Origin of the sequence: Mesorhizobium sp. WSM4904 (assembly GCF_029674545.1) — a bacterium.
In the GTDB taxonomy this organism is placed as follows: Bacteria; Pseudomonadota; Alphaproteobacteria; order Rhizobiales; family Rhizobiaceae; genus Mesorhizobium.
The window spans coordinates 6,313,445-6,371,115 of sequence record NZ_CP121354.1; the positions used below are offsets into that span (position 1 = coordinate 6,313,445).

Consider the following 57,671-nt stretch of genomic DNA (forward strand, 5'->3'; position numbering starts at 1 on the left):
CAATTCCTTCATCATCCCGTGGATCATGACCGGCGGCGGGCCGTCGAACGCATCGCATATCTGGATCACCCACATTTACGAGCTCGCCTTCGGCCGCCAGCGCTGGGGGGTGGCATCGGCCTATTCGGTGCTTCTGTTCCTCATCCTGATGACGCTCGGCTACTTCTACGTCCGTGCGCTGAGCGGCAACGAGCGGAAGGATCGCGGCGCATGAGCACGATTGCCGAGACAGCTCCTCGAGACCGGACCCGTCGTCGCATGCGCATCGACGGATGGCGGTGGGGCGGGCGCATCTTCCTGGTGTTCATGCTGCTCTACACCGCGTTGCCGATGATCTGGATGCTGCTCACCTCGATCAAGTCGGGCTTCGCGGCGATGCAATTCCCGCCGCAATGGTGGCCCGACCAGCCGACCCTCGCCAGTTACCAGAAGCTGCTCGATCCGCAGAACAGCGTCGGCCAGGACTTCCTCCGCTTCTTCTGGAACAGTCTTTTCGTCTCGACCGCCACGACGATCCTTTCGGTGATCGTGGCGGTTCCCGCGGCCTACGCGTTCTCGCGCTTCACCTTCCCGGGCCGGAACTTCCTGTTCTTCGCGGTATTGCTGCGCAACATGTTCCCGGCGGTGATCTTTCTCGTGCCGCTCTTCATCCTGATGCGCGCGATCGGGCTGGTGAACACGCATGGGTCTCTTGTGCTCACCTACCTGACGTTTGGACTGCCGCTGGCGATCTGGCTGCTCAAGGGCTTCTACGACAACATCCCGGTGCAGCTCGAGCAGGCGGCGCGCATTGATGGAGCGACGCGGTTCCAGGCCTTCCTCCTGATCGTGATGCCGCTCTCGGCGCCGGGGATCATCGCCACGGCGATCTACTCCTTCATCGGTGCGTGGAACGAATACATCTACGCCTACACCTTCCTCTCCAAGAACGAACAGCTGACGCTGCCGGTCGGCATCCAGCGCTTTTTCTCGGAAAATACGACGGACTTTCCGGGCCTGATGGCGGCCAGCTTCATGATGAGCGTACCCGTCGTAGTGCTGTTCCTCGTCCTGCAACGATACTTCGTGCGCGCCCTCACAGAAGGCGCGGTCAAGCACTAGGAGCTGCCGATGGCCCACGTGGTCCTCAAAGATCTCGTCAAGACCTATGGCGGCTTCAAAGCCGTCAACGAGGTTTCGCTGACGGTCAATGACGGCGAGTTCGTTGCGCTCGTCGGCCCTTCGGGCTGCGGCAAGACAACCACGCTCAATCTCGTCGCGGGCCTGACCCCGATCACATCGGGCGACATCTTCATCGGCGACCGGGTGGTCAACGACCTCGATCCCAAGGACCGGGACATCGCAATGGTGTTCCAGAACTACGCGCTCTATCCGCAAAAGTCGGTCTATATGAACCTCGCCTTCCCGCTGCAGATGCGCAGGCTGCCCAGGGACGAGATCGACAAGAAGGTCAGGGAAGCGGCGCGCGTTCTCGACATGACGCAGCTGCTCGAGCGCAAGCCGCGCGAACTTTCGGGCGGGCAGCAGCAGCGCGTGGCGCTCGGCCGCGCCCTCGTTCGGGATCCGGCTGTATTCCTGATGGACGAACCGCTCTCCAATCTCGACGCGAAGCTGCGCGTGCAGATGCGGTCCGAGATCAAACGGTTCCATCAGGACCTGAAGGCGACGATCATCTATGTGACGCACGACCAGCTCGAGGCCGTGACCATGGCGGACAGGATGGCCGTGATGAACGGCGGCTACCTGCAGCAATACGATTCGCCGGCGCAGGTTTTCGCCCATCCCGTCAACATGTTCGTCGCAAGCTTCGTGGGCAGCCCGGCAATGAGCCTTATTCCGCTGGAGGCATCCACGGCAAACGGCGATACCGCTCTGACGAGCGCCGAGGGCTGGAGCCTCGCGCTGTCGCAACCCAACGCGCGCAAGGTCCAGGCGGCGACCACCAGGAAGGTCGTGCTGGGTGCGCGCCATTCGACGATCAAGCTGCACAAGAGCGCGGTCCCCGGCGCCATTCCGGCCAAGGCCTATACGGTGGAACCAACTGGAGACCTAACCTTCGTGCAAGCGTTCCTCTCCGGCGCCATCGTCAATATCAGTGTGTCACCCAACATCACCGTCACACCTGACGAGCAGATCTGGCTCGAGTTCGATCAGGAGCGCATGCACCTTTTCGACGGCGAAACTGAAATGGCTCTCGGTGCCCACTGAGATGGGGCGGATGCGTGTGCGTGTATGACGACAAAGCTTAAGATCACCGCCATCAAGCCTTATCCCGTGTGGGTGGGAACTCGCAACCAGATGCTCGTCAAGGTCGAGACTGACCAAGGCATCTTCGGCTGGGGCGAGAGCGGCTTGAGCGGCCGCGAGAAGGCCGTGGCCGGCGCGATCGAGCACTATCGCGAGTTTCTCGTCGGCCGCGACCCGATGCCGATCGGCCGGATCTGGCAGGAGGTCTATCGCAGCCAGTATTTCGAAGGCGGGCGGGTCCTGCAGGCGGCGATTTCGGCCATCGACATCGCCCTGCACGACATCAAGGGCAAGGCGCTCGGGGTGCCGGTCTACGAGCTGCTCGGCGGCAAGCAGCGCGACCGCATCCCGACCTTCGCCTCGACCGGAGACGAGGCCGAGGGCGACGCAGCCCTCGAACGGGCCCGCGAACTGCGCGAACAGGGGTGGCAGGCGATCCGCTTCTTCCCGGTCGGGCAAAGCAGCAGGGACATCTTCGAGCCGCGCGAGTCGATCGGCGCCACGGCGACCATGCTGAACAAGGCGCGCGAAGCGCTTGGCGACGACGTCGTCCTCGGCATCGACTATCATCATCGGCTGTCGGTGGCCGAGGCGGCGAGCTTCTGCAACAAACTCGGCCGCGGCGTGCTCGATTTCCTCGAGGAGCCGATACGCGACGAGACGCCGGAGGCCTACGAGTCTCTTCGTACGATGACCGACATCCCCTTTGCCATCGGCGAGGAATTCGCCAGCAAGTGGCAGTTCATGCCTTACATCGAGCGCGGCATCCATCAGTTCAACCGGCTCGATGTCTGCAATGTCGGCGGACTTACCGAGGCGATGAAGGTCGCGGGCTGGAGCGAGGCGCACTACGTGGACCTGATGCCGCACAATCCCCTTGGCCCAGTGTGCACGGCCGCGACCATGCATCTCGCCGCCGCCGTGCCGAATTTCGCGTGGCTGGAGACAAGGGCGCCGGAAAGAAAGCTGGGCTTCGACAATTCAGAGTTTTTCCCCGTGCAGCCCCGGCTCGACGGCACAGACTATCCGGTCGGCGATCTGCCGGGGCTGGGCGTCGAGATCAACGAAGCAGCGATCCAGGCGCAGAGTTTCCGCTTCTGGGAAGCGCCTCACCTCAAGCGCCGCGACGGTTCCGTCACGAACTGGTAGCTCAATTTCAACCGGAGTCCACCATGACGCATACTCCCGACATCACCCGGCCGCCCAGAGACCTGATCGACGCGCTAAGGGAGATCGGCGCCGCGACGGTTGCCGGCACGCTTGGCCATATGGGCTTTCGCAATCCGCATATGGTCGGTCCGGTAGCGCAGAATCACGGCAAGTCGATCGTCGGCCCGGCGCTGACGCTGCAGTTCCTGCCGCAGCGGCCGGATCTGTTCAACGAGGGAGAATATGCGGATCCGGAGACGCAGCTGCACCGGCACGTGCTCTATCACGCGCAGGAGGGCGACGTGGTCGTGGTCGACGCGCGCGGCGACATGAGCTCCGGCGTCTTCGGCGATATGATGTCGACCTATTTCAAGGGCAGAGGCGGCGCGGGCATCGTCATCGACGGATGCATGCGCGACCGGCCCAATGTCGAAAAGCTCGATCTGCCCCTCTGGTTGCGCGGCTGGACGCCCAACTACCATGTGCAAACCAGCATCTATCCCAACGCCGTCAACGTTCCGATTGCCTGCGGCGGCGTCACGGTGATCCCCGGCGACATCATCGTCGCCGACGACGACGGGGTGGTGGTGGTTCCAGTCTCAATGGCCCCGCAAGTGATCGAGGACGCGAAGAAGCATCACGATTGGGAAGAGTTCTCGCGGGAGAAGCTGATGCAGGGCGCGCCGTTGCAACGCTATTATCCGCTGCATGACGATGCCCGCGGGGAGTACGAGGCGTGGCGCAAGACAAGGCGCTAGGAGAAGCCAAGATAGCGCATGGATCACCTCGCGGCGGATAGCACGATCCAGGAAAATCAGCGCAAGAAGGCGGTGGTACCGTTGGCTGGGCTCGAACCAGCGACCCCCAGATCCACAATCTGGTGCTCTAACCAACTGAGCTACAACGGCACGTCCGCTTGAGCGCAATCGAGAAGAAATCATTCTCCGCGTCCGCTCTGTCGTCGGCGATGCGTCCCTTACGGGCTAACAGAGTCTAATTCAAGGCCTTTGATAAGGCAAAGATCGGTTCGGCGAACCGGCACCCGTTTTAGCCGGGCAAAAGAAAAGGCCGGCGGGAGGAGGTGCCGGCCTTTTCCTGTTACGAGCCAGCGGGAGGAGGAGCTGGCTGGTCACCCCGGAGAGCGAAGGGAGGAGGTTTCACTCCCCGGGTATTCATCTGCTCAATCTATCGCACATCTATTTGTCTGACAAAATGCGACGTTTTGATGCAGTTCGCAGCGCGAATCAGGCCGCCTTGACGTCCTTGATCGCCTTCTCGAAAGCGGTCTTGACCGGCTTGGAGACATCCTCGACGGCCTTGGAGGCAACGGTCTGGAAGTCCTTGGCCTGCTCGATGGCCATCTCGACGCGCTTGCGCAGGAAGGAGGTCTGCAGCTCGACGACCTCGGAAAGCGTCTTGGCGCCGACCAGGGCTTCGAGATGCGAGAAGCTGGCCTCGGCGTTGGCGCGCAGGATGGCGATGGACTTGAGCGACAGGTCGCTGGAAACGGTCTTGGCGGTCTCGTAGGTCGACTCCAGAACCTTCTGGGTCTCCTCGGCGCCGTTCTTCAACTTGGCATAGGCCTCTTTCGACTGCTCGACGCCCTTCTCGGCGAAAGCGCGGATCTGGTCGGTGGCCTTGGAAGCGTCGAAGCTCGGGAATTCGACGTTTTCGATGGTCTCAGCGGTCTTGCCAGTCTTGGACATTTTCCAACCTTTCAGGGGTAGCGGCTTTGACAGAAAGCCGTCTCGTTCATGTATGATGGCAATATAAAGGCAACTTTTGTGCATTGCAATATCTTTGTTGCAGCGCACCATAAAAATCGCCATACCATTAACCACGCACCCAGAGATTTCGGCCGATACACGGCATGGCTTGTGGACCTTCGCCCCGTACGCTTTTATTAACAAAGCGTTAACCGAAAATGCCCGCTCCGGGGTTCGCCAGCACATGCCGCCTGAAAACTACTCCTTCCTCGATGTCGCCGTGCTCGATACGGTGCGCCAGCGCTTCGCCGCCGGAGACGCGCTTGCCATATTGTCGGCCGACCTCGAGCAGGTGATCTGGGCCAATGGTCCCGGCGCCGCGGTGTTCGGCTATCCTGATATCGAAGCCATCATCGGCGCCTCGGCACGGCTGCCGCTGATCACCAGGCGGCAGATCATGGCGACCAGCGGCTTTCCGGACATCGGCAGCGACCGCACCATCACCGTCAGGCTGGCGACCGGCATGGTGAGCCGCGCCATCGGCTTGCTCGCCAGCACGGTGACGATGCCGGACGGCGAAAAGGCGATCCTGCTGGCGATACCAGCGGCACAGACCGGTTCGCGCAGTACCGCTGAAATCGCCAGCCGCGCCATCGGCGGCTTCACCGAGGCCGGACATTTCATCGCCTTCGTCGACGCCCGCGGTCATGTCGAGGCGGCTTCGGAAGGCTTCGCGGCGCTTGGCATCAAGCCGGAAACCCTGGCTGCCCTTGTCGCGGACGTGGCATGCGCCGGAGACCGCGTCGTCAAGCGCCTTGTTCCCGGCGCAAGTACCTCCTACCCGGCCGGCTTCGCGCGACTGACCGACCAGCGCCATCTCCTGGTGGTGATCGACGAGGACCAGCTCGACGGCCAGCGGGACGACCGGCCTGGCGGCGATCAGGCGGCGGCGCCGGAAAGCGCGTCCGCCGCCCCCGAAGACAAGAGCATCGCCACCGAAGCCCAGTCGGTCCGAGAGCACGATATCTCGCCCCCGGCTGCGACCGCGGGTGGAGAGGCGGTTGCAACCCTGGCGAGCCCCGCTGATCGCGCCCAGCCAACGCAAGAGACCACGGCCGGCGCGCCGGATGCCACGAAGGCAGGCAAACGGACTGTCGATGCCGGCCCCACGCAGCACGACCACTGGTATTTCAACGCCGGCGGCGACGATGTGCCTGAGCAGGAAGCACCGGCGCGGGTCGAACCGACGGATACCGTCGCCGAAAGCCGCCGGGATGTCGCCGAAACCGCCGCTCAGGCAGGGCCGGCCGCGGCTCGCAACATCGACCGTTCGGCGTCGCCGCTGCGTTTCGTCTGGCGCACCGACGCCGAGGGCAAATTCAGCGCGCTGTCGCCGGAATTCGCCGACATCGTCGGCAAGCCGGCCGCGGATGTGATCGGCCGCCGCTTCAAGGATGTCGCCACGACTTTCGGGCTCGACGCATCGGGCGAGATCGCCACCCTGCTCGAGCGGCGCGATACCTGGTCGGGACGCTCGGTGCTTTGGCCGGTGGCGGGCACGGACCTGAAGATCCCCGTCGATCTTGCGGCGCTGCCCGTCTATGGCCGCAGCCGCGCCTTCGAGGGCTTCCGCGGCTTCGGCGTCGCGCGCAGCGCCGACGCCGTCGTCGATCCGGAAGCGCTGGGCATGGCGCTTGTACCCAATGGCACCGCGCCAGCCGAAGCCGAACCTGCCGCAGAGCAGCCGGCGGCGGAGCCGCCGAAGTCTGCCGACCCGTTCCGGGGCGAGGTGCCCGCGCTGGCCATCGTGCCGAAGCCAGAGCGGCGCCATGCCGACAAGGTGATCCGGCTGGCCGAGCACAGGCAGCCGGCCAACGACAAGCAGCCGGGAGCTGACAAGCCAGGAAGCGACAAGCCGGGACATGAGAGGGGCCTGTCGATCCTGGAGCGCAGCGCCTTTCGCGAGATCGGCGAGCGGCTGCGGAAGGACAGTGCCGGCCCGGCCGAGCCGCTGACGGCTGAAGTTGAAAAGCGGCCCGATGCAACCACCGCCGGCCCAGCGGCCGAACAACCGACGACCGGTGAGAGGAAGACCGGCGAATCCGATCTGGCAGCGCCTGTCGCGACCGGCCATGAGCCCGCCGCGCAGGAAGATAACCAGCCAGACGCCGATGCCGATGAGACGGCCGAGGCACAGACCGAAGCGGAAGATCAAAAGGATCTGGCTCGGCTCGACGGCACCGACGATGCTTCCGAGGCAACCGGCGAGGAAGCCTCAACCGCGTCCGGTTCGCTGCTCGACTATGCCGGACGCGAGAAAGCCGCCGATGAAGCGCCGGGTTCCGAAACCCGCCAGACCGCCGCGACGGAAAAGGCGGCTGAGCCAAGGACTGAACGGCCGGCCGAGGCCTCTAACGCCGGCGCTGACGACGACAGCATGACGGCCGACGATTTTCGCGATGCGGAAGACAGCGAGGACTGGGCCGGACCCGACGGCGCCCTGCCCGCAGCTGAACAGCCCGGCGAAGCGAAAGCGACGCCTCCGGAACGGCCGCGCCTTACGGTGCCGCCGCTCAAGCTCGAAGGCTTCGTGCCGTCGGCCTTCTCCACCGGAGAGGAAGCGAGGGCGCCGGACACGTCCATCGTCGCCAGGCTGCCGGTGCCGCTACTCATCCATTCCGGCGATGTGCTGCACTACGCCAATGACGCCTTCCTCGAGCTCACCGGCTATGACGCGCTTGAGGACCTTACCGATGCCGGCGGGCTTGGCGCGCTGTTCTCCGACCACTACGCCGACGACGGCGAGGCCGCCGAAAGCGACCGTTCGCTGAAGCTCACGACCCGCCAGGGCCAGGAATTCCCGATCGATGCGCTGCTGCGCTCCGTGCCGTGGCGCGACGGCAAGGCGCTGATGCTGGTGGTGCGCCGCTCCGGCGAGGACGAAGCGCCGGCGGCGCACTTCGGCGCGGCAAACGACGAGCCGAGCCAACAGCCGGACGTTTCCGAGCTCAAGTCGCGCATCGCCGAAATGCGCACCATCATCGACACCGCCACCGACGGCGTGGTGCTGATCGGCCGCGACGGCAATATCCGCTCGATCAGCCGTCCGGCCGAAGCCCTGTTCGGCTTCGACAGCGACGAGATCGCCGGCAAGCCCTTCGCTTCGCTGTTCGCCATCGAGAGCCAGCGCGCGGCGCGCGACTATCTCGCCGGCCTCTCCGAGCCGGGTGTGGCCAGTCTGCTCAACGACGGGCGCGAGGTCATCGGCCGCGAGGCGCAGGGGCGCTTCATCCCGCTGTTCATGACCATCGGCAGGCTGCCCAACGACAGCGGCTTCTGTGCCGTCGTGCGCGACATCACCCAGTGGAAGCGTGCCGAGGAGGACCTCACCCAGGCGCGCGCCGTGGCAGAGCGCGCTTCCTCGCAGAAGACGGATTTCCTCGCCCGCATCAGCCACGAGATCCGCACACCGCTCAACGCCATCATCGGCTTTTCGGAACTGATGGTGGACGAGAAGTTCGGTCCGGTCGCCAACGACCGCTACCGCGACTATCTGCGCGACATCAACCGTTCGGGCAATCACGTGCTCGACCTCGTCAACGATCTTTTGGATATCTCCAAGATCGAGGCCGGCCAGCAGGAGATGGCGTACGAAGCGGTGTCGCTCAACGACACGCTGGCCGAAACGGTGGCGATGATGCAGCCGCAGGCCAACCGCGAGCGCGTCATCATCCGCTCCAGCTTGGCCTCGCGGCTGCCGGAAGTGGTGGCGGACCTGAGAAGCGTGCGCCAGATCGCCCTCAACATCCTGTCCAACGCCATCCGCTACACCCAGGCCGGCGGACAAGTGATCGTCTCCACCGCCTACGAGGCCTCCGGCGACGTCGTCATGCGGGTGCGCGACACCGGCATCGGCATGACGCAGGCCGAAATCGAGCAGGCGCTGAAGCCATTCAAGCAGATCAACGCGCTGAAACGCGGCCGCGGCGACGGCACCGGCCTTGGACTGCCGCTGACCAAGGCGATGGTGGAGGCGAACCGCGCGCGCTTCACCATCACCTCGACGCCCGGCGAAGGCACGCTGGTCGAGATCGCCTTCCCTTCGACGCGCGTGCTGGCCGAATAATCGCGTTTTCGGCTCGCGATCCGGGAAAGAAAAAAGGCGTCCAATGGACGCCTTGAAATGGGATTGCTGTCACAACGGGGACTTGAGCGAATCTGATCCTCAGGGGACGAGGAACGGGATTTCTCCCTCAAGTTACGTGCGACTATCGGCGCCGTCCCTTAACAAGTCCTTACCGGGGGTCGAAAAAATTTACGAATGTGTACCACTCGTGAAATCTAGGTAAATTCGACCGCCACCTTTTGTTAACTATGCGGATGCCGTTCTACGACCTGGCGTATCGCGGACCTTGGCGATTGGCCGAAGCCCTCGTGACGTCGTCATCCTTGGGCGAAGCAGGAGCGAAGCTCCGTCGCGGAGACCCAAGGATCCATGCCGTTACCTCAGCCGAAGAGTGCAGCGGGAGCAGAATTCTGTAAACGTTGCAACGCCTTAGCACACGGAATGGATCCTAGGGTCTGCGCGCGTCGCTTCGCTCCTTGCTCCGCCCTAGGATGACGACCGCGAAGGCGTTTCGCTAATCTTGAACGTTGGGACGGGTCACTCCAACAAAGCAGGAAATCTCTGCCGGCAACAAGCCGCCTGGCTCTAGCTCTCGAGCTGCGGCAGGTTCCTGAACAGCTCCAGCGCCTCGGGGTTGGCGAGCGCTTCCTTGTTCTTGACGGCGCGGCCATGGACCACGTCGCGCACGGCGAGCTCGGTGATCTTGCCCGATTTGGTGCGCGGGATATCGGTGACGGCAACGATCTTGGCCGGCACGTGGCGCGGGCTGGCGCCTGTGCGGATCCTGGCGCGGATGCGCTTTTCCAGATCCTCGTCGAGGGCGACGCCGGCGGCCAGCCGCACGAACAGCACGACGCGCACGTCATTGTCGAAATCCTGGCCGATGCAGAGCGCCTCCAGGATCTCCGGCATCTGCTCGACCTGGTTGTAGATTTCGGCGGTGCCTATCCTCACTCCGCCCGGATTGAGCGTGGCGTCGGAGCGACCATGGATGATCATGCCGCCATGCGCCGTCCACTCGGCGAAGTCGCCATGGCACCAGACATTGTCGAAACGCTCGAAATAGGCGGCGCCATATTTCTTGCCTTCCGGGTCGTTCCAGAAGCCGATCGGCATCGACGGGAACGCCTTGGTGCAGACGAGCTCGCCCTTCTCCTGCCTGACCGGCTTGCCGTCGTCGTCCCAGACGTCGACCGCAAGGCCAAGGCCCGGTCCCTGGATCTCGCCGGTCCAGACCGGCTCGGTCGGCACGCCGAGCACGAAGCAGGAGACGATGTCGGTGCCGCCGGAAATCGAGGCCAGGTGCACGTCCTTCTTGATACCATCATAGACGAAGCGGAAATCCTCCGGCGACAGTGGCGAGCCGGTGGAGGAGATGGTGCGCACGCTGGAAAGGTCGTGGCTTGCAATCGGCTTCAGACCGGCCTTGCGCACGGAATCGATGAACTTCGCCGAGGTGCCGAAATAGGTCATCTTCTCCGCGTCGGCGAAATCGAACAGCGCATTGCCGTCGGGATAGAAGGGCGAGCCGTCATAGAGCAGCAAGGTCGCGCCCGAGGCGAGGCCCGAGACCAGCCAGTTCCACATCATCCAGCCGCAGGTGGTGAAATAGAAGAAAAGGTCGCCGTCGAGCAGCCCGGCATGCAGGCGCTGTTCCTTGACGTGCTGGATCAGCGTGCCGCCGGCCGAATGCACGATGCATTTCGGAATGCCGGTCGTGCCGGAGGAGAACAGGATGTAGAGCGGGTGCGAAAACGGCAGCCGCTCGAAGGCGAGCGGCTTGACTGTGTAGGGCAAGAGCGCTTCTTCAAGCGCCGCTGCCTCATCGATGGTGGCGGCGACATCGGAGGAGGTGCCGAGATAGTCGACGATCAGCACCTTGCGCAGGGTTGTCAGCTTCGCTGCCACCGCCCGGACCTTGTCGGCGACCTCGATCGCCTTGCCGTTGTACCAATAGCCGTCGGGGGCGATGAAGACGACCGGCTCGATCTGGCCGAAACGGTCGAGCACGCCCTGTTCGCCGAAATCGGGCGAGCAGGAAGACCAGACCGCGCCGATCGAGCTTGCCGCCAGCATGGCGGCGACGGTCTCGGGCATATTGGGCATCATCGCGGCGATGCGATCGCCCTCTCTGACCCCGAGCGACACAAAGAGCTGCTGCAGGCGCGAGGTGAGCGCGTGAAGCTCGTTCCAGGACAGCCGGCGCTCGACCTTGTCCTCGCCGCGGAAGACGATGGCCAGACCGCCGCCGGTCTTCTTCAGGAGGTTCTCGGCGAAATTGAGCTTCGCATCGGGAAAGAAGGCCGCACCCGGCATCTTCTCGCCATCGACGAGGCCGCGCTCGCCCTTGTCGCCGACAAGCCCGCAGAAATCCCAGACCAGGCTCCAGAACGCCTCGCGATCTTCGATCGACCAGCGATGCAGCTCCGCATAGCTGGAGAAAGCCTCTCCCGACTTCGCTGCGGCCGCCTTCATGAAGGCGGTCATGGGCGCGGAGGCGATCCGGTCCTGCGTCGGCGTCCACAAAGGGGTGTCGGCGGCCATCATCGTTCCTCCCAAAGCGCGTCGCGATTGCGGCAGTTAAGCCTGATGTCGCCTGCGTCGTTGTCCCAAAACCGGCGTGGCGTTTGCGGGCCGGACGGGTTTATCGCTTATGCATACCGCAGCGCAGCAGAGCAAGATTTTGTTGGAATCGCCGACAAAGGATAGGGCGCAAATGCCATCGCAGGGCCATAAAGACTTGAAAAGCGTCAGCTCTCGGTTACACCCGTCGGGCGATTTGTCGGCAATGGAAGCATAACGGGGCGCGATGCCATCATCTTTGATCCGGCGCGGAGTGTGGATGATCGGCGTTGCCGTGCTGGTCATCGCGCTCGCCCTTGCCGCCTTGCCGCTGATTGCCTCGACGCGCATCGTGCGCGACCGCATCGCCTGGGAATTGAGCGCCTGGAGCGGTTTTCGCGTCACCATAGACGGCTCGCCGCGCATCGAGGTATGGCCGAAATTCCGGGCAATCCTCAGCGACGTGACGCTGTCGCAATGGACCGAGACCGACGCGCCGCCGGTGGTCGAAGCCGAGCGCGTCGAGGTCGACCTCTCTGCCATGGCCGCCTTGCAGGGCGACGTCCAATTCTCGACGGCAAGGCTGGTGCGACCGACCATCAGGGTCGAGCGTACGGCGAGCGGCTTCTATCTGCCGCCGTTGCCGACCGGCGGCCGCATCACGCGCTCGATCGACACCGCGCGCGGCGTTGTCACCGCGAACCCGCAAAAGCCAGATCTCGGCAGACTGCCTTCCGATCCGTTCGGCACCGTCGAGTTCCGTGACGGCCGCATCGTGACCTCGGCCGGCGGCAAGGACACCGAGATCCTGAGCAGCCTCAGCGGCCAGGTGAACTGGGCGGCGATGAACAGCGAAGCCGCGCTCACCGCGACCGGTATATGGCGCGGCGAGAGCGTCCAGGTCGATTTTTCCTCGGCCAAGCCGCTGGTGCTGTTTGCCGGCGGCGTCGCGCCCGTCACGTTCGCCTTCAAGGCGGCGCCCGCCACGCTCTCCTTCGACGGCGTCGCCTCGATGTCGGAGAACGCCTATCTGGACGGCCAGGCGAAATTCGCCGCCCCTTCGCTGAGACGCCTGCTCGAATGGTCGCAGGCCGGCATCGCGCCCGGCGCTGCGATCGGTTCCGTCTCGGTCACGAGCAAGGTGACGGCGTCGGCCGGACGGGCGAAATTCGAGAACACGACGGTAGCGCTGGACAACAATCCCGGCATGGGAGCGCTGGACTTTTCGTTCAGCGAGGCGCTGCCCGTCATTTCCGGAACGCTCGCCTTCGACACGCTCGATCTTCGGTCGTTCCTTTCAGCTTTCACGCCGATCGCTCCGGCCGGCCAAGCGGGTCCCGGCGAGATCGACACCAGCTTCGCCGACAAGATCAACCTCGATCTCAGGCTGTCGGCGGCGCACGCCACCGCCGGCCCGGTCCAGCTGGCCGACGTCGCCGCAACCGCGCAGGTCAAGAACGGACTTGCCGTCTTCGACATTTCCGACGCATCTGCCTTCAACGGCAACATCCAGAGCAGCCTGCGTTTCGACCGCAAGCCGGACGGCACTCAGGTCGAAATGCGACTCCTGGCGTCGGATGTCGATACCGGGGCCTTCGCCACCGCGGCGGGGATGACGCGACTGGTGCCGGCCGGCACCGGCACCGTCTCGGTCATCCTCAAGGGGCCGGGCAAGGCCTGGGATTCCATCTTCGAGAATGCCGACGGATCCTTTTCGGCAACGTTCGGACCAGGCTCGCTCAACGGGCTCAACCTGCCCGCCTTCCTCAAGCGCAACGAACAGGGCGGATTCTTCGCGCTCGACGACGTCGCCGACGGCTCGCTGCCGATAGAGGGCGCCGAGATCAAGGCGAGCATCTCGAAAGGCGTGGCGCGGCTGGACAAGGCGGAGGTCAATTCACAGAAGTACAAGATCTGGCTTTCGGGCATCGCCTCCTATAGCGGACGCGGGCTGGCGCTCTCCGGCGGCGTCATCCCGAACGGGCAGCCTGCGCAGCAACAGCCCGCACAGCAACAGCCGGCGCAGCAACCGGCCGCCGGCGGTCAGGCGGCCGTGCAGGCGCCGCCGCCACCAAAGCAGTCGCTGTTCTTCGTCGGCGGCAACTGGAGCACGCCGTTCATCTCGCCAATCAGCCGGGGCGTTTCAGGCCAGTAATTTCCGAACAGCGCGCAACCGACAGGAAGGCAAGTCGCAGGTCGCGCCCGTCCTTTTCCTCACCCACGCTGCGCCGCCTGCTCGTCGCGCTGGCGCTGGACCTCGCGGCGCTTGTTGGCGATCGAGGCGATGATGACGCCGACCGCGACCACGGCGATCAGGATGGTGCAGGCGGCGTTGATCTCCGGCGTCACGCCGAGACGCACCTGGCTGTAGATCTTCATCGGCAGCGTCGTGGCCCCCGGGCCAGAGGTGAAGCTGGCGATGACCAGGTCGTCGAGCGAAAGCGTGAAGGCCAGCATCCAGCCCGAGATGATCGCCGGCAGGATCACGGGCAAGGTGATCTGGAAGAAGGTCTTCACCGGCGGCGCGCCGAGGTCCATGGCCGCTTCCTCGAGCGAGCGGTCGAAGGAGACCAGGCGCGACTGCACGACGACGGCCACGAAGCACATGGTGAAGGTGATGTGGGCGAGCGTGACCGTGAAGAAGCCGCGATCGAGCCCAACGGCTACGAACAACAGCAGCAGCGACAGGCCGGTGATGACTTCCGGCATGACCAGCGGCGCAAAGACCATGCCGGAAAATAGCACCCGCCCCTTGAAGCGCGTGTAGCGCGTCAAGGTGATCGCGGCCAGCGTGCCGAGCACAGTCGCCACGGTGGCCGAGATGACGCCGACGCGCGCCGTCACCCAGGTGGCGTCCATCAGGCCCTGGTTGTGGAACAGCGACACATACCATTTGGTCGAGAAGCCGCCCCAGACGGTAACGAGCTTCGATTCGTTGAAGGAGAAGACGATGAGCAGCACGATCGGCAGATAGAGAAAGGCAAAGCCGAGCACGATCGAGGTGATGTTGAAGCGGCTCCAGGTGGCGTTCATTTGCCTTGCTCCTGTGCACGAGCCTGAGCCTGCTGGAAGAACATGATCGGGACGGTCAGCACCAACAGCAGGATGACCGCCACCGCCGACGAGACCGGCCAGTCGCGGTTGGCGAAGAACTCGTTCCACAGCGTCTTGCCGATCATCAGCGTCTGCGAACCGCCGAGAAGATCCGGGATGACGAACTCGCCGACGGCCGGGATGAACACCAGCAGGCAGCCGGCGATCACACCCGGCAGCGACAGAGGAAAGGTGATCTTCCAGAAGGCGCCGGTCGGCGGGCAGCCGAGATCCTGCGCCGCCTCGATCAGCGAATAGTCCATCTTCTCCAGCGACGAATAAAGCGGCAGCACCATGAAGGGCAGGTAGGAATAGACGATGCCGATGAAGATCGCGGCGTAGGTGTTGAGAATGACCAGCGGCTGGCTGATGAGATGCAGCGACAAAAGCACCTGGTTGAGCAGCCCCTCGGGCTTGAGGATGCCGATCCAGGCATAGACGCGGATCAGGAACGAGGTCCAGAACGGCAGGATCACCAGCATCAGAAGTGTCGGCCTGACCGTCGCCGGCGCGCGCGCCATGCCATAGGCGATCGGATAGCCGACGATCAGCGTCAGCACCGTCGAGATGGCCGCGATGATCAGGCTGGTCACATAAGCATTGAAGTAGAGCGCATCCTGGGTGAGCCAGGTGTAGTTGTCGAAGTTGAGCTCGCGGAATCCGGCGAAGAATCCGGACACGCCATCGCTGAAATCGAGCACGGGCGTGTAGGGCGGCATGGAGATCGCCGTCTGCGACAGCGAGATCTTGAAGACGATGACGAACGGAACGAGGAAGAAGAACAGCAGCCAGAGATAGGGGACGATGATGACGAGGCGGCTGACGAATCCCTTCGCCAGCCTGGTCGGCAACTGAGCGGCGGTCTCGGCCGATGAGGAGGCGGTGGCGGCGATTTGGGTCATGGCCCGCTCCTACCTGGTCAGCACGACGCCGGCATCAGGCCGGAAGGAAACCCAGGCGCGGTCGTTCCAGGTCAGCGGGTCCTCGGTGACGCGGGAGGCATTCAACGCGCTCGCCCGCACGATCTGACCGTCATCGAGCTTGATATGGTAGACGGTCATGTCGCCGAGATACGCGACGTCATAAACCTCGCCCTCGAGGGCGTTGACGGCATCCGCCGGCTTCTTCGACGAGACTTTGATCTTCTCCGGCCGGATCGCGAAGACGATGTCGGCGCCCTTGGCGGTATCGGCGGCATTCTCGACGACTATCTGCGCGCCGGTCGTGCCGGTGATGCGCGTCGTATTGGCCGCCCGCTCGGCGACCTTGCCCTCGAACATGTTCACGTTGCCGACGAAATGCGCCACGAAGCGCGAGGTCGGCGCCTCATAGATTTCCGCCGGTGTGGCGACCTGCATCACCTCGCCCTTGTCCATGATGGCGATGCGGTCGGCCATGGTCATGGCTTCCTCCTGGTCGTGGGTGACGACGACGAAGGTGAGGCCGAGTTCCTGCTGCAGATCCATCAATTCGAACTGCGTCTCCTCGCGCAGCTTCTTGTCGAGCGCGCCGAGCGGCTCGTCCAGGAGAAGGACCTTCGGCCGCTTGGCGACCGAGCGGGCAAGCGCCACACGCTGGCGCTGGCCGCCGGAAAGCTGATGCGGCTTGCGCTTGGCGAACTGCTCGAGCTTGACCAGCCTCAGCATCTCGGCAACACGCTTTTCGATGTCGGCGGCCGGCATGCCTTCCTGCTTGAGGCCGAAGGCGATGTTCTTCTCCACCGTCATATGCGGAAACAGCGCATAGGACTGGAACATCATGTTCACCGGCCGCTTGTAGGGCGGGATACCGCGCAGGTCCTGGCCGTCGAGCAGGATGCGCCCCGCGGTCGGCTCCTCGAAGCCGGCGAGCATCCTCAGCAAGGTCGACTTGCCGCAGCCCGAGGCGCCAAGCAGCGCAAAGAACTCACGCTCGAAGATGGTCAGCGACAGATTGTTGACGGCGGTGAAGTCGCCGAACTTCTTGGTCACCTTGTCGAATTGGATATACGGCTTGGCGTTCGGATCATTCCATGGCGCGAAATCCCTGCGGATGCTGCCAAGCGATTTCATATCCCCACTCCGGTTCTGTTTCTTTCAGCTAGAACCGCTCATCGTTTCAAGGAAACGCAGAACCGCTTTAGCTTTTTGTTTTGACGCAATTCCCGGACGGAAAACCGCCAAGCACTTTTCCCGGAATTGCTCTGTCTCTTTGCTTTGACGCAATCCCGGACGGAAAACCGCTACGCACTTTTCCTGGAATTGCTCTGTCTCTTTGTTTTGACGCAATTCCGGACGGAAAACCGCTACGCACTTTTCCTGGAATTGCTCTAAGAAAGCGACCCCGGTAATTGGCTGCCGGGGTCGCTTCTCAGTGCCTATTGGCCGGTGACGATCTTGGTCCAGGTGCGCGTGATGACGCGCTGTGTCTTGGGATCGTATGGCTGCACGGTATAAAGCTTCTTGGTCGTCTCCTCGTCCGGGTAGACCGAGGTGTCTTCAAGCAGGGCCTTGTCGACGAACTGCTGCGAGGCCTTGTTGCCGTTGGCGTAGAGCACGTAGTTCGACGACTTGGCGATGACTTCCGGCGTCATCATGTAGTTGATGAACTCGAGCGCCTCGGCGACATGCGGCGCATCGGCCGGAATCGCCATCTGATCGAACCACATCTGGGCGCCTTCCTTCGGCACCGAATAGCCGATCTCGACGCCCTGCTTGGCTTCCTCGGCGCGGTTGCGCGCCTGGAACACGTCGCCCGACCAGCCGACCGCCAGGCAGATGTCGCCATTGGCCAAAGCGTTGATGTATTCGGACGAATGGAACTTGCGGATATAGGGTCGAACCTTCAGCAGCGCTTCCTCGGCCTTGGCGATGTCGTCAGGCGAAGTGCTGTTCGGGTCGAGGCCGAGATATTTCAGCGCCGCCGGAATGATGTCGGCAGGCGAATCCAGCACATAGACGCCGCAGTCCTTCAGTTTGGCCAGGCTCTCCGGATTGAAGAACACGTCCCAACTGTCGACCTTGTCGGTGCCGAGCGCGGCCTGCACCTTCTTGACGTTGTAGCCGAGGCCGACCGTGCCCCACATGTAGTTGACCGAATACTCATTGCCCGGATCGTACTTGCCGGTGCGCTCGGTGATGACGTCCCACATGTTGGAGATGTTCGGCAGCTTCGACTTGTCGAGCTTCTGGAAGACGCCGGCCTGGATCTGACGCGCCAGGAAGTTGGCGCTGGGCACGACGACGTCGTAGCCGCTGCCGCCGGCGAGCAGTTTCGTCTCCAGGATCTCGTTGGAATCGAAGGTGTCGTAGACGACCTTGATGCCGGTTTTCTTGGTGAAGTCGTCGATGATCGAGCTGTCGATGTAGTCCGACCAGTTATAGACATTGACGACGCGATCGTCGGCATGGCCGCCTACGCTAAAGAGCGTCAGGAATGCCGAGGTCGCCGAAAGCAAAAGCGCTTTGCGGATCATGATGTTCTCCTTTGGTGAATGTTCCCCTGCCGGCTCGGCGCGATATGGGCGCGGGACGGCGTTTGGTTCGGATTGTTGAGCTTTCCGGAGGGCAATGAGCGCGACCCGCTGGAACCGCGCTGGATCGTTGAGTAGCGGTTCCGGCCCTTGCACCCCCTCCGGAAGGGTATCAGGGCGGCGTCAGCGGCGTTCGCCGCGGCGTAGTCAGAAATATGACGTTGCGGTCCGGCCCCGGTGAGGCCGGCAGAGACACTTGGCAAGATACGCCTGTCTTGTTGTTGCCGTAATCGCAGCCTGCCCGCCCGGCGACACGGTTGTCAATGGCAAACGCTTATGTAGCATCAATTAGGGGATGGCAGGCCTGTAATGCCCGGCCGCTCGGGCCGGGTCTGCCGCTTGAACTCGAATGCGATATGGACGAGCAGCGCCGTGACCACGACCGCGCCACCGATGATGGTGCGCACCGACGGCACCTCGGAATGGACGAGCCAGACCCAGATCGGGCCGAGGATCGGCTCGAAGGTGCCGAGCAGTGCCGCGATGGCCGCCGGCACCAGCCGCGCGCCCATGGCGAAAAAGGCAAGGCCAACGCCGAGATTGATCACGCCGAGGGCGAAGAGAAAGCTCATATCGCGCGCGGAGACGACGAATTCCGTGGCCTGCGAGGCGGCAAAGGCACCGGCCAGCAGCGCGCCGAGGCACGTGGCCGGAACCATGCGCACATGGGCGAAGCGCCGGGTGATCACGGTCGCGAACGAAAACATCACCGCGATCAGCAGCGCCAGCCCGTCGCCGATCGGCGAGACGGCGCCGCCCAAAGATTCCGAGACCATGATGGCGACGCCGGTGATGACGGCGGCAATTGCCGCCCAGGTCCCCGGGCTCACACGTTCGCGAAACAGCACCCAGGCGAGCAAGGCCGCCAGAAGCGGCACGCCTGCCTGCATCAACAAGATGTTCGCGACCGTCGTGTAGGCGAGCGCGACGATGAAGCTCGTCGAAGCGGTAGCGAAGCAGAAGGCGACGCCAAGCCCGGGCAGCCCCATGTCGCGGAACAGTTTCGAGGTGCCGCGCCAGCCGTCGCGCCAGACCATGAAGGCGACGAGGAAGGCCACCGCCCAGAGCGAGCGCCAGAACACCACTGTCCAGCTGTCGCCGACATGGATGAAGCGGGCGATGGTGCCGCCAAAACTCCACATCAGCGCCGACAGGAAGACCAGCAGCATGCCGATCCGCTCCTCGCGCGGCGAGACGGCAGGCAAGGCAATGCGGGGCGAAGCGGTATCGGACATGGGCACGACTGTCAGCGAGTTGCAGGCGGTACGATCCACCACGGACGACAACTCCATGTCCCAATCGCGTAGCGCAAAGGCGAAAGCCACGCGTGATCCAGCATCCACTGAAATATGGGACAAAGTCGTCTGTGCCTCGCAGGACCGCTGAGGCTCGGCGGCAAGCATCATCCCTGGAAATCGAAAGCGCTGAGGCCCGTCACCATCTCATCGAGGCCGAGCGGCCGCGTCACCGGCGGCTCGGCGCGCGCCAGGCAGCCGACGCGCTCGCAGAGCCTGCAGGCCGGACCGACCGGCGTGGCGAAGGCCGTGCCGTGCGCGGTCTTGCCGGCGGCCGGCCCAGGCAGCGCCGCGCTGTAGACGATCTCGTCGCGAAAGCCGATGTCGCAGCCGAGCAGAAGCGCCGTGCGCCGCGGCCGCTCGGAGAAGGCGCCTTGCGGCCCTTCGAGCGTGCGGGCGATGCAGAGGAACTCGGCGCCGTCGGGCATTTCCACCGCCTCGACCAGGATCCGGCCGGGCTGCGAAAAGGCCGCATGTACAGGAAGCTTCGGACAAGCGCCGCCGAAACGGCTCTGCGGATAGCCGTGGCTGCCCGCCTTGCGGAAGCGGTTGCCGGCATTGTCGACCTCCAGCATGAAGAACGGCACGCCCGCCGCGCCCGGCCGCTGCAGCATGGTCAGGCGGTTTGCCGCCTGTTCGAAGGACACGCCGAAACGCGAGCGCAGAACGTCGATATCGTAGCGGGCACGGACGGCCGCCGCGTGAAAGGCCTGATAGGGCATCATCAGGGCGTGCGCGGCATAGCGGCCGAGCTCGAAGCGGGCGAGCCGGCGCGCCTCGTCGGTCGCCAGCTTCAACGCCTGGATCTCAGCGGCCACGGCGACGGTCATGCGCATCAGGCTCGCCTCCATGGCGACCTCGCGCAACTGGTCGAAGGGAGAGAGCCGCTCGGACAGGAACAGGCGTTGCGAATGGCGGTCATAGCGCCTGCGCCAGTTCGGCATGGTGGCGACCGGCAGCACCTTGACCACGATGCCGTGCTCGCGCCTCAGCCAAGCTTTCAGCACCCCGAACAGGTCGTCTCCAGGATCGAGCAGCGAAATGAAGGCTTCCGCTTCCTCCTCCAGCGCGGCGAAATGGTTCGGCCGACGCTCGAAGGTCTCGTGCACTTCATCGACAGGCAGCCGCGTGCCGGACAATGCGGTCGCCCTGCCTTCGCGCGCCAGAAGCTCATTGAGATCCGATAGCCGCTCGGCCTGCTCGCGATAGGCGCGAAACAGCTTAACCATGGCCGTGGAGGCGTTCGGCGCGATTTCGGCGAGATCGATCAGTTCCTGGTCCCCCGGCAATTCGCCGGCCAGCAGCGGATCGCCGAACACTTCCTTCAGCGCCGCGATCGACCCTTTGGTCTCGCCCTGCAGCTCGTGCGGGTCGATCTTGTAGACGGACGCCAGCTTGAGGATCAACTGAACCGTCAGCGGCCGCTGGTTGCGCTCGATGAGGTTGAGATAGGACGGCGAGATGGCCAGCCCTTCGGCCATCGCCGTCTGGGTCAGCCCCTTGGCATTGCGAAGCCGCCGGATGCGCGGCCCGGCAAAGATCTTCTGGTCGGCCAATCATCTATCCTTGACAAGAATTTACACGGAAGCGCGTGGTCGCCGCCCATCCGCCTTTTACAATCATGACAAATTTACAGCACCAGCCTGTCAAACACAACACAGTTTTTCTCTTATTTTTGGCAAGAACCCTTGGTTTTTCTGGCTCTTTTTGCGTCGCAGTGTAAATGCTGTCACACACCAGCGGCGCCGAAATGACTTCCGCGAAAGCGCCATCCGAAGAAGCAGAACCGATCTGGAGCAACCGATGACTGATTTTTACAACCTCGTCCCGTCCGCGCCGGAAGGCCGTTTCGACGGCATCGAACGGCCCTATTCACCCGAGGACGTGAAGCGGCTGCGCGGTTCGGTCCAGATTCGCCAAACGCTTGCCGAAATGGGTGCGAACCGGCTGTGGAAGCTCATCCACGAGGAAGACTTCGTCAACGCGCTCGGCGCCATGTCGGGCAACCAGGCCATGCAGCAGGTCAGGGCGGGCTTGAAGGCGATCTATCTGTCGGGCTGGCAGGTCGCGGCCGACGTCAACACAGCGTCCGCCATGTATCCGGACCAGTCGCTCTATCCGGCCAATGCAGCGCCGGAGCTGGTCAAGCGCATCAACCGCACGCTTCAGCGCGCCGACCAGATCGAAACGTCCGAGGGCAAGGGGCTGTCGGTCGACACCTGGTTCGCGCCGATCGTCGCCGATGCCGAGGCCGGCTTCGGCGGACCGCTCAATGCGTTCGAGATCATGAAGGCTTTCATCGAAGCCGGCGCCGCGGGCGTCCATTACGAGGACCAGCTGGCGTCGGAGAAGAAGTGCGGCCATCTCGGCGGCAAGGTTCTGATCCCGACTGCGGCGCATATCCGCAACCTCAACGCGGCGCGGCTTGCTGCCGACGTGATGGGCACGCCGACGCTGGTGGTGGCGCGGACCGACGCGGAGGCGGCCAAGCTGCTCACCTCCGATATCGACGAGCGCGACCGGCCCTTCGTCGACTACGATGCGGGCCGCACGGTCGAGGGCTTCTACCATGTGAGGAACGGCATCGAGCCCTGCATCGCGCGCGCCGTCGCTTACGCGCCGCATGCGGACCTGATCTGGTGCGAAACCTCCAAGCCAGATCTCGAGCAGGCGAAGAAGTTCGCCGAGGGCGTGCGCAAGCATCATCCGGGCAAGCTGCTGGCCTACAACTGCTCGCCGTCGTTCAACTGGAAGAAGAACCTGGACGACGCGACGATCGCGAAGTTCCAGAAGGAGCTCGGCGCCATGGGCTACAAGTTCCAGTTCATCACGCTGGCGGGGTTCCACCAGTTGAACTTCGGCATGTTCGAGTTGGCCCGCGGTTACAAGGACCGGCAGATGGCGGCCTATTCGGAACTGCAGGAAGCCGAATTCGCGGCGGAGGCCCACGGCTACACCGCGACCAAGCACCAGCGGGAGGTCGGTACCGGCTATTTCGATGCCGTGTCGATGGCGATCACCGGCGGCCAGTCTTCGACCACCGCCATGCATGAATCGACCGAGCACGCCCAGTTCAGGCCGGCCGCCGAGTGACGACAACTTAAGAGGAAACGCCCAGAGGGGCACTTTACGTCGAGGAGAAGAGCAATGGCATCGATAAGCCGCGTCAAGGAACGGGCCGAGGAGCAATCGAGCGCGATGAGCGTCGATCAACAGGCGACGATCCGCATGCTTGCCAACGACCTGCACAGGCTGAACCAGTCGGTGATGAAGGCAGTCGAGGCGGGTGTGTCCGTGGAGCTGGTGCGTTCGGCCAGGCACCATGGCGGGGACGGCAACTGGGGTGATCTTTTGATCCCGGTGATCGTCACGCAGCAAAACCACAGTTGACGTTACGTCAACAGTCACTTGCGAGTGTCTCCCGCGCGCTATACGTTCGGGAGACTTTCGGTTTTTTCGAATTCCGCTTGCGATAGCAGGGAGAACTTGCGCCCAATTTTAGCAATTCTTTCTATATTCTCATTTTCCACTATTTCTCCTTGACACCGCCGGCGATCTCGCGCCAATTGCGCTCAGGTTTCAACCCTGCATTGAACCAGAGCGCCCGCCAGACATGTGTCCCACCAACCGTGACGACCCTCAAAAACCAGTGAAACCGACGGACCGCGGCGCGGCAGCTCGGATGCCGGCGGATTTCTCCAAGGTGCTTGTGGTCGGCAAATCATCGATCAACCGGGTTGTCGTGTCGAAGATCGTGGAAAGATCCGGTCTGAAGCCGATTTCGGAGCCGCCCGAGACGGCCGAGAAGGCGCTGGCCAGCCAGATTCCTGGCGCGGTCATTCTCGATGGCGGCCCCGACGACAAGGATTGCGACAGGCTGCTGTCCGGCATCGACGCGCTGCGGCGCGCTTCCGGCAAGGCGCTGCCCTCCGTGATCCTGCTTTCAACCAGGAATGGCACTCCGGACAGCCTAGGCCTGTCGAGCGTGGTCGACGCCGTGGTTGCCAAGCCGATCACGCCTGAAAGGCTGCAACCAGTGATCGATCGCCTGGTCGGCCGCGGCTAGAGCGGTTCACCGTTTCACGGAAACGCCGAACCGCTCTATCTTTTTGTTTGCACGCGATTCCGGACGGAAGGCTACGGCGAAGTCGCCGAGCCCGACCGTTTCACACTTCTCCTGGAATTGTTTTAGGCTGGAGTAGCGTTCAGCCAGCTTTTGCGATCGCCTCGACCAGCCCCGGCAACTCGCCGAGATTTGCGATCTCGCGAAAACGCGGCGCCGCAACGGGCGCCTCGGCATGTTCGACCGCCCAGGTCAATTCGTGCGGCACATGGATGCCCCAGCCGCCGGCCTCGATGGCGGGAACCACATCGGACCTGAGAGAATTGCCAACCATCATGCTGTTCTGCGGACCGTCGCCATGGCGGTTGAAGATGCGGGCATAGGTGTCGGCGCTCTTGTCGCTGACGATCTCGACGGCATCGAAGAGATCGCCCATTCCCGACTGCGCAAGCTTACGCTCCTGGTCGAGAAGATCACCCTTGGTGATCAGCACCAGGCGATAGGCACCGGCGAGCCTTTCGACCGTCTCACGGGCATGCGGCAGCGGCTCGATCGGGTGACTGAGCATGTCCCGGCCCGCGGCCAGTATTTCCGCAATTGTCGAGGCTGGAACTCGACCTTCGGTAACCTCGATCGCCGTTTCTATCATCGACAGCGTGAAACTCTTTATGCCGAAGCCATAGAGGCCGAGATTGCGCCTTGCGGCTTCAAGCAAGCTTGCCGAGACTTGGCCTGCCTCGCCGTGTTCGGCAAGCATGGCGACAAAGCGCTGCTCGGTCATGCGGAAGAACTGCTCGTTCTGCCACAGCGTGTCGTCGGCATCGAAGCCGATCGTCGTCAAATGGGGGACGGACATAAGTGGACACCGTTCCTTGCAAGCGGGTGGTGTAGACGTTGTTGCACCGCGCCGCCAGTCTGAAGATGGTTACCCGCCCGAGGCCACTTAGTGCACGTCGCCCAAAGGTGCGCAGCGGTTTTGGGAGAGCTTAACGCGCGTCGCTCGAATCCGTTTCGACGCGACGCGCCTTGGCGGCCTCCCCTTCCCTTCCCCCGTGACGCCCGGCTATACTTCGAAATCCGCAACACAATCTGGTGAATGATGCCGCCTGAAAAAAAGGAAGTCCGTCCGTCGAGCCGGGGGGGACGCGCCCGCACGCCTGCCTTCCTGAAAAACGAACGCGGTGTGAAGAATTGGAAGGAAGCCAGCGCCTGGCTGGAATGGCGCGGCATCGAGGACATCGAATGCATCACGCCGGACCAGGCCGGCGTCGCCCGCGGCAAGATGATGCCGTCGAAGAAATTCACCTCCAACACTTCGCTGGCGCTGCCTTCGGCGGTGTTCATGACGACGATTTCCGGCGGCTACCCGGAAGACGGCAACGGCTTCCACTATCCGGAGGATGACGGCGACCTGAAGCTGCTTCCCGATCTGTCGACGCTGACCGTGGTGCCTTGGGAAGAGGATCCGACCGCGGCCGTGATCTGCGACCTCGTCCACCAGGATGGCCGGTCCGTCGAGTTCACGCCGCGCAACGTGCTGAAGCGCGTGCTGGCCGCCTATGACGACCGTGGCCTGAGGCCGGTGGTGGCGCCCGAGATCGAGTTCTACCTGGTGCGCAAGAACCCCGACCCGGACTATCCGCTGACGCCGCCCGTCGGGCGCTCGGGGCGGCCGATCGGCGGCGGCGCCGGCTACTCGATCGCCGGCGTCAACGAGTTCGACGAGCTGATCGACGACATCTATCATTTCTCCGAGCGCCAGGGCCTGGAGATCGACACGCTGATCCACGAGGAAGGCGCCGGCCAGCTCGAGATCAACCTGCGCCACGGCAACCCGATCGAGCTCGCCGACCAGGTGTTCATGTTCAAGCGCACGATCCGCGAGGCGGCGCTGAAGCATGAGATCTACGCCACCTTCATGGCCAAACCGATCCAGGGGCAGCCGGGCTCGGCCATGCACATTCACCAGTCGGTGGTCGACAAGAAGACCGGCAGGAACATCTTCTCGGCCGAGGACGGTTCCGAGACAGACGCATTCTTCCATTTCATCGGCGGCATGCAGAAGCATGTGCCGAACGCGCTGGTGATGTTCGCGCCTTACGTCAATTCCTACCGCCGGCTGACGCAGGCGGCCTCCGCGCCGGTCAACACCAAGTGGGGCTACGACAACCGCACGACGGCCTTCCGCGTGCCGCGATCCGACCCCGCGGCGCGGCGCGTCGAAAACCGCATCCCGTCGTCCGACGCCAACCCCTATCTGGCGCTCGCCGCCTCACTCGCCTGCGGGCTGATCGGCATGACGCACAAGGAAAAGGCTTCGGCGCCAGTGCTCACCACCGCCAACGAGGACGAGATCGACCTGCCGCGCAACCTTCTCGAGGCCGTCGACCTGTTCGAAAGCGACAAGGAACTCGGCGCCATCCTCGGAAAATCCTTCGCCGCAACTTACGCGGCGATCAAACGAGCGGAATTCGAGACCTTCATGGAAGTGATCAGCCCGTGGGAGCGGGAGTATCTGCTGCTGAATGTTTAGGGGGAATAGGGGAGTAGGGGAGTAGGGGAACGAATGGTTGAGAGAACAGGCTCCTACCAGGACCTGGTAGTCTGGCAGCAGGCCATGGATCTTGCCGTGGCAGTCTATGGCGCCACGAAGTCCTGGCCCAAGGAGGAACTCTATGGTTTGACCAGCCAGGTACGGCGCTCTGCCAGTTCCATACCGGCGAACACAGCTGAGGGTTATGGCAGAGAGATTCGAGGCTCCTATCAGCAATTTCTCCGTATCGCTCAAGGCTCATTGAAGGAGCTGGAAACTCAAATTCTGATTGCCGAGCGTACCGGCATCGCGACGAAAGCGGCGGCGGTTTCATTGCTGGAGGGCACCGAAAGTGTGGGAAAGCTTCTTCGGCTCCTGATCCGCAAGCTCTCGACCGACTAGCCCTACTCCCCTACTCCCCTACTCCCCTACTCCCCATGCCGTACCAATCTCCCATTTCCCCCGGCCGTTCCTGGTACGAAGACACAGCGGGACCGCGCCCCGAATATCCGGCTCTGGACGGCGACCGGACCTGCGACGTCGTCATCATCGGCGGCGGCTTCACCGGTCTTTCGGCGGCGGCACATCTGGCCAAGGCCGGCACGAATGTTGCGCTGATCGATGCGTACCGTTTCGGCGACGGCGCGTCGGGACGCAATGGCGGTCAGCTCGGCACCGGCCAGCGCGCCTGGGCAGAAGAACTTGAAGCCGAATACGGCCTCTCGCGCGCCAAGGCGCTGTTCGATCTCGCGGAAGAAGCCAAGGCGCATCTGCTGGATTTCGCCGCCGCCAACGAAATCGAGATCGACTACATGCCGGGCCAATTGTCGGTTGCGCACAAGCGACGCTATGTCGACGACTACAAGCGCCATGCCGAGATCATGGCGAGCCGCTTCGGCTATCCGCACATCGCCTTCATGGACGCCGGCGAGACGGCGGAACGGCTGGGCTCGACGCGCTATTTCGGCGGCACCCGCGACACCGGCACCGGGCATATCCACCCGCTGAAGCTGGTGATCGGCACGGCAAGGGTGGCCGCCGCGGCCGGCGCGCACCTGTTCGAGCGGACGCCCTCGACCGGCATCGCCTGCAGCGGCGGCAAGGTGAAGGTGACGACGCCGAAGGGCACGATATCGGCCGAGAAATGCCTGATCGCGGTCAATGCCTATGGCGGCAATCTGGAGCCTGTGAGCGCGTCGCACATCATGCCGATCGGCTCCTTCATCGGCGCGACCGTACCGCTCGGAACACAATCCAAGGTGCTGCCGGGCGGCGAGTCGGTGGACGACTCCCGCTTCGTCGTGCGCTACTTCCGCAAGTCGAGGGACGGGCGGCTTTTGTTCGGCGGCCGCGAAGTCTATGCCGTCAACGATCCAAAGGACATCCATATCCACATCCGCCGGCAGATCGCCGAGCTCTACCCAGCGCTGAAGGACGTCGAGATCACGCATGGCTGGGGCGGCTATGTCGGCATCACCATGCCGAGGAAACCCTTCGTGCGCGAGGTGATGCCGAACGTGATCTCGATGGGCGGTTATTCCGGCCATGGCGTCATGCTGGCCAACTTCTTCGGCAAGCTCTATGCCGAGACGATCGCCGGCAATCGCGATCGGCTGAAGCTTATCGAGGATCTGAAGATTCCCGCCTTCCCGGGCGGTCGTCGTTTCCGCGCGCCGCTTCTGTTTCTGGCGCTCAACTGGTTCGCGCTGCGCGACAGGATCTGAAGCGGGACCCCCGCAGAAGCTGTTGATTCGACAAGTCCGCTTCCCTTGCGGCACGTTGCAGAATCCTTAACGAACGCGCAGAATTTCGCAAAAAGGCGCAGTGATGCCATAATCGGCGGTAAAGGATGCCGGTTCTGGGCGATAAAACGGGGATTTGCGCGGGCCTGCCCGCTGAAATTTCGGGACCGATGCCGTTCAGCCGCGAACTTCTTGCGGCAAGACCGAAAGAACGTCGGCCCGGTTGTTGGAGGTGGTCTAAGTGAACGTGCCCTTCAGTTTCGGTGCACCGGAACGACGGCGCTTTGCAGTGCAGTTCGGTTACGACATGCAGCCCTCGTTCTGGCAGGGTCTGCGGTCGAACGCGCATCTTGTGATAGCGGCTGTCGGTACCGCAGCGCTGCTCGGTGTGGCGGCGATAGCGCTTTGGCTGGCCCTGCCGGCCAACGAGCGGCAGGCGAGCGCGGAGCAAAGCGTGCCTGCAATCCCGGTCAAGACGACGAAAATCGCGCCAGCCGCCGCAAGCGCAGTCAGCGTCGCCGCCGCGCCGCAAGCCGCGCGCAAGGCGGACGCGGTTTCGCCGGTCACCGCCGCTCGCGAAGCGGCCATCCCGGCGCTGGCAGCCAACAGCCCGCGCTGGACCGGCGCGGGAGCCGAGCCAGCATCGGCCGGGGCCGCGCCTGCTTCACCCACTCCGGCTGCCAAGCCGCCGGCCGAGCAGAAGCCGACCGTTGCCGCCTTCGCCGATTCCGTTGCCGAGACCGATGCCTCAACGGCCCTGTCCAAAGTTGCGGCGGCTGAGCAATCGGTGGATGAAAAGAAGCCGGACGACAAGATGGATGGCGCCCAGACCGCGGCGATCCCCGACGCAAAGCCACAGGTTCCCGAGGCTCAGCCGGCCGGCGACGAAAATGACGCCGCGGCAAAGCCAAACGAGCAGAATGTCAGCGCTGCAGCCAATGGACGCATCCTCAAGGCAGTCACCATGCGCACCGGCCCGAAGAAAGGCGCCGCCGCAATCGTCACGGTGCCAGCAAAGACATCGGTGCAGGTGGTGAGTTGCAAGAAATGGTGCGAGATCGTCTATAACGGCAAGCGCGGCTGGATCTACAAGACCTACGTCAAGACCGGCGCGTGATCCGCCTTCAAAGCGTCTGTTTTTGGCGATCCCGGACGAGGGCCGTTGCGGGCTTTTCCTGGAATTGCTCCGGCTGAAGCCGGCCGGAACGCCAAAGTCCTGTCGCGCCGGGGCGGCTCAGATGCAGCGCCCACCATCGACTTCCAGCGCCACGCCGGTGATGAAGGCGGCTTCGTCCGAAGCAAGCCAGAGTGCCGCGTTGGCGATGTCGAGCGGCGTCGAGAGCCGGCCGAGCGGGATCGAGGCGCGGAATTTTTCGCGGATCTCCGGCGTATCGGCGCCCATGAACTTCTCCAGCATGCCGGTCTCGCCGGCGACCGGGCAGAGGCAATTGACGCGGATGTTCTTCGGGGCGAGCTCGACCGCCATCGACTTGGTGGCGGTGATCGCCCAGCCCTTGGAGGCATTGTACCAGGTGAGGCCCGGCCGCGGCCTGATGCCGGCTGTCGAGGCCGTGGTCAGAATGACGCCGCCGCCCTGCCGATCCATGATCGGCACGACGGCAAGGGCGGCATGGTAGATCGCCTTCATGTTGACGGCGGTGATCAGGTCGAAGGTTTCCTCGTCGACGCCGAGCATGTCGCCGTTGCGATGGGTGTAGCCGGCGTTGTTGACCATGATGTCGACGCGGCCGAAAGCGCTCTTGGCGGCATAGACCATCTCGTCGAATTCGGAGCGCAGCGAGACGTCGGTCTGGGTCCAGATCGCACTGTCGCCGATTTCTTCCGCGACGCGCTCGGCGCCCTTGGCGTTGAGATCGGCGACGACGACGCGCGCGCCCTCCTCGGCGAAGCGCTTCGCCATGCCCTTGCCGAAGCCCGACGCCGCGCCGGTGATGATGGCAACCTTGTTTTCCAGACGCATGGTTTTCCCCATCATTGCAGTCATCCCGTCTTGAGGGTGTCCGCCGCCATTCTCCCTTAGCTTTCGTCACATTCACGTTCTATGTTGCAGGCGCGAACGCTTCCGGAAAGCCATTGTGCCGACAAGCCTGCCGGTAGCGCCAGTGTCAAGGCAACATGTGGGCCCAATCAATGGCAAGCGATTGGTCCTAGATGTGACACCATGGCACTGGACGATTTAAATCGATTAGAATATATCAGCCCCGCTACCGGCGACCGGCATCAAATCGGACTGACCATGACCAGCCAGATCATCCCCGTCGACCCTTTCGACTTCATCATTTTCGGCGGCACCGGCGACCTGTCGGAACGCAAGCTTCTGCCTTCGCTCTACTATCGCCAGTGCGACCATCAGTTCTCCGAGCCGACGCGCATCATCGGCACGTCACGCGCGAAGATGACCGATGCCGAATTCCAGACCTTCGCCAAGCAGGCGATATCGCGGCATGTGAAGCCGGCCGATATCGACGCCAAGGAGCTGGATCGGTTTCTTGCTCGCCTTTCCTACGTTTCGGCCGATGCGACCAGCGGCGTCGGTTTCGACAAGCTCAAGAAGGCCGTCGGCGACAGCGACCGCATCCGCGCCTTTTACCTCGCGGTGGCGCCGGCGCTGTTCGGCGACATCTCGCACCAGCTCCAAGAGCATAAGCTGATCACGCCGAACTCGCGCATCGTGCTGGAGAAGCCGATCGGGCGGGACCTCATCTCGGCGCGGGCGCTCAACGACGCGGTGGGCGACGATTTCCACGAAAGCCAGATCTTCCGCATTGATCACTATCTCGGCAAGGAAACGGTGCAGAACCTGATGGCGCTGCGCTTTGCCAATGCGCTCTACGAGCCGTTGTGGAACTCCGCCCATATCGATCACGTGCAGATCACCGTGGCCGAGACGGTCGGGCTGGAGGACCGCGTCACCTACTACGACAAGGCAGGCGCGCTGCGCGACATGGTGCAGAACCACATCCTGCAGCTGCTTTGCCTGGTCGCCATGGAAACGCCGTCGTCGATGGACGCGGACGCCGTGCGCGACGAGAAGCTGAAGGTGCTGAGGGCATTGAAGCGCATCAACGGCAACGAGGCGCCGAAGCAAACCGTGCGCGGCCAGTATCGCGCCGGCGCCTCCGCCGGCGGGCCTGTCAAAGGCTATGTCGAGGAGCTCGGCAAGGACAGCAACACCGAGACCTTCGTTGCCGTGAAGGCCGAAATCGGCAACTGGCGCTGGGCCGGCGTTCCCTTCTATCTCAGGACCGGCAAGCGTCTGGCGACCCGCGTTTCGGAAATCGTCATCGAGTTCAAGCCGATCCCTTATTCCATCTTCGGCGACAGCGCCGGGCCGATCTTCCCCAACCAGTTGGTCATCCGCCTGCAGCCGGACGAAGGCGTCAAGCAGTATATCATGATCAAGGATCCGGGGCCTGGCGGCATGCGGCTGCGCCAGATATCGCTCGACATGAGTTTCGCACAGTCGTTCCAGGGCCGGGCGCCGGACGCCTATGAGCGGCTGATCATGGATGTGGTGCGCGGCAACCAGACGTTGTTCATGCGCCGCGACGAGGTCGAGGCGGCCTGGAAGTGGATCGACCCGATCCAGAACGCCTGGGAAAGCGCCCGGCAGGAAGCGCAGGGCTATACGGCCGGCACCTGGGGGCCATCGGCCTCCATCGCGCTGATCGAACGTGACGGACGGACATGGCACGAGAGCAACTGAGCCAGCCTGCCTATAACTGGGACGGCTTCGCCGACCGGCAGCAGCTGGCGGCCGCCCTCGCCGGCAACGTCGCCGCCCGGTTGACCAAAGCGATTGCCGAGCGCGGCACGGCGCTGCTCGCCGTGTCCGGCGGCACGACGCCGGCAAGGTTCCTCGCCGCCCTCTCCTCGATCCCGATCGCCTGGGACAAGGTCACGGTGACGCTGGTCGACGAGCGTTTCGTGCCGCCCTCCTCGCCGCGCTCGAATGCCGGGCTGGTGGCTGCCAACCTGCTCCAGAACAACGCCGCGGCCGCGCATTTCGTGCCGCTCTACCATGAAGCGGCGAGCATTGAGGACGCAGCCGCCTCGGACAGCGAGGCCCTGCAATCATTGGCATGGCCGCTCGACGTCGTGGTGCTCGGCATGGGCGGCGACGGCCACACGGCCTCCTTCTTTCCCGATGCTGGCAATCTCGCTGAATTGCTCGACCCGTCGTCGCAGCGGATCGTGCTGCCGGTGAACGCACCGAGCGCAGGCGAGCCGCGGCTGACGCTTTCGATGGCGCGGATCGTTGCCGCCGGCTTCATCGCGCTCCACATCGAGGGAGTGGACAAGCGAACCGCCTTCGATGGCGCGATGGGAGTAGGCGTGAAAAAGCCTATCCGCAAAGTGATCGAGGCGGCGCCAATACCGGTAGAGGTGTTCTGGGCACCCTGATTTCACGAAGAAGCAGCCCCGGAGGCTGTGGGAGGACGTTTTCCGGGGCTCGAAAGGACCAGCCATGACAGCCAGACGCGATATCGAAGCCATCACGGAACGCATCCGCCAACGCTCGAAAGCCGGCCGCGAGGCCTATCTCGGCCGGATCGCGGAGGCATCCGGCCGCGCCGCCAACCGGGCGGTGCTGTCCTGCGGCAACCTCGCCCACGGTTTTGCCGTCTGCAGCCCGTCGGAGAAAGTCGCGCTCGGCGGCGACCGCGTGCCCAACCTCGGCATCATCACCTCCTACAACGACATGCTGTCGGCGCATCAGCCCTTCGAGACCTTTCCGGCGCTGATCAAGGAAGCGGCGCGCGAGGCCGGCGGCATCGCCCAGGTGGCGGGCGGCGTGCCGGCGATGTGCGACGGCGTCACGCAAGGCCAGCCGGGCATGGAACTGTCGCTGTTCTCGCGCGACGTGATCGCCATGGCGGCGGCGATCGGCCTCTCGCACAACATGTTCGATGCCGCCGTCTTCCTCGGCGTCTGCGACAAGATCGTGCCGGGGCTGGTGATCGCGGCGCTCACCTTCGGCCATCTGCCGGCCGTCTTCATCCCGGCCGGACCGATGACGTCGGGCCTGCCGAACGACGAGAAGGCCAAGGTCCGCCAGCTCTATGCAGAGGGCAAGGCAGGCCGCGCCGAACTGCTCGAGGCGGAGTCCAAATCCTATCACGGGCCGGGCACCTGCACCTTCTACGGCACCGCCAATTCCAACCAGATGCTGATGGAGATCATGGGCCTGCACATGCCCGGCGCCTCCTTCGTCAATCCGGGCACGCCGCTGCGGGACGCGCTGACCAAGGAGGCGGCGAAGCGCGCACTGGCGATCACCGCGCTCGGCAATGCCTACACGCCGGTCGGTCGCATGATCGACGAGCGCTCGATCGTCAACGGCGTGGTCGGCCTGCACGCGACCGGCGGCTCGACCAACCACACCATCCACCTCATCGCCATGGCCGCCGCTGCCGGCATCGCGCTGACCTGGCAGGACATTTCCGACCTGTCAGAGGCCGTGCCGCTGCTCGCACGCGTCTATCCCAATGGACTTGCCGACGTGAACCATTTCCACGCCGCGGGCGGGCTCGGCTTCCTGATCCGCGAGCTGCTCGATGAAGGCATCCTGCACGAGGACGTTCAGACGGTCTGGGGCGAAGGCTTGCGGCCCTATGCGGTCGAGGCGAAGCTCGGCGCCGACGGCAGCGTGCTGCGCGAGGCGGCGCCGCTCAAGAGCGGCGACGAGAAGGTGCTGGCGCCGTTCAAGAAGGCATTCCAGCCGACCGGCGGACTGAAGGTGCTTGCCGGCAATCTCGGTCATGCCGTCATCAAGACCTCGGCCGTCAAGCCCGAGCGCCGCGTCATCGAGGCGCCGGCCAAGGTGTTCGACAGTCAGCAGGGGCTGAACGACGCCTTCAAGGCCGGCACGCTTACAGGCGATTTCATCGCCGTCATCCGCTTCCAGGGGCCGAAGGCCAACGGCATGCCGGAGCTGCACAAGCTGACCACCGTGCTCGGCGTCCTGCAGGACCGCGGCCAGCACGTCGCACTGGTGACGGACGGGCGCATGTCGGGCGCCTCCGGCAAGGTGCCGGCGGCGATCCATGTGACGCCGGAAGCGGTCGAGGACGGACCGATCGCCAGGATCCATGACGGCGACATCATACGGCTCGACGCCGATGCCGGCACGCTGGAAGTGCTGGTGCCGGGAACGGAATTCGCGCTGCGCCGCACGGCCGATGCCGACCTCATCGGCAACGAATTCGGCTTCGGCCGCGAGCTGTTCGCCGGCTTCCGGCAGCTGGTCGGCCGTGCCGACCACGGCGCCGCCGCCTTCGCAAACGCCTGACGCTAAGCATTGATTTCGGGCTACCAGCCAAGCCAACGTGCCGCCATGGAGAGGGCTTGTGCGAGCAGAGCGACGGAGATAGCGACGAGCACAATAACGACCATCTGGCGTTTTTCGGCTATCCGTGCCTCTCTCTGGGCTTTCTCCAGATAGCGACGCTGCGCAGGGCCTAGCGTAGCCAGGCGAAACTTGTGCGCGTGTTGCGCAATCAGCTTCGCCATTGCCTCCTGCTCGGCCGCATATGCCGCTTCTTCGGCCGCCCGCGCTGTTTCTTCGGCCGCGCGGGCCGTCAGCCATCGTTCAGCGCGCAGATCGAGCAGTTCCTGGGCATAGAGTTTTCTCGAATGCTCTGACGCTGAGAGCGATTTGGAGCCCAGCCACGCTTTGAACCGATCAGGTCTGATTCGGACTTTCTGGTAGTCGGACCGGCGCGCTCTTGACCACTGCGCCTGCGATGCTTCGAACAACACGCGCCATTCTTCCCACGTGGCCGGCAGATCGTCAGCGTCGGAGAGCATGCGGATATGAGGATAGTCTTTAGCCGTGTAGACCGGAACTGCCGTCAGCCTTTTCATAGCGATCGCCCCTCAAGGGCAGAGATTAGTTTGTTTTAGTGACGCTGCAATCGACAGAGTTGCGAACGGCCCATCCGCGTCCGGCGACACAAAAAAGGGCGGCTCGGAGCCGCCCTTTCGTTGTTCGCGGACAGCGATGCCTACTGCACCGTGACCTCGGACCGCTCGCCGGCCTTGATCGTCACCGACATTTCCTTGTCCTGGCCTTCGGCCGACATGTGCCGCACGACGACGTAGTCGCCGGCAGGAACTGTCTGCTGCCAGCTGTCGCCATAGCTCAAGCCCAGCGACTTGCGCTTGCCCTCGATGTCCTTCTTCGACGAGAACACCTCGATCGAGTAGGCGCCGGGCGCCGACATCGCCAGCACGCCGGCGTCCAGCGTAACCTTGATGTCCTGGTTGTCGCCGGCCTTGATGCTGAAGGGTTGTTCCGAGACGGCAAGATCGAGCGTGGTGATGACGACATAATCGTCCGGCGGCAACCAGAACTTGCTGTCGGCGCCATAAGAGTGCTCGACGCTCTCGCGACTGCCGTCGATCTTCTTCTTCGCCTTGATGACCTCGAAGCCTATACCGGAATTGTCGGCCTTGTCGCCGCCGGCGGTGTAGTAGGCGTTGAGCACGGCGTGGCCGACGCCGACGACGACGTCCTTCTCGACGGTCTGCCCGGCGGCAAGCTGGACGGTCTCGGTCGCGGTGCCGGCGCCGATCTGCACCGTCACCTTCTGCTCGCCGGCGGGGACGGTCGCCTTGGCGTCGCCATAGTGTGTGGTGCTGCCGCCCGGATAGTTGAAGTCGACACGCGCCTCGCCGCTGATCTCCGAGCCCTGGCTCGCATGCGGATGGATGACCAAGGTGCCGCCGTTCAGCGTGAACAGCGGCTTATAGACCTGACCGGCCTCTATTTTGATCTTCTGCTCGCTCCTTGCCTCGTCGTCGCGGCCGACGACGATGTAGTCGCCCGGCTCGAGGTTGGTCTTGAGCTCACCATACTCGGTCATGACCTGATCGCCGCGCGAGCCATCGGCCGCGGCTTTGTAAATCTCCCAGGCATTGCCATCGGTGATCGGATCGCCGCCCTCGGCCATGACCACGCTCGGCATGAAATTGAACTCAGGCTTGGCGGGTTCGGGCGCTGGCGCCGGTGCGGGAGCCGGGGTGGGCTCTGGCGCGGGAGCCGGCGTCGCGACGGTTTCGACGAGCGCCTGCTGCAGCGCCTTCTCGTCGGAGGCCTGGATGTATTTGCCGCCGGTATTTTCGGCGAGGCAGGCGATCTGCTTGCCCTCGTCGGCGGTCAGGCCGAAGCCGACCACGTCGGCGGTGAAGTCGACGCCGGTTTCCTTCAGCTCCTTGCCGAGCGCGCAAGGATCGCCGCCGCAGGTCTCCAGCCCATCGGTGATGAGGACGACGGTGGCCTTGTCCTCGGTGTATTTCAGCGCTTCGGCCGCCTGCTTGACGGCCGCCGTCAGCGGCGTCTTGCCGAGGAATTTCATGCTGTCGGCGGCAGCCGAAATCGCGCTCGCCGAACCAGCCTGCGGCGGCACGATCAGCTCGATATCCTCGCAGCTGCCCTTGGTGCGATGGCCATAGGCCATGAAGCCGATCTCGTCATCGGCCGGTACCGACTGCAGCACCGTCCGCAGCGATTCGCGCGCGATCTCGAGCTTCGGCTTGCCGTCGATCTGGGCCCACATGGAGCCGGATGCGTCGAGAATGATGATGACCTTGTTGGCGGCAAAGCCAAACGTGGTCGTCGACAAAAGGAGGATCGCCGCAGCGACGCTCCGTGCCAGTCCCGCCATGAAAATCTCCTGAGTGAGCCCCCTGTCCGCGCCGGGAAAGCTATTTGAGGCGGGCGTTGGAGACAAGTCCAACAGCCGGCGAAGTCGCTCAGTAGGTGGTGCGGCGCTCTTCCGAGGGCGGACGGCCGAATTGCAGCCGGTAGCTCTGCGCGAAATAGGAATGCGAGGTAAAACCGGTGGCGATCGCGACGTCGAGGATCGGCATGTTGGTCTGGCGCAGCAATTCGCGCGCCCGCTCGAGCCTGAGCCGCATGTAATAGCGGCCCGGCGTCACGTTGAGATGGCGCAAGAACAGGCGCTCGACCTGGCGCACCGAAAGCCCGGCCGACTTGGCGAGTTGCACCGCCGACAGCGGCTCGTCGAGATGGTCGGCCATCAATTCGACGATGCGTCTCAGCTTTTCCGACTTGCCGGTGAGGTCGCGCTCGGGGCCGACACGCTGGCGATCGCCCGCCGAGCGGATGCGCTCGTGCTGGAACTGGTTGGCGACGCCATTGGCAAGATTGGAGCCGAAATCGCCGCGCACGATCTCCAGCATCAGGTCGATCGAGGTGGTGCCGCCGGCGCAAGTGTAGCGCTTGCGGTCGATCTCGAAGACGTTGCCGGTGCAGTTGATGTCCGGGAAGCGCTCCATGAAGCCGGCGCGGTTCTCCCAGTGGATGGTGCAGCGATAGCCGTCGAGCTGCCCGGCCTCGGCGAGCAGGTAGGAGCCGACCGACAGCGCGCCGAGCGCGTTGCCGCGCCGGCCCCAGCTGCGCAGCGCCGCCAGCACCTTGCTCTTGCCGGGAAATTCGGTGGTCAGCCCGACCGACACGAACAGGATGTCGACCGGCGGCATGTCGGCGACGGAATAGTCGATCTTCAGCGGCAGGCCGTTGGAGGCCATGACCGCGTCGCCATCCGCCGATATCGTCGTCCAACCGTAAAAATCGCGGCCGAGCAGGCGGTTAGCCGAGCGGAAACAGTCGATCGCCGCGGCCAGCGAGAACATCGAGAACTTGTCGACCAGCAGGAAGCCGAACTGCCGCCCCCCCTGAACGGGATCGTTCGTGACCGGCCGTTCCACAGGGGCGATTAAGTTCGGCAAGGATCAAGCTTTCCGATCAGAAGGACGGCCGCTTCAACCCAGCCGCGAGGTAGGCGGAAGCTACAGTGTTGGCCATCAGCATGGCAATGGTCATCGGTCCGACGCCGCCTGGGACGGGCGTGATGGCGCCGGCGACCTTGGCCGCATCGGCATAGGCGACATCGCCGACCAGCCGCGACTTGCCCTCACCCTTTTCCGGGGCGGGGACGCGGTTGATGCCGACATCGATGACCGTGGCGCCGGGCTTCACCCAATCGCCCTTGACCATTTCCGGGCGGCCGACGGCGGCGACCAGGATGTCGGCGTTGCGGGCGAGTGCCGGCAGGTCCCTGGTGCGGCTATGGGCAATGGTGACGGTGCAGTTGGCGGCGAGCAGCAGATTGGCCATCGGCTTGCCGACGATGTTGGATCGGCCGACGACGACGGCGTTGAGGCCGGAAAGGTCCTTGCCGCGCACGCGCTCAATCAGCAGCATCGAGCCGGCCGGCGTGCAAGGCACGAAAGCGGTCTCCAGCTCGCCGGTGCCGAGCTTGCCGACATTGATGAAATGGAAGCCGTCGACATCCTTTTCCGGCGCGATCGTCTGGATGACCTTGCCGGCGTCGATGTGGCCAGGCAGCGGCAACTGCACGAGGATGCCGTGGATCGCCGGATCGGCGTTGAGGTCGCCGATGATCTTGAGCAGCTGGGCCTCGGTGGTCTCGGCCGGCAGCGTGTGCTGCAGCGAATGGAAACCGCATTCCTTGGCCGTGCGCGATTTCGAGGCGACATAGACCTGGCTCGCCGGATCCTCGCCGACGATCACCACCGCCAGGCCGGGCCTGGTCGCGCCCTTGGCCGACAGCTCGACGGTCAGTGCCTTGACCTTCTGAACCACGTCTTCGGCGACACTCTTTCCGTCGATCACTTCGGCCATCGCTACCCTCAACACTGTTCCACGGACGCGCTCACGCGCAGCCCTGATCCTCAATCCAGCATCGTGACCCGCCAGGCGCCAGGCGCGAACGGTCGAATGCAGCGCGGCATTTTCACGAAAATTCGACAGCGCAATCCCGTCAAAACGTCGTCGTATGCCGTAAACCCGAAACCGGCTGCTTTTATCGAAGCCAGCTTCTATCGGAGACCGGGCGTTTTAGAAATAGCGGCGGCGGGAGCGGCTTTCGGTCAGGTCGCGCACCGCCTCGCGGAACTCGCGCAGGCTAGCGCGGATCTCGTCGATCTGGCCCTGCTGATCGGCCGGCGACTGGTGCGCCTCGGCGACCGGCGGTTGCGAACGGGAAGACGCCGCCGACGATGTGTACGCATCCTCGAATGGTCCCGCAGGCTGCGGATAGTCCGGCTGATGGGAATAGGCACGGCTTTGCGCAGGCGGCGCCTCGAAGCCGCGCTCCGATAGCGGCGCGCTCCGGGCTCGCGCGGATTGGTCCAAAGCCGCTTCGACGGGCTCTTCCGACCGACGCAGCATGAAGTCGCGCAGCGACGAGGCCAAGGATCCCAAGAACCCCGGCCGGCCGGCATCGTTGGCGGGGACAGGCGATGGCGTGAACGGCGCAACCGGCGGGGACGTCGGCGGAGGGCTCGGCGGTGCGGCGCGATACACCCTGTCCTCGTAGGCCGGCGCACGCTCCTCGGGCCTGCGGCGCGAGCGGATGTCCGCCGTCTCGCGCAGGCTGGCATAGGCACCGCGCAGTGCGCCGAGGCCGATGCCGGCGAAGAAACCGGCAAGCAGGCCGGCCAGCGCCTTGACGGCGCGCGACGGCCCCTTGGCTTCGAGCGGCGGATAGGCCTCCGAAATCAAGCTGATGTTGGCGGTGTTGATGTCCTTCTGCTCGCCGGTCTCCTTGGCGCGCAGCAGGAACTGCTCGTAGACCGAGCGCTTGGCGGCCGCCTCGCGCTCGAGCTCGCGCAGCGAAACCAGGTTGTTGTTGACGTCGCCGCTCTGCACCTTGGCCTGTGCCAGACGAGACGACAAGTCCTGCTCGAGCTGCACGGAACGCTTCAGATCGACCTGCAGCGAGGACGCTATGCGCTGCAATTCCGCAGCGATACGTTCGCGCGCGCCGGCAAGCTGGGCGTTGAGCGCCTGAAGCTCCGGATGCCGCGGCCCGAACTTGATCGCGGCGCGGTCGGCTTCCTGTTTCAGCGCCGCATATTGCGAGCGCAGCTCGCCCATCGTGTTGGAGTTGATCTCTTCAGGCAAGGTGCCGTTGAGAACCGCGTTGACGTTCAAGGCGCGGGCCGAGGCGGCGCGGGCGTTGAGCTCGAGCGTGCGGGCGCGGGCGACCGAGAGCTGCTCGTTGAGCTTCAGCATCTGATCGTCGCTGATCAGGTGACCCTGGGCGTCGACAAGATCATGCGTGGCCCTGAAGTCCTCGACCTTGCGCTCGGCCGTCTCGACGCCCTTGCGCAACTCGTCGAGCCTGGCCGTCAGTTCGTCATTGGCGCGGCCCGCCGTGTTGGACTGGAGTTCGCTGGAGATCTGCTGGAAAGCAGTCCTCATCGTATTGGCGATCAGGGCCGACTTGTCGGGGCTCTCTGTCGTGGCGGTGATCGAGACGACGAAGGTCTTGCCGCCGCGCTCGACGTCCAGGCTCTCCGCCAGATTGCCGACGGCCAGCGCACGCCGGCGCGCTTCGTCGGCAGGGCCCCGTGCATCCTGCCGTGACAAGACCGAGCGGAGCATCGACATCAGGCCGATGCCGCCCTTGCCCTGGCCGTTGAACTCGGGGTCGTTTGCGAGGTTGAGATCCGTGACGACCTTGTTGAGGACCGCGCCCGAGGTGAGGATGCGAGCCTGGTTCTCGACGATGGCGAGTGTAGCATCCGAGGCGATCACATTCTGCGTCAGATCACGGTCGGTGAGCTTGAGGTCGCGCGGGTCGACGATGACCTCGGTGGTGGCCTCATATTTCTTCGGCGTCGACAGTGCGATGGCGATGCCGAGCGCAGCGCCCAGGATCGTCGTCGAAAGAATCAGCGCCTTGGATCGGGTGATGCCGCGAACGACCTGCATCGGGTCGATCAGCGGTTTCCATTCCTGATCGCCGCCGGCCGGCGGCCGGCTTGCGCGGCGAGGTTCGACATAGCGCGTTTCGAAACCGGGCTGCGGAGAATGGTCCGGGGGAAGGTTCCCTTCACGCGGTCCGGCTTGCAAGCCCCGCGTGGCCGAAACGTCCTCGTTCCGGGACGATTCGGGAAGCGGGTCGACCTGAGATTGACCGGGTTCGTCCGTTTTCGCGGACCATGGGTTCGATCGCCCTTCGCGCTCGAAGCGCGCGGCGCGGTGGCGCGCGGCGGCATCCTCGCGCCAAGACGGGTTGGCTCTGTCGCCGATGGAAACCAGCGAAGCGTCCGGGCTGTCCTCGCCACGCACGGCCCGGCCGAGCGCGAGCAAAGAGCGCTCGCGCCTCCAATCGTCACGGTTTTCCCTGTCGACCATGTCTGGAACTTACTCTCTGGCGGCTTGGAGAGGCGGTCGGCCAATCGTTAAGTCACGCTAAACAGGCATGGGAAATAAAAGGTTAATTTTGAACCCGGGAAAATACAGTTTCTCGCCTCGGTTGCAGCCCCGCTCAAGCCGCCGGGCCGCCGCCAGAACGGCACGTTAAGCTTTCCATCCTAGGCTTTCGACAGAGACATGACCCAGACCAGCGACATACCGCAAACGCGGACGCTCGCGCGGATCGGCCACTTCGTGGCCGCGCGCCGGAAGCTGGTCTTCGACTATCTTTCGGCGATCAGCGGCGCCGGCGGGCGGTTGGTGTTCTCGCTCGCCTATTTCGTGGCTCTCGCCAATACGCTGTCGATCGCCGAATTCGGCATGTTCGCCACGGCCTCGGCGGCGGGCGTGATGCTGTCGCGCCTGCTTGCCTTCGGCTTCATCTCGGCGCTCTACCGCACCGCCACGATCCGCCCGAACCTGATCGGCACCTTTACCGCCGGCTTCCTGTTCCTCGGCGCGATTTCGCTGCCGGTGCTTGCCGCCGCTTCCTACGGCGTCTACCTGATCTTCTTCGCCGGCACGGTGCAGCTGCCGGTGTTTGCCGCGGTCGTCTTCGCCGAAGCGCTCTTGTGGCGGCCGGTCGAGGTGGTGCTGATCGTCAACAACGGCCTCGGCAAGTTCGGCCGCGCCGCGGTGCTGGCGATCCTGGCGACGGCGCTCCGGTCAGCCGGCGCGGTTCTGTTCATGCTCGCCGCGCAGCGCACCATCGGCGTCTGGTCGTGGTTCTATATCGGCGCCAACGCCGTTTCGCTTTTCGTCGCCTTCGCCTTCTTCTACCCCCGCCAGCGACTGCGGCTGCGCACCGAGCTCTATGTCCGGCGGCTCGCCGATTCCATCTATGTGGCGGGGTCGGAGGTGCTGTTCTATCTGCAGATGGAGTTCGACAAGCTCCTGGTGCTTTCGATCGGCGGACCGCATCTTGCCGGCCTCTACGCCATCATCATGCGGCTGGTCGACCTCACCGCGATCCCGATCCGCACCTTCTCGATGATGCTGGTGCAGCGCATGATGCGCGCGCCCGAACTGCTTTCTCGGCTGGCGGTCAAGAGCGGCATCGAAGGCGGCGTGTTCCTGGTCTCGACGCTGGCGCTCCTGTCGCTCGGCATCGTGCTGCATTTCTTCCCGAATGCGCTCGGCAGGAACGTCGCCGAGGCGGCGCCGCTGGTGGCGCTCGCGGTCTGCGTGCCGGGCCTGCGCAATCTCGTCGAATACCAGGCCGAGCTTCTCTTCGCGCGCGGCCAGACCGCGGTGCGGGCGATCAATCTCGGGCTGCTCGCGGGTTTGAAGGCGATGCTGCTGACCTATGTGCTGACGACGATTGCCGACACGCCCGATCTGGTGCTGTCGCTCAACATTGTCTTCCTGCTGCTCTATCTCGCCTCGATGCTTTTGACCTATTCGGCGATGCGCAGGCCGGCCAAAGCGATCTGAACTCGAGCAGTTCATCGTTTCACGGAAACGCTGAACTGCTCTGACTATTTGTTTTTACGCAATTCCGGACGGAAAACCGCTACACACTTTTCCTGGAATTGCTCCAGCGATCGAGCCCCATCAAACGGCGGATGCGGCCGACATCGGTGCCTATGAAGGACTGCATGCCGATCGCCACCTGCTCGGGCGCCATGGCGTCGACGAAACGGCGGAACTCCTCGTCCGACAGCGCCTCGCCGTTCCAGTGGACGCGGCAGAATTCCACCGGATCATGGAAGTGGCCGGCGCCGTCGAGCACGTCGTCGACATAGCGGCCGTAGATCATGCATTCGGAGAATTTGCGCGCCGATCCGACGACGCTGACCCAGTCGCGCCCGTGCGTCTTTTCGATCCGCTCGCACATCGCTTTGACGGTCTCGCGGCGCCAGGCGATCAGCGTCGAGATGTAATCATGCGTCGAAGCCTTAATCGGGTCGATACCGAGCGCCGAGCCGGCATTGCGCGACCAGATGCGATGCTCGTCATGGCCGTCCTTGGCCAGCGCGCCATCGCGCCGGAACAGCCGCGTCTTGCCGTCGCGCCAGAAGACGCTCGCGTCGAACGGCTTGAGGAAGGCGACGTCGGAATCGCAAAAGACGAGCACGTCCTCCCTGGCATGGGCGGCAATGGCGATGCGGCGCAGCTGCTGCACGTGCCAGCCGCGCAGCGGCTGGGTCCTAAGACTGACCCAGACGCGGCGGTGGAACAGGCTGAGCGGGTCGTCGAAAGCGCGCAGCCAGCGCGGCAGAAGATCCCGCTCGTCGACGATCGTGCGGCTGCTGCCCTCGAGCCGACGAAACAGTGCCACGTCACGGTGCTCGACGAGGATGTAGTGCCGCGCGATACCGGTGACATGGCGGTCCATGGTCTCGCACAGCAGCCGGCAGCGCTCGAAATCCGGCGCGTAGCTCGCCGTCACGACCGCGGCCGACGGCGCGCGCGGCAGCGGCTCGATCCTGGTGGCGACGTCCGGCACGAAACGGCTGTTCAACGGCGCGCCTCCGCTGGCCGCGACCCGTGCGACAATTTCTGCTTGAGGACGCGCCACAGGAAGAGCGGGTTGCCGACCACGTAGCGGCGCCACAAGCGGGCGGGTTCGATCCACAAGCGAAACAGCCATTCGAGCCTGAGACGGCGCATCCACAGCGGGGCGCGCGGCACGGTGCCGCTGAGGAAATCGAGCAGCGCGCCGACCGCGATCGGCAGTGTGCAGTGACGAGCATCGATATGGCGCGCGATCCACAGTTCCTGGCGCGGCACGCCCATGGCGACCAGCAGCACATCCGGCTTCAGCCTGGCAATACGCTCGATAATTACGGGCTCCTCCGCGGGGGAGAAGTAGCCGTCATGGATGACGACGAATTTGTGCTGCACGGCGAGCGCCGAAAGCTTGAGGGACGCCGCCTCGGCATTGACCCGCGTCGCGCCAAGCAACGCCACGGTCAGCCGCCGCGTCGATGCCTGCAGGAAGGCCGGGATGAAATCGGTGCCGTTGAGATTGTCCGGGAAAGGCGAGCCGTAGAGCAGCTTCGCGGCAATGTCGACGCCGACGCCGTCCGGCAGCACGAGGAAATCGTCGAGCGCTTCGGCAAATACCGGATCGCTGTAGGCGAGATTGGCGTTGTGGGCGTTGAGGAAGCTCACCTTGGTGAAGCGCCGCTCGGCGATCAACCGCGAAAGCAGTGCGACGGCATCGTCCCAACGGACGGCAAGCACGGAGATACCGAGGATCCTCCTCAGCGTGTCGAAGCCGAAGGCGGCGCGCGCGGCATGCATATTCATGCCGCGACCTCGTGCCTGACGGCGCCGAGCCTCTCCAGCCCAAGCCGGATCGCGGCATCGAGCGCCTTCACCTGCTGGCGACGGAAGGCGCTGCCGTCTATGTCGCGAACATCGGCCGCCGCCGCTTCGAGCGCCGAGGCGAAGGCAATCGGATCGTCGGTCACGACACAGTTTTGCGGCCGATAGCCGATGCCGCGCAACGAGCGGCTGGTGGCAACGGAAGGCAGGCCAAGCTCGAAGGTCTCGATGGTTTTCAGCTGCACGCCGCTGCCGGCGGTACTGATCAGCGGAATGACGGCGCCACCGCGAACGAAGGCCTGGGCGTCAGGGACCCTGCCGACGAATTGGACGCCGGGATGGGTCGACGTCACGCCCGACGGCATGTTGCCGGCGATCCTGATGCGGAAATCCGCCTTAAGATGCGGAACGACCTTGGTCAGGAACCAGTCGAGGCCGATGCGGTTGGGCTGCCAGGTCCAGGTGCCAATGAGCGCGGCGTCGCAATCGATGCGGCGCGGACCGTTCTTCGCCGGCGCCTCGGCGCGCGTCACCAGCGGCAGCACCGCCGAGCGGTCGTCGGAGGCGACGCCGAGTGCCGCGCGATCCTCTTCGGCCAGCGTGAAGACGAAGCGTGCGGCGCGGCAGAGACGCTCTTCCATGACTGCGAGCAGTCTGGCCTCGCGGCGGAACAGCCAGCGTTGAAGCGCACTGCCGGCCGCGGCGGCGTTCTCCTCGGCCGAGCGATGCTCGACATTATGCGCGACGAAGATCGACGGCCGATCACTGAAGAGCCCTCCGAAGGCGCCGGCAAATTGCACGGAGTTGAGCACGTAACCGTCGAACGGGCCGGCGCGCTCGATTGCCGCGAGCACATCCGCATCGGAAACGACGCGCAGCTTGACCGAAGCGAAGGTGAGACCGGTGAGCATCGCCTTGCTCGCCCAGGCCAGCTTCTGCCGCGGCGAAGCGCTTTCGGTGCGCACATCGATCGCGCCGAGGACAATTGTGTTTTCGGGATCGGCGGCAGGCTTTCCCGGCCAGCTGAAGCCGATCACCGTCACGCGCACGCCGGCACGCCGCAGCGCGTCGATGATCGCGGCGTTGGCGATCTCGTAACCCGAGGCGAGAACGCCGTCGGGCACGATCGATGTGGCGAACAGCAGATGCATCTCACCTATCCATTGGTGTAGCCGGTAGCAGAACGCGGTGAAGCCTTGATTAAATGGCACCCCCAAAGGCCGAACGCCCCGGTTTCGTGGGACCCGCCGCGAAAGGTGATTAACGAAACGTTATCATCGGGCTGCTATCGAGAGCCGAACCCACACGGCTGGAAACGGATGCTCCCTTTGCCATCGGACGCTTTGGTATCGATTGTGGGGGTATCGATCGCGGGGGTATCGATCGCGGGGCGGTCTCCGGGCCTCGCCGCCGAGACCGTCGAGGCGGTCGTCACGCTGCCGACCTTCAAGCGGCCTCAGCTGCTCCTGGAAACGCTGGCATCGCTCAAAGCCCAGAAAACCTCGCGCCGCTTCGCCGTCATCGTCATGGAAAACGAGGCCGACGCGCGTGAGGGCGCCAAGGCGGCACTGCCGCTGTTCGAGAGCGGCGAGATGCCGGGCTTGGTGATCATCGCGCATGAGCGCGGCAATTGCAGCGCTTACAATGCCGGCTGGCAGACGGCGATGATGCAGTTCTCCAACTTCCGGCACCTTCTCGTCATCGACGACGACGAGGTCGCCGAGCCCGACTGGCTGGAGCGCATGTGCAGAGCCGCCGAGACGCTTCGAGCCGACATCGTCGGCGGGCCGCAAGTGCCGGTCTTCGCCGATCCCTCACATGCGGGATGGGCCGACCACCCGGTCTTTGCGCCGCCATACCGCGAAACGGGCCGTGTGCCGGCACTCTATTCGTCGGGCAATCTGCTGGTCGGGCGCAACGTGCTGATGGCCATGGGACCGCCCTTCCTCGATCTCAGGTTCAACTTCATGGGCGGCGGCGATTCCGATTTCCTCAGCCGCGCGTCGCAGCAGGGTTTCGCGCTCGGCTGGTGCGCCGAGGCAAGGGTCAGGGAAGGGGTTCCAGCGCGTCGCGTGGAGGCCGACTGGATCCGCGCCCGAAGCCTGCGCAACGGCGTGATCTCTACCCTGGTGGAAAAGAAGAAGCGAGCGGGCACGCCGTTCGCCGGGACCAAGGTTCTGCTGAAGAGCCTGGCTCTGCTTGCCGCCTCGCCGCTGCGCGGCGCCGTAAGGCTGGCGTGCACGGGTTCGCTGGCGACAGGCCTCTACCCCATCTATGTCGCGCTCGGTCGCGTGCTTGCCGAATTCGGATATGCCAATGAGCAGTACCGGCAGCCTGAGAAGAACTGAGCGCGCGCCGCTCAGCGCCGCCTTCACGCGCGAGGGCCTTGCGACGGCAATCGCGGCGCTGCTTTTTGCCACCATCATCGTGTCGTTCCGGCCCTTCCAGCCTGCCGGCGCCGAACTCACCGGCGATGGCGGCGATATCGTCAACCAGCTCGGCTTCGGCTCGCTCGGCGCCATCTCGATCTTCTCGCTGCTCGCCTTCGCGGATCCGCGCGTCGTGCGCTCGCTCATCAGCCCGTCCTGGGCACTGATGCTGGGCTTCTTCTTCCTGTCGGTGATATTGGCGACCGACCCGCCGTCGGCGACGCGCGCCGCCTCCTTCACCATGATCGGCATCATCACCATGGCGACGATCCTGGTGCTGCCGCGCGATGCCGATTCCTTCGCCAGGGTCATCATCTTCACCGCCGTCGTGGTGATGGGGCTCTCTTATGTCGGCCTCTTCGCCTTTCCGCACGAGGCGCTGCATACCACCCACTCGCAGGAGCCCGAGCATGCGGGCCTGTGGCGCGGCGTCTTCACCCACAAGAACATCGCGGGACCGGTGATGGCCTGCTTCAGCTTCGCCGGGCTCTATCTCTGGCGTCGCGGGCAGCGCTGGTGGGGCGTCGGCATCTTCTCAGCGGCCATGATCTTCATGCTGCACACCGGCTCGAAGACGACCGTCGGACTGGTGCCGTTCTCGATCCTGATCGTGGTGCTGCCCAGCCTCATCGGCATGCGGCTCGGCACGCCGATTCTGTTTCTGGCCGCGATCATCGCGACGGCGGTCGGCACGCTGGGCATCGTCTTCATCCCGCCTGTGAAGCATCTGGCCGCGGCCTATTTCCCGAACCTCACCTATACCGGCCGCACCACGCTGTGGGAGTTCGCCGGCGAGATGCTGGCGAAGAAGCCCTGGACCGGCTACGGCTACGAAAGCTTCTGGGGAACGCCGCTGCTGCTCAACCAGGACCAACCGTTCGACCGCCCCTGGGACATCCGCACCATCGTGCACGGCCATGACGGCTATCTCGACATCGCCGTGCTTATGGGCATCCCCGCGCTCTGCGTCGCGGTCTATACGTTCCTTATCGCGCCCCTGCGCGACTACATGCGCATCCCGCCGCGCAAGGAGAACATCCTCCTCGGCGACTTCTTCATGATGGTGGTGCTGTTCGCGGCGCTGAACGGTTTCCTCGAAAGCTTCTTCTTCCGCCGCGCCGACCCCGTCTGGCTGTTCTTCGTGTTCAGCGTGCTTGGCCTGAGACAAATGTCGCTGCGGCCTCTTCCGACTCGCAGTCCCAACTGATCTGGCCGATCGATCTCGTTGAGACTGGACTTTTCCCTAACCGCGCAAGCGTTTAAGGAGAGCCGTCTTGCGGAGGTTCTGATGACGATCAGGCTCGTTCTCGCCGGTTGCGGCAATATGGGTTACGCCATGCTCTCGGGCTGGCTGAAGTCCGGCAAACTCGAGCCGTCGACGGTGTTCGTGGTCGAGCCCAATGCAGAATTGCGCAAGCGCGCCGAGGCACTGGGCTGCGGTGCCGCCGCCGACGCCTCAGCCATTCCGGCCGATGCCGTGCCCGACCTCGTCGTCATCGCCGTGAAGCCGCAGGTGATCCGCGACGTGACGGCGAGCTACAAGCGCTTCGGCGACGGCAGGACCACGTTCGTCAGCATCGCCGCCGGCACGCCCGTCGCCACCTTCGAGGATATCCTCGGCGACCTCGCGCCGATCGTCCGCTGCATGCCCAATACCCCGGCGGCGATCGGCAAGGGTATGATGGTGGTGTTTTCCAACCCGCTGGTTTTGGACGACGTCCGGCGCTTCGTCGCCGAGCTGCTCTCGGCGAGCGGTGTCGTGACGACGATCGACGACGAGGGCCTCATGGACGCGGTGACCGCGGTCTCCGGTTCCGGCCCGGCCTATATCTTCCATTTCATCGAGGCGCTGACGGTTGCCGCCGAGAAGGCCGGCCTGCCGGCCGACACAGCCAAGCTGCTCGCCATGCAGACCGTCTATGGCGCCGCCTCGCTCGCCGCCGAAAGCGACGAAGAGCCGGGCGTCCTGCGCCAGCAGGTCACCAGCCCCAACGGCACGACCGCCGCAGCACTTGCCGTGCTGATGGGCGAAGACCGGCTGACGAGGCTTTTGACCGACGCGGTGGAAGCGGCGCGGCTCAGGTCGATAGAGCTGGGGAAATAGCGCTCACGCCATACAGCATCTCGTCCTGCAGCTTGCGCAAGGCGTAAAGCCTGGTCGTCTTGTCGGGCACAGCGTTGTCGCTGGTCAGCAGCTCGCCCTTCCTGACAGGCTTCAGCACCTTGCCGCCTTCGAGCAGCCCGACGGGCATGGCGCGGCTGGCGCGCGCCTCGGCGGTGGTCATGGTCCAGGAGCGATAGCAGGTCTCGCCGATGGCATCGAAGGTCTCGCCTGCGGCGAGATCGCGCTTGGCGACCGCGCAGACCTCGGCCACCGGCCTCGGCAGCGGCACCATGTCGGGCTTGCCGTGGAGCATGATGCGGGCCGCGGTCAGCGGCACTTCCAGCGAGGTCAGGTGGTAGGGCCTGAAGAAGCTGTAGTAGGGGCCGTGGCCGACATGGAGATCGTCCATGCGCTCGACGACGCGCGGATGTGTGGCCTCGACGATGACGAAGACGCCTGGCGCCACGCCTTTGCCGATCGTGTAGTCGACGACGCCCTTCTTCGACAGGATGCCGCCGTCCTCGCGCGGGATGAGCACCTTGGCCAACTGGTCGCGGTCGGCCTTGGGGCCATGCATGCCCGGAACATCGGGCACCAGGCCGGTGGCGTTGGCGATGGCGCACATCTCGACCATGGTCTTCGAGCCATCGACGAACTCGACCAGCATGCGCGGGTTCATGTTCCGGCGCAGCGCCTCTTCCCGGTAGTCGTCGGGGACGGCGTCGTGGTCGAGCGGGTTGTTCTTGCCCTTGCCGGCCGAGACGATGGTGTAGCCGAGCGCCGAGGCGAACTCGATCAGCTCCATGCAGCTCGACGGCTCGTCGCCGGCGCCGACCGAATAGACGACGCCCAGCCGGTCGGCCTGCTGCTTGAGGTAACAGCCGATGGTGACGTCGGCCTCGACATTCATCATCACCAGATGCTTGCCATGCTCCATGGCCATCAGGTCGAAATCGGCTGCGACGCCGGGTTTTCCCGTGGCATCGATGACGACGTCGATCAGCGGATTGGTGACCAGCATCTCGTTCGAGGTGATGGCGATCCTGCCGCTCTCGATCGCCCGGCTGACCTTGGAGGCGGTATCGGCTTCGGCGGCCATCGCATCGTCGCCATAGGCGATGCGAATCGCGTCGCGAGCCGTGTGCGGGCGGCGCGTGGAGATGGCCGCGACCGAAATGCCCGGCATCAGCATGCCCTGCGTCACCAGGTCGGTACCCATCTCTCCGGAACCGATGACGCCGATGCGCACGGGACGGCCCTCGGCGGCGCGCCGGGCGAGATCGCGGGCAAGCCCGGTCAGGGCGACATTTGTCATACAAGAACGTCCATGCTTTGCTTTCAGCCCGCAATACAGGGAACGATCCCCGTTTGCCAACAAAACCAGCCGGTCATGGCAATTTCCGGTGCACGCCCTGCAGAATCGGGGCAGATTTTTGGCAGCGATCCGCAGCCTTCGCGGCGTTACGGACTCGGGCCTCGCAAAGCCGACTTTCCGAGGAAAAAAATGGCGAAGTCGACGCCAAGATCCAATTTTGCCGGCAAGGGGCGCCGGCTGCCGGGCGGCTTTCCCGCGAATCCCTTTACAGACCCGCAAATGGTTAACAAAACTTATGATTGCAGTCGTTTTCGGCCGAATCGGAATCCAGGCGGGCACCGTTTCTGTGCTATTTTTGCTACAACCGATCGGACTAATGGCCGGAATCCCCGCTTTTAGAGGCGCCAAAATCAATAAGCGCTCACATCCCCGAAAAATCTGTTAGATACTGGCCGAAAGCTCCGGTGGCAGGCTTGGGCAAATAAGCGCCTAGAAAAAACAATAAGGCGCGGGGATAGTCACGGGGTAGAAATGACCAGGACGGGTAAAGTTACCGTCGGCTGGCGCTTTGCGCTCGCCATGACGGCGTCTATGCTGGCTTGCGGAAGCGCCAGCGCACTCACACTCAAGGAAGCTGTAGGAGTCGCCGTCGAGTCCAATCCTGAGATTGGGCAGGCGATCGAAAACCGCGAAGCCATCGAATTCGAGCTGCGCCAGGCAAAAGGCCTCTACCTTCCCAGCGTCGATCTGGAAGCGTCGACCGGCGTTCGCCGCCTGGACAATTCTTCCCGGCGCGCGCTCGACGAACAGCACGACGCTCTCTACCCGAACGAGGCGGACCTCACTGTTTCGCAGACGCTTTATGACAGCGGGGCAAGGCGGGCCGAATTGAACCGGCAGGCCTCGCGCGTGGACGGGGCTTCCTTCAGGGTGCTGGAGCGGTCCGAATTCATCGGGCTTGCCGTCGTCCAGGACTATCTCGAATACATGCTGCAGGCGTCGATCGTCGCCGAAGCGAAGAAGAACCTCGCCTTCCATCAGTCCATACTCGGCGACATCAAGCAGGGCATCGCGGGCGGCGCGCTCAACGATGCAGACCGGCAGCAGGCCGAGGAGCGCCTTTATGCCGCCAAGGCGCGGATGCAGGAGGCAACGGAAGAACTGGAGGCGGCCAAGATCCGCTTCTTCAAGAATGTCGGCAAGCCGCTGACCAATCCGTCGCGGCCCGCCGATGTGGCCGGCGCGCTGCCGCGCTCGCTCGACGACGCGATCGGGCTCGCCCGGCAGAACAATCCACGCGTGCATATGGCCAACAGCGACATCGACGCCGCCGCATCGCTGGTCGACGCCGCGCGGGCCAAATACGGCCCCACGATCACCGCCGAGGGTGTCGCCAGGGGCGGATATGACATCGACGGCGACGATGGCGACACCAGCGACCTGCAGGCCCGGGTCGTGCTGCGCTGGAACCTCTATCGCGGCGGCATCGACAAAGCCAACGAGCAGGAGCAGATCCGCCGCACCAGCGAGCAGCGTCTAGCGCTGCATCAGGTGCTGCGCGAGATCGAGGAAGCCGTCCGCACTTCGTGGGACCGCCGCTTCCGCCAGGCGGAGCTGGCGCAGACGCTGCGGCTGCAGGCAGCCACCAACGAGAAGCTGGTTGCTTCCTACCGCGAGCAGTTCAAGGTCGGACAGCGCTCGCTGCTCGACGTGCTCGACGCGCAGAACACCCGTTTCAACACCGCAACGCTGGCCGACACCTCGTCCTATGCGTCGCTGTTTGCAGAATACCGGCTGCTGGCCGCGACCGGGCAGTTGCTCAAGACGATGAACATCCAGCCGGCCAAGCAGGCCGCGGCCTACGCGCGGACGGAATTCGGCGTGCCGGAAACGGCCGATACCGAAACCTATGCGCGGACGCCGTCGGAGCAGAAGAACGACCTGCCGTTCGACATCCTCGCACCGGTCAGGAAGAAGCAGCCGATGTAACCATCGATCTCTGGTCCTTCGGGGCGGATCGTGAACCAGCAACCTAACATCGTCTCGCCCAAGGAGGCTTTCAAAGCCTGCTTCTCGGCGATTGCAGCCTATCTCGGCCGGCCGAGCGCGGAGACCGTGCTGTTTGCCGGGGTGCCGATCTCGGAGACGCGCATCGAGCCGGACGACATCAGGCACCTCGCCGAACGCATCGGCCTCGAGACGCAGGCGTTCGGCCATCGCGATTTCGTGCGTGGCCGCGTCGATCTTCCGGCCATCGTCTTCCGTGCCAACCAGTCGCCGGTTGCGCTGCTCGCCGAGACCGAGACCGGGCAATATCTGACGGCGCCGCAGGAAAACGGCCGCACCACGATCAGCAAATCGGAACTCGCCGAGAGCTATATCAGCGGCGGCGCCTCCTTCTCGATCACCTATGCCAACACCGCCGAAGAGATGACGGTCGGCACGGCGCCGAGGATCGAAAGGCGCCATTGGCTGACCGGAACGATGGGCGCCTTCTGGCGCACCTATTCGAAGGTCGCGCTGTCGGCGATCTTCATCAACCTGTTGGCGATCGCCTCGCCGATCTTCACCATGAACGTCTACGACCGCATCCTGCCGAACAAGGCGATCTCGACGCTCTGGGTGCTGGCGCTCGGGATAGGCGCGGCCATCCTGTTCGATCTCCTGCTGAAGACGGCCCGCGCCTCGCTGATCGACTATGCCGGACGCAAGGCGGATCTCAGGATTTCCTATCTGCTGTTCGAGAAGGTGCTCAACTCGTCCTTGGCGGCGCGGCCTGGATCGACCGGCGAATACGCGAACCGGGTGACGCAATATGAATTCGTGCGCGAGTTCTTCACCTCGAACACCATCAGCGTGTTCATCGACACGGCTTTCGTCTTCGTCTTCCTGGCGGTCATCTACGCCATTGGCGGCTGGCTGGTGATCATCCCGGCCGTGGCCTTCGTTGTCGCCGTCATCGTCGGACTTGTGACGCAGCGGCGCATCGGCAAGCGGGTCGCCGCTTCCATGAACGAAGCGTCGCAGCGCCAGGCGCTTCTGGTCGAATCGATCTCCACGCTGGAGACGATCAAGTCTTTGCGCGCCGAGGCCTATCTGCTGCGCAAATGGGGCGAGCATTCGAAGAACGCGGCCAATACGTCGGAAAAGATCAAGGAGCTTTCGGCCGCCGCCGGCAACATCACGGGCGCCATCCAGCAACTCGTGACCGTCGCTCTGGTGGTTGCCGGCGCCTACGCCTTCTCGGAAGGCCAAGTCTCGACGGGCGCGATCATCGGCACCGTCATGCTGGCGGGCCGGGCGGTCGCGCCGCTCGGCCAGATCGCCATCACGCTCTCCCGCTTCCGGCAGGCCATGCTGTCGCTGAGGATCGTCAACACGATCATGTCGCAGCCGGAGGACCGGCCCGACACGGTCGGCTTCGTCAACCGGCCGATCCGCAGCGGCGCGATGCTGTTCAAGAATGTCGGCTTCGCCTATCCGGGCACCGAAAACGAGGTGCTGAGCGGGCTCAACATTGCCGTCAGGCCGGGCGAGCGGATCGGCATCATCGGCCGCATCGGCTCCGGCAAGACCACGATGGGGCGACTGGTCGGCCGGCTCTTCCTGCCGACTTCCGGAGAGCTGCTGCTCGATGGCATCGACATCCGCCAATACCACCCGTCGGAAGTCCGCGCCGCGGTCGGCATCGTGGCGCAGGCCGGCGACCTGTTTTCCGGCACCATCAAGGAAAACCTTCTGATGGCCGCTCCGGAGGCGACCGACGAGGAGATCATCGATGCCGCGAAAGCCGCGGGCGTCGACGACTTCGTCTCGCGGCATCCGCGCGGCTACGACATGAATGTCGGCGAGCGGGGCACCAATCTGTCGGGCGGCCAGAGGCAAGCGGTGGCGATCGCGCGACTGCTTCTGACCAAGCCGAAAATCGTCTTCCTGGACGAGCCGTCGGGTTCGATGGACCTCGCCTCGGAACGGCAATTGATCAAACAGCTCAAGGTCGCGTTCGACCGCAACACGACGCTGATCGTGTCGACCCATCGCTACAGCATGCTGGAGCTGGTCGACCGCCTCATCGTCATCGAGCAGGGCCGCGTGGTCGCGGACGGAGCGAAGGAACAAGTCATCCAGGCATTGCAAAAGGCGAATGCCTGACTGGGGCGCGTTGGGGAATGTTTGCAAGGGAAGATCGGCCGCCGCTTTTCGCATCGGCGTCCGTCTACATCATAGGGGCACTGTTCGTGGCCTTCACCGCCTGGGCATCCTTTGCCGAGGTCGACGAGATCGCGCGCGGCGACGGCAAGGTCATTCCCGCCTCCAAGACGCAGATCATCCAGGCGACCGAGGCCGGCGTGGTCCAGGAGATCGCCGTCAAGATCGGCCAGACCGTCAAGAAGAACGACCTGATCATCCGGCTCGACAACTCCGGGAATACATCGAGCCTTGGCGAGGAGCAGGCCAAGGCGCGGGCGCTGCAGGCGCGCATCGCGCGGCTGAAGTATGAGCAGAGCGGCAATGTCGAGGGGTCGTTTCCCTGTCCGGCGGAGATCCAGAAGGTCGCGCCGGAAATCTGCGACAACGAGCAGAAGCTGCTGGTCGCCCGCCGCGAGAATTTCGAGGTGAAGCTGTCGGTGCTCAAGTCGCGTCTCGATCAGCGCGAGAAGGAGCTGGACGAAGCAACCGCCAATTCCGATCGCCTGTCCAAGAGCCTCGCCGTCAGCGATCAGGAAACGGCGCTGGTCGAATCGATGGTCAAGAAGGGGCTGATGGCCAAGACCGAGCAGATCCGCGTCGAGCGCGAGCAGGCCGACCTGCACGGACAGCTCAACCTCGCGGGCGAGACGATCAAGAAGACGCAGGCGGCGATCACCGAGGCGCAGCTCCAGGTCAACGAACTCGGCCTGCAGCTGCAGCAGGAGGCGTTGAGCGACCTGACGCAGGCGCTGGCCGACCTGTCGGTGGTGGACGAAACCATCCGCGGCGCCACCGACAAAGTGGCGAGGACCGACATACGCTCGCCTGTCGACGGCATCGTCAACACGCTCGATGTCAACACGCTCGGCTCCTTCGTGCAGCCCGGCGCGGTGGTGGCCGGCATCGTGCCGACATCGGAGACCTTGCTTGTCGAGGCGCGGGTCTCGCCGCGCGACGTCGCCTTCATCCAGCCGGACCAGGACGCGCTGATCAAGGTCACGGCGTATGATTTTTCGATCTTCGGCGGTATCGAAGGCAAGGTCTCCAACATCACCGCCGACAGCCTTGTCGACCAGAAGACGGGCGAGCCCTATTACCAGGTGCGCGTCGCGACCGAGAAATCCACGCTGCAAAGGAACGGCAAGACCTACTCGATCATCCCCGGCATGATCTGCTCGGTCGACATCAAGACCGGACGCAAGACGATCCTCAACTATCTTTTGAAGCCTATCAACAAGGCGCGTCAGGAGGCGATGAGTGAGCGATAGCGCCGCCCGCCCCGACGCTCCGCGCGAACGGCTGCTGCCGTCGCTCGCGGCCGAGGATTTCGGCCCTGAGTTCCGGGTCGTGGCGCGTGGCGGCGTGCGCCGCGGCATCCGGCTGGAGCGCGCCTTCTGGGTGTCGCTGAAGCAGATGGCCGAAAGCCGCAAATGCACGATCGGCATGCTGGTCGAAGAGATTGCCGAAAATCATCCCGACCAGGGCAACCTCACCTCGGCGATCCGGGTCGCGTGCATGCGGGGCCTCGCCGAGGAAAGCATGGAATTGCGCAAGCTCGCCTCGATCCGGACGATCAACGCGATCCTGGTCGCCTGCCCCTCGCCCGCCTTCGCGCTGTCGTCGTCGAAGAAGATCCTGACGTTCAACGCGCCGTTCCAGCAATTGGTCAGGCGGCAATTGCCGAACGCACCGGGCGACGACGGCAGGCAGGACCTCAAGCTGGCACTTGACCTCAACGTCACCGACATCTTCGCCCGCCTCGATGCCAACAGCGAGACGCCCGTCACCACGGGCTTCGTCATCGGCGCCGGCGAGCGCCGCTACCGCGGCCAGCTCAGCGCCGTGCGCGCGCCGGTTGCCGAGCCGGAGCTTTTGATGGCGTTCGTCTTCAACGGGTAGGTCGCAAGCGCAGCATTTGACGACGCGGACGGTGTTGCGTTGGCAGATCGTATGCGCCGGAGATTAGCCGGGACGCCTGTCACTTCGTCATCCTCGGGCGGAGCGAGGAGCGAAGCGACGCGACGCAGACCCGAGGCCCATGCCGTTACATTAACGCTCTGCCAACGGTGCAGAATTCTGCTCCGTTGCACACTTCGGCGAATGTCACGGCATGGATCCTTGGGTCTTCGCTCCGCTTCGCATCGCTACGCCCGACGATGACGACGTTGGAAGGGCTTCGGCCAATCGCGAAGGTTCCAGGGTATTATCCTTGAATAGTTTAACCGACAAGCGACCTAATTCGCACCAGGACTGGAACTCGCTGGCATCACCGCCACCTCAGGCGAAGCGCCCTCGCCCGGCGCGACCGTGTCGAAGCCGCCGGCGATATCGGCGATCTGCGCGCCCGACTTCGATCCGTGGATCCAGGCGCGATCGGTGCTGAAGGAGTAGAGCGGAACGTAGTCGGGCAGGTCGCTATCCATCGCCACGTTGTTGCTGAGGCTGTCCAGGATGAAGGTGCCGCTTCCCGTGCTCACCGACAGCACGGCATGAAAGAATTTCCGGCGGCGGTCCTGCAGCACGACGAGCGACATGCTCCGCGCCGGGATGCCGGCGCGGAGCAGCGCCGCCATCTTCAATATGGCGAAATCCTCGCAATCGCCGGCACGATGTTCGAGGATTTCCGACGGCTTCGCCCAGTAGTCGAGCTTGCCGTAGACGACGCTGTCCCTGCGATAGGCGATCAGCCGGTTGATGCTGCTGTTGACGAAGGCCAGCTTGTCGCGGAAGCCCTTGCTGCCGGCAATGTCGATGATCTCGCCAAACGCAGCGTTCTCACGATCGCAGAGACTTCCGGCCGTGCAGTCGACGATGGCCTTGTAGACAGGAGCCCAACGCGCGGCGACCGGGAAGTTGTGCATGGACAAGGCCACCGAGCCGAACACGCCGGGGATGATCGCCCCAGTCTGGATCGGGTCAACCTGGCTCGGGTCGATGCCACCGCCCGAAGAACCCGCCGCCGGGTAAGCGTCGAGGGGTCCGTAAGCGCCGACGACGCCGGTTATCCGGTAGGCGGCGGCCGGCTGCCAGGGCTGCGGCCTGCTCAGCGAAACGCC

At 64.2% G+C, this 57,671-nt stretch carries 45 protein-coding genes and 1 tRNA gene (2 of these 46 running past the window's edge); 25 read left to right on the top strand and 21 right to left on the bottom strand.

The genetic code is table 11. The features are described from left to right. The 5 genes in view from QAZ47_RS30550 to QAZ47_RS30570 are tightly spaced (at most 24 nt apart) and all read left to right on the top strand, a layout consistent with a single transcriptional unit that may run on beyond the window. Positions 1-214, top strand: partial view of a sugar ABC transporter permease gene (locus QAZ47_RS30550; protein WP_278231862.1) — the 3' portion only. It extends 746 nt beyond the left edge of the window; only the last 214 of its 960 coding nucleotides appear in the window; its start codon lies beyond the left edge, outside the window; its stop codon occupies positions 212-214. After that, positions 211-1,101, top strand: a complete 891-nt coding sequence (locus QAZ47_RS30555; RefSeq protein ID WP_278231863.1) for a carbohydrate ABC transporter permease — start codon at positions 211-213, stop codon at positions 1,099-1,101. Before QAZ47_RS30550 ends, QAZ47_RS30555 begins: the two co-directional genes overlap by 4 nt. Before the next feature lie 9 nt (positions 1,102-1,110). Then, the gene (locus tag QAZ47_RS30560) at positions 1,111-2,208 is read left to right on the top strand and encodes an ABC transporter ATP-binding protein (RefSeq protein ID WP_278231864.1); all 1,098 of its coding nucleotides are present in this window, start codon (positions 1,111-1,113) and stop codon (positions 2,206-2,208) included. A 24-nt stretch (positions 2,209-2,232) separates the two neighbouring features. Then, positions 2,233-3,396: a mandelate racemase/muconate lactonizing enzyme family protein gene (locus QAZ47_RS30565; protein ID WP_278231865.1), complete on the top strand. Its 1,164-nt coding sequence runs from the start codon at positions 2,233-2,235 to the stop codon at positions 3,394-3,396. A 23-nt stretch (positions 3,397-3,419) separates the two neighbouring features. Next, entirely contained in the window at positions 3,420-4,154 is a 735-nt protein-coding gene (locus QAZ47_RS30570) for a ribonuclease activity regulator RraA (RefSeq protein ID WP_278231866.1), read from the top strand. 73 nt (positions 4,155-4,227) lie between these two features. Here the strand turns inward: QAZ47_RS30570 and QAZ47_RS30575 are convergent. Continuing rightward, a tRNA-His gene (locus QAZ47_RS30575) sits at positions 4,228-4,304 on the bottom strand. A gap of 336 nt (positions 4,305-4,640) precedes the next feature. Next, positions 4,641-5,102, bottom strand: a complete 462-nt coding sequence (locus tag QAZ47_RS30580) for a phasin (protein WP_278075350.1) — start codon at positions 5,100-5,102, stop codon at positions 4,641-4,643. A gap of 244 nt (positions 5,103-5,346) precedes the next feature. Between QAZ47_RS30580 and QAZ47_RS30585 the strand changes: the two genes are divergently transcribed. Further along, the gene (locus QAZ47_RS30585) at positions 5,347-9,228 is read left to right on the top strand and encodes a PAS domain S-box protein (protein WP_278231867.1); all 3,882 of its coding nucleotides are present in this window, start codon (positions 5,347-5,349) and stop codon (positions 9,226-9,228) included. 585 nt (positions 9,229-9,813) lie between these two features. On the opposite strand, the gene QAZ47_RS30590 is transcribed toward QAZ47_RS30585, so the two are convergent. Continuing rightward, the gene (locus QAZ47_RS30590) at positions 9,814-11,772 is read right to left on the bottom strand and encodes an acetoacetate--CoA ligase (protein WP_278231868.1); all 1,959 of its coding nucleotides are present in this window, start codon (positions 11,770-11,772) and stop codon (positions 9,814-9,816) included. A 265-nt stretch (positions 11,773-12,037) separates the two neighbouring features. Between QAZ47_RS30590 and QAZ47_RS30595 the strand changes: the two genes are divergently transcribed. Continuing rightward, the gene (locus QAZ47_RS30595) at positions 12,038-13,945 is read left to right on the top strand and encodes an AsmA family protein (protein WP_278231869.1); all 1,908 of its coding nucleotides are present in this window, start codon (positions 12,038-12,040) and stop codon (positions 13,943-13,945) included. A 59-nt stretch (positions 13,946-14,004) separates the two neighbouring features. Here QAZ47_RS30595 and QAZ47_RS30600 read toward each other — a convergent pair whose 3' ends face one another. The 6 genes from QAZ47_RS30600 to QAZ47_RS30625 all read right to left on the bottom strand — a co-directional run bounded on the left by QAZ47_RS30600 (position 14,005) and on the right by QAZ47_RS30625 (position 21,245). Next, positions 14,005-14,823, bottom strand: a complete 819-nt coding sequence (locus QAZ47_RS30600) for an ABC transporter permease subunit (RefSeq protein WP_278075354.1) — start codon at positions 14,821-14,823, stop codon at positions 14,005-14,007. Continuing rightward, positions 14,820-15,785, bottom strand: a complete 966-nt coding sequence (locus QAZ47_RS30605) for an ABC transporter permease subunit (protein ID WP_278231870.1) — start codon at positions 15,783-15,785, stop codon at positions 14,820-14,822. The genes QAZ47_RS30600 and QAZ47_RS30605 overlap by 4 nt, the downstream gene beginning before the upstream one ends. 9 nt (positions 15,786-15,794) lie before the next feature. Continuing rightward, positions 15,795-16,934: an ABC transporter ATP-binding protein gene (locus QAZ47_RS30610; protein ID WP_278204661.1), complete on the bottom strand. Its 1,140-nt coding sequence runs from the start codon at positions 16,932-16,934 to the stop codon at positions 15,795-15,797. 305 nt (positions 16,935-17,239) lie between these two features. Beyond that, entirely contained in the window at positions 17,240-18,337 is a 1,098-nt protein-coding gene (locus QAZ47_RS30615) for a polyamine ABC transporter substrate-binding protein (protein WP_278231871.1), read from the bottom strand. Between the two features lie 341 nt (positions 18,338-18,678). After that, on the bottom strand, positions 18,679-19,629 hold the full coding sequence (locus QAZ47_RS30620; protein WP_278233912.1) for a DMT family transporter: 951 nt from the start codon (positions 19,627-19,629) through the stop codon (positions 18,679-18,681). A gap of 167 nt (positions 19,630-19,796) precedes the next feature. Then, positions 19,797-21,245, bottom strand: coding sequence for a helix-turn-helix domain-containing protein (locus QAZ47_RS30625; protein ID WP_278231872.1), 1,449 nt, complete (start codon positions 21,243-21,245; stop codon positions 19,797-19,799). Positions 21,246-21,492: 247 nt separating this feature from the next. On the opposite strand from QAZ47_RS30625, the gene aceA reads away from it, so the two are divergent. From aceA to QAZ47_RS30640, 3 genes are all read left to right on the top strand, one after another. Next, the gene (gene aceA / locus QAZ47_RS30630) at positions 21,493-22,782 is read left to right on the top strand and encodes an isocitrate lyase (RefSeq protein WP_278231873.1); all 1,290 of its coding nucleotides are present in this window, start codon (positions 21,493-21,495) and stop codon (positions 22,780-22,782) included. Between the two features lie 54 nt (positions 22,783-22,836). Further along, the gene (locus QAZ47_RS30635) at positions 22,837-23,079 is read left to right on the top strand and encodes a hypothetical protein (protein ID WP_126085800.1); all 243 of its coding nucleotides are present in this window, start codon (positions 22,837-22,839) and stop codon (positions 23,077-23,079) included. A gap of 292 nt (positions 23,080-23,371) precedes the next feature. Then, positions 23,372-23,755, top strand: a complete 384-nt coding sequence (locus tag QAZ47_RS30640) for a response regulator (protein WP_278207993.1) — start codon at positions 23,372-23,374, stop codon at positions 23,753-23,755. Between the two features lie 139 nt (positions 23,756-23,894). Here QAZ47_RS30640 and QAZ47_RS30645 read toward each other — a convergent pair whose 3' ends face one another. Continuing rightward, positions 23,895-24,608: an HAD family hydrolase gene (locus tag QAZ47_RS30645; protein ID WP_278231874.1), complete on the bottom strand. Its 714-nt coding sequence runs from the start codon at positions 24,606-24,608 to the stop codon at positions 23,895-23,897. A gap of 243 nt (positions 24,609-24,851) precedes the next feature. On the opposite strand from QAZ47_RS30645, the gene QAZ47_RS30650 reads away from it, so the two are divergent. From QAZ47_RS30650 to QAZ47_RS30665, 4 genes are all read left to right on the top strand, one after another. Then, positions 24,852-26,285 (top strand): glutamine synthetase family protein, encoded by a 1,434-nt coding sequence (locus tag QAZ47_RS30650; protein WP_278207994.1) that lies wholly within the window; start codon positions 24,852-24,854, stop codon positions 26,283-26,285. Positions 26,286-26,318: 33 nt separating this feature from the next. After that, entirely contained in the window at positions 26,319-26,687 is a 369-nt protein-coding gene (locus QAZ47_RS30655; RefSeq protein ID WP_278231875.1) for a four helix bundle protein, read from the top strand. A gap of 35 nt (positions 26,688-26,722) precedes the next feature. Beyond that, positions 26,723-28,009: an FAD-binding oxidoreductase gene (locus tag QAZ47_RS30660; RefSeq protein ID WP_278231876.1), complete on the top strand. Its 1,287-nt coding sequence runs from the start codon at positions 26,723-26,725 to the stop codon at positions 28,007-28,009. Positions 28,010-28,268: 259 nt separating this feature from the next. Next, positions 28,269-29,144 carry an SH3 domain-containing protein gene (locus QAZ47_RS30665; protein WP_278204668.1) on the top strand — a complete coding sequence of 292 codons (876 nt, stop codon included), beginning with the start codon at positions 28,269-28,271 and terminating at the stop codon, positions 29,142-29,144. A gap of 117 nt (positions 29,145-29,261) precedes the next feature. Here the strand turns inward: QAZ47_RS30665 and QAZ47_RS30670 are convergent, their stop codons facing one another. Then, the gene (locus QAZ47_RS30670; protein WP_278204669.1) at positions 29,262-30,008 is read right to left on the bottom strand and encodes an SDR family oxidoreductase; all 747 of its coding nucleotides are present in this window, start codon (positions 30,006-30,008) and stop codon (positions 29,262-29,264) included. A gap of 276 nt (positions 30,009-30,284) precedes the next feature. On the opposite strand from QAZ47_RS30670, the gene zwf reads away from it, so the two are divergent. From zwf to edd, 3 genes are all read left to right on the top strand, one after another. Next, positions 30,285-31,754 (top strand): glucose-6-phosphate dehydrogenase, encoded by a 1,470-nt coding sequence (gene zwf, locus QAZ47_RS30675; protein ID WP_278075368.1) that lies wholly within the window; start codon positions 30,285-30,287, stop codon positions 31,752-31,754. Then, the gene (pgl, locus tag QAZ47_RS30680; protein WP_278231877.1) at positions 31,736-32,452 is read left to right on the top strand and encodes a 6-phosphogluconolactonase; all 717 of its coding nucleotides are present in this window, start codon (positions 31,736-31,738) and stop codon (positions 32,450-32,452) included. The genes zwf and pgl overlap by 19 nt, the downstream gene beginning before the upstream one ends. 64 nt (positions 32,453-32,516) lie before the next feature. Continuing rightward, on the top strand, positions 32,517-34,340 hold the full coding sequence (gene edd / locus QAZ47_RS30685; RefSeq protein WP_278231878.1) for a phosphogluconate dehydratase: 1,824 nt from the start codon (positions 32,517-32,519) through the stop codon (positions 34,338-34,340). Positions 34,341-34,360: 20 nt separating this feature from the next. Here edd and QAZ47_RS30690 read toward each other — a convergent pair whose 3' ends face one another. The 5 genes from QAZ47_RS30690 to QAZ47_RS30710 form a co-directional block, all read right to left on the bottom strand. Then, positions 34,361-34,915 carry a hypothetical protein gene (locus tag QAZ47_RS30690; RefSeq protein ID WP_278231879.1) on the bottom strand — a complete coding sequence of 185 codons (555 nt, stop codon included), beginning with the start codon at positions 34,913-34,915 and terminating at the stop codon, positions 34,361-34,363. Positions 34,916-35,055: 140 nt separating this feature from the next. After that, positions 35,056-36,717 (bottom strand): VWA domain-containing protein, encoded by a 1,662-nt coding sequence (locus QAZ47_RS30695; RefSeq protein WP_278231880.1) that lies wholly within the window; start codon positions 36,715-36,717, stop codon positions 35,056-35,058. Between the two features lie 88 nt (positions 36,718-36,805). Further along, positions 36,806-37,804, bottom strand: a complete 999-nt coding sequence (locus QAZ47_RS30700) for a GlxA family transcriptional regulator (protein WP_278075372.1) — start codon at positions 37,802-37,804, stop codon at positions 36,806-36,808. 16 nt (positions 37,805-37,820) lie between these two features. Next, on the bottom strand, positions 37,821-38,720 hold the full coding sequence (gene folD, locus QAZ47_RS30705; RefSeq protein WP_278231882.1) for a bifunctional methylenetetrahydrofolate dehydrogenase/methenyltetrahydrofolate cyclohydrolase FolD: 900 nt from the start codon (positions 38,718-38,720) through the stop codon (positions 37,821-37,823). Positions 38,721-38,936: 216 nt separating this feature from the next. Continuing rightward, on the bottom strand, positions 38,937-41,243 hold the full coding sequence (locus QAZ47_RS30710) for a GumC family protein (RefSeq protein ID WP_278231884.1): 2,307 nt from the start codon (positions 41,241-41,243) through the stop codon (positions 38,937-38,939). A gap of 198 nt (positions 41,244-41,441) precedes the next feature. Here QAZ47_RS30710 and QAZ47_RS30715 point away from each other — a divergent pair, with 198 nt between their 5' ends. Further along, complete coding sequence (locus QAZ47_RS30715) at positions 41,442-42,737, top strand: lipopolysaccharide biosynthesis protein (RefSeq protein WP_278231885.1); 1,296 nt, start codon at positions 41,442-41,444, stop codon at positions 42,735-42,737. A gap of 79 nt (positions 42,738-42,816) precedes the next feature. Here the strand turns inward: QAZ47_RS30715 and QAZ47_RS30720 are convergent, their stop codons facing one another. From QAZ47_RS30720 to QAZ47_RS30730, 3 genes are read right to left on the bottom strand one after another with little or no spacing between them, the layout of a single operon-like run. Further along, positions 42,817-43,767 (bottom strand): DUF6492 family protein, encoded by a 951-nt coding sequence (locus tag QAZ47_RS30720; protein ID WP_278231886.1) that lies wholly within the window; start codon positions 43,765-43,767, stop codon positions 42,817-42,819. Then, positions 43,764-44,558, bottom strand: coding sequence for a WecB/TagA/CpsF family glycosyltransferase (locus QAZ47_RS30725; RefSeq protein ID WP_278231887.1), 795 nt, complete (start codon positions 44,556-44,558; stop codon positions 43,764-43,766). The genes QAZ47_RS30720 and QAZ47_RS30725 overlap by 4 nt, the downstream gene beginning before the upstream one ends. Then, a complete protein-coding gene (locus QAZ47_RS30730) occupies positions 44,555-45,727 on the bottom strand; it encodes a glycosyltransferase family 4 protein (RefSeq protein WP_278231888.1) in 1,173 nt (390 codons plus the stop codon). Before QAZ47_RS30730 ends, QAZ47_RS30725 begins: the two co-directional genes overlap by 4 nt. 168 nt (positions 45,728-45,895) lie before the next feature. Here QAZ47_RS30730 and QAZ47_RS30735 point away from each other — a divergent pair, with 168 nt between their 5' ends. From QAZ47_RS30735 to proC, 3 genes are all read left to right on the top strand, one after another. Continuing rightward, positions 45,896-46,924, top strand: coding sequence for a glycosyltransferase (locus tag QAZ47_RS30735; RefSeq protein ID WP_278231889.1), 1,029 nt, complete (start codon positions 45,896-45,898; stop codon positions 46,922-46,924). Next, complete coding sequence (locus QAZ47_RS30740; protein ID WP_278231890.1) at positions 46,893-48,212, top strand: O-antigen ligase; 1,320 nt, start codon at positions 46,893-46,895, stop codon at positions 48,210-48,212. Before QAZ47_RS30735 ends, QAZ47_RS30740 begins: the two co-directional genes overlap by 32 nt. 81 nt (positions 48,213-48,293) lie before the next feature. Beyond that, positions 48,294-49,109 (top strand): pyrroline-5-carboxylate reductase, encoded by an 816-nt coding sequence (gene proC / locus QAZ47_RS30745; protein WP_278204681.1) that lies wholly within the window; start codon positions 48,294-48,296, stop codon positions 49,107-49,109. Here proC and QAZ47_RS30750 read toward each other — a convergent pair. Further along, a complete protein-coding gene (locus QAZ47_RS30750; RefSeq protein WP_278231891.1) occupies positions 49,084-50,424 on the bottom strand; it encodes an NAD(P)H-dependent oxidoreductase in 1,341 nt (446 codons plus the stop codon). The genes proC and QAZ47_RS30750 overlap by 26 nt on opposite strands. A 531-nt stretch (positions 50,425-50,955) precedes the next feature. Between QAZ47_RS30750 and QAZ47_RS30755 the strand changes: the two genes are divergently transcribed. The 4 genes from QAZ47_RS30755 to QAZ47_RS30770 are packed head-to-tail and all read left to right on the top strand — an operon-like array spanning position 50,956 to position 56,514. Then, positions 50,956-52,413 (top strand): TolC family protein, encoded by a 1,458-nt coding sequence (locus tag QAZ47_RS30755; protein ID WP_278231892.1) that lies wholly within the window; start codon positions 50,956-50,958, stop codon positions 52,411-52,413. Between the two features lie 30 nt (positions 52,414-52,443). Next, a complete protein-coding gene (locus QAZ47_RS30760; RefSeq protein ID WP_278231893.1) occupies positions 52,444-54,576 on the top strand; it encodes a type I secretion system permease/ATPase in 2,133 nt (710 codons plus the stop codon). 17 nt (positions 54,577-54,593) lie between these two features. Continuing rightward, the gene (locus QAZ47_RS30765; protein WP_278204686.1) at positions 54,594-55,883 is read left to right on the top strand and encodes an HlyD family type I secretion periplasmic adaptor subunit; all 1,290 of its coding nucleotides are present in this window, start codon (positions 54,594-54,596) and stop codon (positions 55,881-55,883) included. Next, on the top strand, positions 55,873-56,514 hold the full coding sequence (locus tag QAZ47_RS30770; protein ID WP_278204687.1) for a ribbon-helix-helix domain-containing protein: 642 nt from the start codon (positions 55,873-55,875) through the stop codon (positions 56,512-56,514). Before QAZ47_RS30765 ends, QAZ47_RS30770 begins: the two co-directional genes overlap by 11 nt. Before the next feature lie 335 nt (positions 56,515-56,849). Here the strand turns inward: QAZ47_RS30770 and QAZ47_RS30775 are convergent, their stop codons facing one another. Further along, on the bottom strand, positions 56,850-57,671 hold the 3' portion of the coding sequence (locus QAZ47_RS30775) for a transglutaminase-like cysteine peptidase (protein WP_278231894.1). It continues 153 nt past the right edge of the window; 822 of the gene's 975 nt are visible here — the last part of the coding sequence; the start codon falls outside the window, past its right edge — the gene reads right to left on this strand; its stop codon occupies positions 56,850-56,852.

What these genes read in the sequence shown, in the direction of transcription:
- QAZ47_RS30555 (WP_278231863.1), top strand. Translation starts at nt 211, where the DNA reads ATGAGCACGATTGCCGAGACAGCTCCTCGAGACCGGACCCGTCGTCGC.
- QAZ47_RS30560 (WP_278231864.1), top strand. Translation starts at nt 1,111, where the DNA reads ATGGCCCACGTGGTCCTCAAAGATCTCGTCAAGACCTATGGCGGCTTC.
- QAZ47_RS30565 (WP_278231865.1), top strand. Translation starts at nt 2,233, where the DNA reads ATGACGACAAAGCTTAAGATCACCGCCATCAAGCCTTATCCCGTGTGG.
- QAZ47_RS30570 (WP_278231866.1), top strand. Translation starts at nt 3,420, where the DNA reads ATGACGCATACTCCCGACATCACCCGGCCGCCCAGAGACCTGATCGAC.
- QAZ47_RS30580 (WP_278075350.1), bottom strand. Translation starts at nt 5,102, where the DNA reads ATGTCCAAGACTGGCAAGACCGCTGAGACCATCGAAAACGTCGAATTC.
- QAZ47_RS30585 (WP_278231867.1), top strand. Translation starts at nt 5,347, where the DNA reads ATGCCGCCTGAAAACTACTCCTTCCTCGATGTCGCCGTGCTCGATACG.
- QAZ47_RS30590 (WP_278231868.1), bottom strand. Translation starts at nt 11,772, where the DNA reads ATGGCCGCCGACACCCCTTTGTGGACGCCGACGCAGGACCGGATCGCC.
- QAZ47_RS30595 (WP_278231869.1), top strand. Translation starts at nt 12,038, where the DNA reads ATGCCATCATCTTTGATCCGGCGCGGAGTGTGGATGATCGGCGTTGCC.
- QAZ47_RS30600 (WP_278075354.1), bottom strand. Translation starts at nt 14,823, where the DNA reads ATGAACGCCACCTGGAGCCGCTTCAACATCACCTCGATCGTGCTCGGC.
- QAZ47_RS30605 (WP_278231870.1), bottom strand. Translation starts at nt 15,785, where the DNA reads ATGACCCAAATCGCCGCCACCGCCTCCTCATCGGCCGAGACCGCCGCT.
- QAZ47_RS30610 (WP_278204661.1), bottom strand. Translation starts at nt 16,934, where the DNA reads ATGAAATCGCTTGGCAGCATCCGCAGGGATTTCGCGCCATGGAATGAT.
- QAZ47_RS30615 (WP_278231871.1), bottom strand. Translation starts at nt 18,337, where the DNA reads ATGATCCGCAAAGCGCTTTTGCTTTCGGCGACCTCGGCATTCCTGACG.
- QAZ47_RS30620 (WP_278233912.1), bottom strand. Translation starts at nt 19,629, where the DNA reads ATGTCCGATACCGCTTCGCCCCGCATTGCCTTGCCTGCCGTCTCGCCG.
- aceA (WP_278231873.1), top strand. Translation starts at nt 21,493, where the DNA reads ATGACTGATTTTTACAACCTCGTCCCGTCCGCGCCGGAAGGCCGTTTC.
- QAZ47_RS30635 (WP_126085800.1), top strand. Translation starts at nt 22,837, where the DNA reads ATGGCATCGATAAGCCGCGTCAAGGAACGGGCCGAGGAGCAATCGAGC.
- QAZ47_RS30640 (WP_278207993.1), top strand. Translation starts at nt 23,372, where the DNA reads ATGCCGGCGGATTTCTCCAAGGTGCTTGTGGTCGGCAAATCATCGATC.
- QAZ47_RS30645 (WP_278231874.1), bottom strand. Translation starts at nt 24,608, where the DNA reads ATGTCCGTCCCCCATTTGACGACGATCGGCTTCGATGCCGACGACACG.
- QAZ47_RS30650 (WP_278207994.1), top strand. Translation starts at nt 24,852, where the DNA reads ATGCCGCCTGAAAAAAAGGAAGTCCGTCCGTCGAGCCGGGGGGGACGC.
- QAZ47_RS30655 (WP_278231875.1), top strand. Translation starts at nt 26,319, where the DNA reads ATGGTTGAGAGAACAGGCTCCTACCAGGACCTGGTAGTCTGGCAGCAG.
- QAZ47_RS30660 (WP_278231876.1), top strand. Translation starts at nt 26,723, where the DNA reads ATGCCGTACCAATCTCCCATTTCCCCCGGCCGTTCCTGGTACGAAGAC.
- QAZ47_RS30670 (WP_278204669.1), bottom strand. Translation starts at nt 30,008, where the DNA reads ATGCGTCTGGAAAACAAGGTTGCCATCATCACCGGCGCGGCGTCGGGC.
- zwf (WP_278075368.1), top strand. Translation starts at nt 30,285, where the DNA reads ATGACCAGCCAGATCATCCCCGTCGACCCTTTCGACTTCATCATTTTC.
- pgl (WP_278231877.1), top strand. Translation starts at nt 31,736, where the DNA reads ATGGCACGAGAGCAACTGAGCCAGCCTGCCTATAACTGGGACGGCTTC.
- edd (WP_278231878.1), top strand. Translation starts at nt 32,517, where the DNA reads ATGACAGCCAGACGCGATATCGAAGCCATCACGGAACGCATCCGCCAA.
- QAZ47_RS30690 (WP_278231879.1), bottom strand. Translation starts at nt 34,915, where the DNA reads ATGAAAAGGCTGACGGCAGTTCCGGTCTACACGGCTAAAGACTATCCT.
- QAZ47_RS30695 (WP_278231880.1), bottom strand. Translation starts at nt 36,717, where the DNA reads ATGGCGGGACTGGCACGGAGCGTCGCTGCGGCGATCCTCCTTTTGTCG.
- folD (WP_278231882.1), bottom strand. Translation starts at nt 38,720, where the DNA reads ATGGCCGAAGTGATCGACGGAAAGAGTGTCGCCGAAGACGTGGTTCAG.
- QAZ47_RS30710 (WP_278231884.1), bottom strand. Translation starts at nt 41,243, where the DNA reads ATGGTCGACAGGGAAAACCGTGACGATTGGAGGCGCGAGCGCTCTTTG.
- QAZ47_RS30715 (WP_278231885.1), top strand. Translation starts at nt 41,442, where the DNA reads ATGACCCAGACCAGCGACATACCGCAAACGCGGACGCTCGCGCGGATC.
- QAZ47_RS30725 (WP_278231887.1), bottom strand. Translation starts at nt 44,558, where the DNA reads ATGAATATGCATGCCGCGCGCGCCGCCTTCGGCTTCGACACGCTGAGG.
- QAZ47_RS30730 (WP_278231888.1), bottom strand. Translation starts at nt 45,727, where the DNA reads ATGCATCTGCTGTTCGCCACATCGATCGTGCCCGACGGCGTTCTCGCC.
- QAZ47_RS30735 (WP_278231889.1), top strand. Translation starts at nt 45,896, where the DNA reads ATGCTCCCTTTGCCATCGGACGCTTTGGTATCGATTGTGGGGGTATCG.
- QAZ47_RS30740 (WP_278231890.1), top strand. Translation starts at nt 46,893, where the DNA reads ATGAGCAGTACCGGCAGCCTGAGAAGAACTGAGCGCGCGCCGCTCAGC.
- proC (WP_278204681.1), top strand. Translation starts at nt 48,294, where the DNA reads ATGACGATCAGGCTCGTTCTCGCCGGTTGCGGCAATATGGGTTACGCC.
- QAZ47_RS30750 (WP_278231891.1), bottom strand. Translation starts at nt 50,424, where the DNA reads ATGACAAATGTCGCCCTGACCGGGCTTGCCCGCGATCTCGCCCGGCGC.
- QAZ47_RS30755 (WP_278231892.1), top strand. Translation starts at nt 50,956, where the DNA reads ATGACCAGGACGGGTAAAGTTACCGTCGGCTGGCGCTTTGCGCTCGCC.
- QAZ47_RS30765 (WP_278204686.1), top strand. Translation starts at nt 54,594, where the DNA reads ATGTTTGCAAGGGAAGATCGGCCGCCGCTTTTCGCATCGGCGTCCGTC.